This window comes from Actinoplanes sp. HUAS TT8 (assembly GCF_051380535.1).
Classification (GTDB): domain Bacteria; phylum Actinomycetota; class Actinomycetes; order Mycobacteriales; family Micromonosporaceae; genus Actinoplanes.
Window position 1 is genome coordinate 8082871 of the sequence record NZ_CP195646.1, and the last position, 55820, is coordinate 8138690.

At 70.5% G+C, this 55820-nt stretch carries 56 protein-coding genes, 2 tRNA genes and 2 pseudogenes (2 of these 60 only partly in view); 37 read left to right on the plus strand and 23 right to left on the minus strand.

Translation table 11 applies throughout. The features are described from left to right. From ACSHV8_RS35770 to ACSHV8_RS35820, 11 genes are all read left to right on the plus strand, one after another. Positions 1-56: the 3' end of an NUDIX domain-containing protein gene (locus tag ACSHV8_RS35770; RefSeq protein WP_436523159.1), read on the plus strand. Its footprint begins 676 nt before the window's first position; only the last 56 of its 732 coding nucleotides appear in the window; its start codon lies off the left edge, out of view; the stop codon is at positions 54-56. After that, positions 53-466 (plus strand): hypothetical protein, encoded by a 414-nt coding sequence (locus ACSHV8_RS35775; protein WP_436523161.1) that lies wholly within the window; start codon positions 53-55, stop codon positions 464-466. The genes ACSHV8_RS35770 and ACSHV8_RS35775 overlap by 4 nt, the downstream gene beginning before the upstream one ends. Further along, entirely contained in the window at positions 463-2628 is a 2166-nt protein-coding gene (locus ACSHV8_RS35780; RefSeq protein WP_436523163.1) for a cell division protein FtsK, read from the plus strand. Before ACSHV8_RS35775 ends, ACSHV8_RS35780 begins: the two co-directional genes overlap by 4 nt. A 136-nt stretch (positions 2629-2764) precedes the next feature. Next, entirely contained in the window at positions 2765-3049 is a 285-nt protein-coding gene (locus ACSHV8_RS35785) for a hypothetical protein (RefSeq protein ID WP_436523165.1), read from the plus strand. Further along, positions 3046-3393 carry a hypothetical protein gene (locus ACSHV8_RS35790; RefSeq protein ID WP_436523167.1) on the plus strand — a complete coding sequence of 116 codons (348 nt, stop codon included), beginning with the start codon at positions 3046-3048 and terminating at the stop codon, positions 3391-3393. The genes ACSHV8_RS35785 and ACSHV8_RS35790 overlap by 4 nt, the downstream gene beginning before the upstream one ends. Next, the gene (locus tag ACSHV8_RS35795) at positions 3390-3662 is read left to right on the plus strand and encodes a hypothetical protein (protein ID WP_436523169.1); all 273 of its coding nucleotides are present in this window, start codon (positions 3390-3392) and stop codon (positions 3660-3662) included. Before ACSHV8_RS35790 ends, ACSHV8_RS35795 begins: the two co-directional genes overlap by 4 nt. Positions 3663-3750: 88 nt before the next feature. Then, positions 3751-4347, plus strand: coding sequence for a DUF6197 family protein (locus ACSHV8_RS35800; protein ID WP_436523171.1), 597 nt, complete (start codon positions 3751-3753; stop codon positions 4345-4347). A 28-nt stretch (positions 4348-4375) separates the two neighbouring features. Beyond that, the gene (locus ACSHV8_RS35805) at positions 4376-5269 is read left to right on the plus strand and encodes a bifunctional DNA primase/polymerase (RefSeq protein ID WP_436523173.1); all 894 of its coding nucleotides are present in this window, start codon (positions 4376-4378) and stop codon (positions 5267-5269) included. Further along, positions 5266-6846, plus strand: a complete 1581-nt coding sequence (locus tag ACSHV8_RS35810) for a hypothetical protein (RefSeq protein WP_436523175.1) — start codon at positions 5266-5268, stop codon at positions 6844-6846. The genes ACSHV8_RS35805 and ACSHV8_RS35810 overlap by 4 nt, the downstream gene beginning before the upstream one ends. Positions 6847-7326: 480 nt before the next feature. After that, positions 7327-7674 (plus strand): helix-turn-helix domain-containing protein, encoded by a 348-nt coding sequence (locus ACSHV8_RS35815; protein WP_436523177.1) that lies wholly within the window; start codon positions 7327-7329, stop codon positions 7672-7674. Positions 7675-7876: 202 nt separating this feature from the next. Further along, positions 7877-9169 (plus strand): hypothetical protein, encoded by a 1293-nt coding sequence (locus ACSHV8_RS35820; RefSeq protein ID WP_436523179.1) that lies wholly within the window; start codon positions 7877-7879, stop codon positions 9167-9169. A gap of 54 nt (positions 9170-9223) precedes the next feature. Here the strand turns inward: ACSHV8_RS35820 and ACSHV8_RS35825 are convergent. The 4 genes from ACSHV8_RS35825 to ACSHV8_RS35840 form a co-directional block, all read right to left on the minus strand. Continuing rightward, positions 9224-9299: transfer RNA gene (locus ACSHV8_RS35825), tRNA-His, on the minus strand. Between the two features lie 90 nt (positions 9300-9389). After that, positions 9390-9980 carry an oligoribonuclease gene (orn, locus tag ACSHV8_RS35830; protein WP_436523181.1) on the minus strand — a complete coding sequence of 197 codons (591 nt, stop codon included), beginning with the start codon at positions 9978-9980 and terminating at the stop codon, positions 9390-9392. Positions 9981-10308: 328 nt separating this feature from the next. Continuing rightward, entirely contained in the window at positions 10309-13647 is a 3339-nt protein-coding gene (locus tag ACSHV8_RS35835; protein WP_436523183.1) for a hypothetical protein, read from the minus strand. 165 nt (positions 13648-13812) lie between these two features. Further along, positions 13813-15474, minus strand: a complete 1662-nt coding sequence (locus tag ACSHV8_RS35840) for a copper resistance CopC/CopD family protein (RefSeq protein WP_436523185.1) — start codon at positions 15472-15474, stop codon at positions 13813-13815. Between the two features lie 85 nt (positions 15475-15559). On the opposite strand from ACSHV8_RS35840, the gene ACSHV8_RS35845 reads away from it, so the two are divergent. The 4 genes from ACSHV8_RS35845 (at position 15560) to ACSHV8_RS35860 (ending at position 18394) form a co-directional block, all read left to right on the plus strand. Next, positions 15560-16117, plus strand: coding sequence for a sigma-70 family RNA polymerase sigma factor (locus tag ACSHV8_RS35845; RefSeq protein ID WP_436523187.1), 558 nt, complete (start codon positions 15560-15562; stop codon positions 16115-16117). Positions 16118-16185: 68 nt separating this feature from the next. Next, a complete protein-coding gene (locus ACSHV8_RS35850) occupies positions 16186-16671 on the plus strand; it encodes a MauE/DoxX family redox-associated membrane protein (RefSeq protein WP_436523189.1) in 486 nt (161 codons plus the stop codon). Continuing rightward, positions 16668-17417 carry a DsbA family protein gene (locus tag ACSHV8_RS35855; protein WP_436523191.1) on the plus strand — a complete coding sequence of 250 codons (750 nt, stop codon included), beginning with the start codon at positions 16668-16670 and terminating at the stop codon, positions 17415-17417. The genes ACSHV8_RS35850 and ACSHV8_RS35855 overlap by 4 nt, the downstream gene beginning before the upstream one ends. An 11-nt stretch (positions 17418-17428) precedes the next feature. Continuing rightward, positions 17429-18394 (plus strand): hypothetical protein, encoded by a 966-nt coding sequence (locus ACSHV8_RS35860; protein WP_436523193.1) that lies wholly within the window; start codon positions 17429-17431, stop codon positions 18392-18394. Positions 18395-18827: 433 nt separating this feature from the next. Here the strand turns inward: ACSHV8_RS35860 and ACSHV8_RS35865 are convergent, their stop codons facing one another. Beyond that, positions 18828-19343: a hypothetical protein gene (locus ACSHV8_RS35865; RefSeq protein WP_436523195.1), complete on the minus strand. Its 516-nt coding sequence runs from the start codon at positions 19341-19343 to the stop codon at positions 18828-18830. Between the two features lie 102 nt (positions 19344-19445). Between ACSHV8_RS35865 and ACSHV8_RS35870 the strand changes: the two genes are divergently transcribed. From ACSHV8_RS35870 to ACSHV8_RS35885, 4 genes are read left to right on the plus strand one after another with little or no spacing between them, the layout of a single operon-like run. After that, positions 19446-20315: an ATP-binding cassette domain-containing protein gene (locus ACSHV8_RS35870; RefSeq protein WP_436523197.1), complete on the plus strand. Its 870-nt coding sequence runs from the start codon at positions 19446-19448 to the stop codon at positions 20313-20315. Further along, a complete protein-coding gene (locus ACSHV8_RS35875; RefSeq protein WP_436523199.1) occupies positions 20312-21091 on the plus strand; it encodes a hypothetical protein in 780 nt (259 codons plus the stop codon). The genes ACSHV8_RS35870 and ACSHV8_RS35875 overlap by 4 nt, the downstream gene beginning before the upstream one ends. An 18-nt stretch (positions 21092-21109) precedes the next feature. Beyond that, positions 21110-22192: a sensor histidine kinase gene (locus ACSHV8_RS35880; RefSeq protein ID WP_436523201.1), complete on the plus strand. Its 1083-nt coding sequence runs from the start codon at positions 21110-21112 to the stop codon at positions 22190-22192. Next, entirely contained in the window at positions 22189-22836 is a 648-nt protein-coding gene (locus ACSHV8_RS35885; protein WP_436523203.1) for a response regulator, read from the plus strand. Before ACSHV8_RS35880 ends, ACSHV8_RS35885 begins: the two co-directional genes overlap by 4 nt. Before the next feature lie 22 nt (positions 22837-22858). Here ACSHV8_RS35885 and ACSHV8_RS35890 read toward each other — a convergent pair whose 3' ends face one another. Then, a complete protein-coding gene (locus tag ACSHV8_RS35890; protein WP_436523205.1) occupies positions 22859-23227 on the minus strand; it encodes an Asp23/Gls24 family envelope stress response protein in 369 nt (122 codons plus the stop codon). A gap of 264 nt (positions 23228-23491) precedes the next feature. Between ACSHV8_RS35890 and ACSHV8_RS35895 the strand changes: the two genes are divergently transcribed. From ACSHV8_RS35895 to ACSHV8_RS35905, 3 genes are all read left to right on the plus strand, one after another. Then, the gene (locus ACSHV8_RS35895) at positions 23492-23935 is read left to right on the plus strand and encodes an S-adenosylmethionine decarboxylase (protein ID WP_436523207.1); all 444 of its coding nucleotides are present in this window, start codon (positions 23492-23494) and stop codon (positions 23933-23935) included. Further along, positions 23928-24404, plus strand: a complete 477-nt coding sequence (bcp, locus tag ACSHV8_RS35900; RefSeq protein ID WP_436523209.1) for a thioredoxin-dependent thiol peroxidase — start codon at positions 23928-23930, stop codon at positions 24402-24404. The genes ACSHV8_RS35895 and bcp overlap by 8 nt, the downstream gene beginning before the upstream one ends. An 899-nt stretch (positions 24405-25303) precedes the next feature. Beyond that, positions 25304-25386, plus strand: a tRNA-Leu gene (locus ACSHV8_RS35905). Between the two features lie 415 nt (positions 25387-25801). On the opposite strand, the gene ACSHV8_RS35910 is transcribed toward ACSHV8_RS35905, so the two are convergent. Both ACSHV8_RS35910 and ACSHV8_RS35915 read right to left on the minus strand, forming a co-directional pair. Beyond that, positions 25802-26731 carry an expansin EXLX1 family cellulose-binding protein gene (locus tag ACSHV8_RS35910; RefSeq protein ID WP_436523211.1) on the minus strand — a complete coding sequence of 310 codons (930 nt, stop codon included), beginning with the start codon at positions 26729-26731 and terminating at the stop codon, positions 25802-25804. A gap of 85 nt (positions 26732-26816) precedes the next feature. Then, on the minus strand, positions 26817-27629 hold the full coding sequence (locus ACSHV8_RS35915; protein ID WP_436523213.1) for an MOSC domain-containing protein: 813 nt from the start codon (positions 27627-27629) through the stop codon (positions 26817-26819). Positions 27630-27693: 64 nt separating this feature from the next. Between ACSHV8_RS35915 and ACSHV8_RS35920 the strand changes: the two genes are divergently transcribed. From ACSHV8_RS35920 to hutH, 8 genes and pseudogenes are all read left to right on the plus strand, one after another. Beyond that, entirely contained in the window at positions 27694-28005 is a 312-nt protein-coding gene (locus ACSHV8_RS35920) for a hypothetical protein (protein ID WP_436523215.1), read from the plus strand. Beyond that, positions 28005-28646, plus strand: coding sequence for an HAD family hydrolase (locus ACSHV8_RS35925; RefSeq protein ID WP_436523217.1), 642 nt, complete (start codon positions 28005-28007; stop codon positions 28644-28646). The genes ACSHV8_RS35920 and ACSHV8_RS35925 overlap by 1 nt, the downstream gene beginning before the upstream one ends. 131 nt (positions 28647-28777) lie before the next feature. Then, positions 28778-29623: a MurR/RpiR family transcriptional regulator gene (locus ACSHV8_RS35930; RefSeq protein WP_436523219.1), complete on the plus strand. Its 846-nt coding sequence runs from the start codon at positions 28778-28780 to the stop codon at positions 29621-29623. Between the two features lie 11 nt (positions 29624-29634). Further along, the gene (gene hutU, locus ACSHV8_RS35935) at positions 29635-31269 is read left to right on the plus strand and encodes a urocanate hydratase (RefSeq protein ID WP_436523221.1); all 1635 of its coding nucleotides are present in this window, start codon (positions 29635-29637) and stop codon (positions 31267-31269) included. Beyond that, positions 31262-32416, plus strand: a complete 1155-nt coding sequence (locus tag ACSHV8_RS35940; RefSeq protein WP_436523223.1) for an allantoate amidohydrolase — start codon at positions 31262-31264, stop codon at positions 32414-32416. Before hutU ends, ACSHV8_RS35940 begins: the two co-directional genes overlap by 8 nt. After that, positions 32413-33714, plus strand: coding sequence for a formimidoylglutamate deiminase (locus ACSHV8_RS35945; protein WP_436523225.1), 1302 nt, complete (start codon positions 32413-32415; stop codon positions 33712-33714). Before ACSHV8_RS35940 ends, ACSHV8_RS35945 begins: the two co-directional genes overlap by 4 nt. 43 nt (positions 33715-33757) lie before the next feature. Next, positions 33758-34936: pseudogene (gene hutI / locus ACSHV8_RS35950) on the plus strand (imidazolonepropionase); the annotation flags it as partial. 185 nt (positions 34937-35121) lie between these two features. Beyond that, a complete protein-coding gene (gene hutH, locus ACSHV8_RS35955) occupies positions 35122-36657 on the plus strand; it encodes a histidine ammonia-lyase (RefSeq protein WP_436523227.1) in 1536 nt (511 codons plus the stop codon). 17 nt (positions 36658-36674) lie between these two features. On the opposite strand, the gene ACSHV8_RS35960 is transcribed toward hutH, so the two are convergent. The 5 genes from ACSHV8_RS35960 to ACSHV8_RS35980 form a co-directional block, all read right to left on the minus strand. Further along, positions 36675-37976, minus strand: a complete 1302-nt coding sequence (locus tag ACSHV8_RS35960; protein WP_436523229.1) for an MFS transporter — start codon at positions 37974-37976, stop codon at positions 36675-36677. 119 nt (positions 37977-38095) lie between these two features. Next, the gene (rdgB, locus tag ACSHV8_RS35965) at positions 38096-38710 is read right to left on the minus strand and encodes an RdgB/HAM1 family non-canonical purine NTP pyrophosphatase (RefSeq protein ID WP_436523231.1); all 615 of its coding nucleotides are present in this window, start codon (positions 38708-38710) and stop codon (positions 38096-38098) included. Then, entirely contained in the window at positions 38707-39435 is a 729-nt protein-coding gene (gene rph, locus ACSHV8_RS35970) for a ribonuclease PH (protein ID WP_436523233.1), read from the minus strand. Before rph ends, rdgB begins: the two co-directional genes overlap by 4 nt. A gap of 10 nt (positions 39436-39445) precedes the next feature. Then, positions 39446-40648 (minus strand): glycosyltransferase, encoded by a 1203-nt coding sequence (locus ACSHV8_RS35975; RefSeq protein ID WP_436523235.1) that lies wholly within the window; start codon positions 40646-40648, stop codon positions 39446-39448. A gap of 64 nt (positions 40649-40712) precedes the next feature. Further along, positions 40713-41459, minus strand: a complete 747-nt coding sequence (locus tag ACSHV8_RS35980; protein WP_436523237.1) for an MBL fold metallo-hydrolase — start codon at positions 41457-41459, stop codon at positions 40713-40715. 287 nt (positions 41460-41746) lie between these two features. Here ACSHV8_RS35980 and ACSHV8_RS35985 point away from each other — a divergent pair, with 287 nt between their 5' ends. After that, a complete protein-coding gene (locus ACSHV8_RS35985) occupies positions 41747-42133 on the plus strand; it encodes a hypothetical protein (protein WP_436523239.1) in 387 nt (128 codons plus the stop codon). A gap of 4 nt (positions 42134-42137) precedes the next feature. Here the strand turns inward: ACSHV8_RS35985 and ACSHV8_RS35990 are convergent, their stop codons facing one another. The 5 genes and pseudogenes from ACSHV8_RS35990 to clpS all read right to left on the minus strand — a co-directional run bounded on the left by ACSHV8_RS35990 (position 42138) and on the right by clpS (position 44914). Then, positions 42138-43103 carry a PLP-dependent cysteine synthase family protein gene (locus ACSHV8_RS35990; RefSeq protein WP_436523241.1) on the minus strand — a complete coding sequence of 322 codons (966 nt, stop codon included), beginning with the start codon at positions 43101-43103 and terminating at the stop codon, positions 42138-42140. A gap of 67 nt (positions 43104-43170) precedes the next feature. After that, the gene (locus ACSHV8_RS35995) at positions 43171-43485 is read right to left on the minus strand and encodes a MoaD family protein (protein WP_436523243.1); all 315 of its coding nucleotides are present in this window, start codon (positions 43483-43485) and stop codon (positions 43171-43173) included. 55 nt (positions 43486-43540) lie between these two features. Next, a pseudogene (locus ACSHV8_RS36000) lies at positions 43541-44040 on the minus strand (Mov34/MPN/PAD-1 family protein). A gap of 62 nt (positions 44041-44102) precedes the next feature. Further along, positions 44103-44603, minus strand: a complete 501-nt coding sequence (locus tag ACSHV8_RS36005) for a DUF2017 domain-containing protein (protein ID WP_436523245.1) — start codon at positions 44601-44603, stop codon at positions 44103-44105. Positions 44604-44623: 20 nt separating this feature from the next. After that, complete coding sequence (gene clpS / locus ACSHV8_RS36010) at positions 44624-44914, minus strand: ATP-dependent Clp protease adapter ClpS (RefSeq protein WP_436523247.1); 291 nt, start codon at positions 44912-44914, stop codon at positions 44624-44626. 96 nt (positions 44915-45010) lie between these two features. On the opposite strand from clpS, the gene ACSHV8_RS36015 reads away from it, so the two are divergent. The 4 genes from ACSHV8_RS36015 to ACSHV8_RS36030 all read left to right on the plus strand — a co-directional run bounded on the left by ACSHV8_RS36015 (position 45011) and on the right by ACSHV8_RS36030 (position 48058). Beyond that, positions 45011-46297, plus strand: coding sequence for a nicotinate phosphoribosyltransferase (locus ACSHV8_RS36015; RefSeq protein WP_436523249.1), 1287 nt, complete (start codon positions 45011-45013; stop codon positions 46295-46297). Between the two features lie 8 nt (positions 46298-46305). After that, a complete protein-coding gene (locus tag ACSHV8_RS36020) occupies positions 46306-46887 on the plus strand; it encodes an isochorismatase family protein (RefSeq protein WP_436523251.1) in 582 nt (193 codons plus the stop codon). After that, positions 46871-47398, plus strand: coding sequence for an N-acetyltransferase family protein (locus ACSHV8_RS36025; RefSeq protein ID WP_436523253.1), 528 nt, complete (start codon positions 46871-46873; stop codon positions 47396-47398). Before ACSHV8_RS36020 ends, ACSHV8_RS36025 begins: the two co-directional genes overlap by 17 nt. Before the next feature lie 78 nt (positions 47399-47476). Further along, complete coding sequence (locus tag ACSHV8_RS36030) at positions 47477-48058, plus strand: RBBP9/YdeN family alpha/beta hydrolase (RefSeq protein WP_436523255.1); 582 nt, start codon at positions 47477-47479, stop codon at positions 48056-48058. Here the strand turns inward: ACSHV8_RS36030 and ACSHV8_RS36035 are convergent. The 5 genes from ACSHV8_RS36035 to ACSHV8_RS36055 all read right to left on the minus strand — a co-directional run bounded on the left by ACSHV8_RS36035 (position 48048) and on the right by ACSHV8_RS36055 (position 54179). Beyond that, the gene (locus tag ACSHV8_RS36035; protein WP_436523257.1) at positions 48048-48962 is read right to left on the minus strand and encodes an LLM class flavin-dependent oxidoreductase; all 915 of its coding nucleotides are present in this window, start codon (positions 48960-48962) and stop codon (positions 48048-48050) included. The genes ACSHV8_RS36030 and ACSHV8_RS36035 overlap by 11 nt on opposite strands. A gap of 272 nt (positions 48963-49234) precedes the next feature. Beyond that, entirely contained in the window at positions 49235-50635 is a 1401-nt protein-coding gene (locus ACSHV8_RS36040) for an MFS transporter (RefSeq protein ID WP_436523259.1), read from the minus strand. 173 nt (positions 50636-50808) lie between these two features. Then, complete coding sequence (gene ctaD, locus ACSHV8_RS36045) at positions 50809-52554, minus strand: aa3-type cytochrome oxidase subunit I (RefSeq protein ID WP_436523261.1); 1746 nt, start codon at positions 52552-52554, stop codon at positions 50809-50811. A gap of 126 nt (positions 52555-52680) precedes the next feature. Further along, positions 52681-53040, minus strand: coding sequence for a hypothetical protein (locus tag ACSHV8_RS36050; RefSeq protein WP_436523263.1), 360 nt, complete (start codon positions 53038-53040; stop codon positions 52681-52683). Between the two features lie 32 nt (positions 53041-53072). Continuing rightward, a complete protein-coding gene (locus ACSHV8_RS36055) occupies positions 53073-54179 on the minus strand; it encodes an FAD-dependent monooxygenase (protein ID WP_436523265.1) in 1107 nt (368 codons plus the stop codon). A 305-nt stretch (positions 54180-54484) separates the two neighbouring features. Here ACSHV8_RS36055 and ACSHV8_RS36060 point away from each other — a divergent pair, with 305 nt between their 5' ends. Together ACSHV8_RS36060 and ACSHV8_RS36065 are read left to right on the plus strand one after the other, a co-directional pair. Next, complete coding sequence (locus tag ACSHV8_RS36060) at positions 54485-55546, plus strand: DNA polymerase ligase N-terminal domain-containing protein (protein WP_436523267.1); 1062 nt, start codon at positions 54485-54487, stop codon at positions 55544-55546. 132 nt (positions 55547-55678) lie between these two features. Next, positions 55679-55820, plus strand: the start of a protein-coding gene (locus ACSHV8_RS36065; RefSeq protein ID WP_436523269.1) for an MGH1-like glycoside hydrolase domain-containing protein. The gene runs 1235 nt beyond the window's last position; the window shows 142 of its 1377 coding nt (coding positions 1-142); it begins with the start codon at positions 55679-55681; the stop codon falls past the right edge of the window.

Genomic DNA, 55820 nt, shown 5'->3' on the forward strand with positions numbered 1-55820 from the left:
CGCACATGCGGCTGCTCTACGCCGCGCACGACGCGCTCACCCGGATCGGGCAGTGACCGTCATGGGCGCGCCGACGCGCATCATGCCGATCGACGTCACGACCCCGGCCCGGATCGCCGCGCTGGCGCTGCGGGCGCTGGGACCGTCGGTTCACGCCGTGGCGAACACCCTCACCCTGGCCGGATACACCGGTCGCCCGGAGCAGCCGGGCGCGTGCCCGGTCGCCCGGTACCTGCTCGCGTCGGACCCGACGCTGACCGCCGTAGCGGTCGACGGCCGGACCGTACGGCTGGACCGCGCCGATGAGACCTGCTGGGTGACGCTGCCCTGGCCGGTCGAACGGTTCGTCTACCGGTTCGACACCGGTTTCTACCCGCAGTTGGTCGCTGCGACCGCTGACGCGTCGTCGCAGCGTGACCCCCTCGTATGCCCGGGCACGATCAACGCAACGGAGGACCGTCCGTGAGCGACAACCCGATCCCCAACCCTGAGGCGTTCGACCAGAACGCCGCCGAGCCCGACGTCGCGGACCGGCCCGATGCTGAGGTGCTGGATCTGGACACGGCCCGCGCCCGCAAGGCCGAGACCGAATCGAGCGGCACCCACTACACGGTCGCGCTCGACGATGAGCCGACTCCCGGCGGTGCGGTGGTGGATCCGCCGCCGACCGGGTCCGGTGGCCGGATCCCGATCGTGCCGGTCGGCTGGAACACCTGGCCCAACATCAAGCACAGCGCGCGGCAGGCCGCCGCGATCGGCGCGTACCGGCTCGGGTTTCACGCGCTGCGCTCGCCCTGGTACGCGGTGCTCGCCGCGTTCTGGTCGTTCATCGGCCTGTTCCGGCTGATCGGCCGTCAGATCAAGTGGTGGTGGGTGACCGAGCAGTACGGGCTGCGGCAGGCCGCCGCCGACGCCAACGACCCCGGGATGTGGCTCAAGCTGCACCGCGAAGTCAAGGCCACTCGCACGTGGCGCGGCATCGTGCTGCTCGCCGGGCTGCTCACCCTGGTGATCGGCGGGCCGGTCCTGTACGCGACCGCGCCGACCTGGGCGCTGCTGCTGATCGGCGCCGGGATGGTGACGTTCCTCGCGCACATCGGCCATCCTGACGACAAACCGATCATCCGGCCCGCGACCGTGGCCGGCCGATTCCGGCGCATCGACCCGGACATCATCCTGCGGGCGTACTACGCCGCCGGGCTCGGCAACCCCGACCGGCCGCGCCAGCAGGTCGAGTTCGGCTCGACGATGGCCCGCGACGCGGCGAACACCGGCTCACAGGTCACGATCGATCTGCCGTACGGCAAGACGTTCGACGACGTGATCAAGGCCAAGGGTGCGATCGCGTCTGGCCTGGACGTGTCGATCAACCAGGTGTACATCACCCGCGATCCCAGCTCGCACCGTCGGCACGTGCTGTTCGTCGCCGACCGCGACCCTCTGGCCATCCCGGCCGGGCGTACACCGCTGCTGGACGGCAAGCCCCGCGACATCTGGCAGCCCGCCCCCTTCGGCAAGGACGAACGAGACCGCAACGTCGGCCTGCTGATGATGTGGATCAGCGTCCTCGTGGGTGCTCAGCCGCGTAAGGGCAAGACGTTCGCGACCAGGTTGCTGGCCCTGTACGCCGCGCTCGACCCGTACACGGTGCTGCTGCTGGCCGACGGGAAGATGTCGGCCGACTGGGAGAAGTTCCGGCTGATCGCGCACCGGTTCGTGTGCGGTGTGGTCCCCAACAGCCGCGACAACGACCCGATCGAGCACCTCCTCGAAATGCTGCGGGAGATCAAGATGCACATCGAGGACGTCAACGACTTCCTCGCCTCGCTGCCGACCTCCGAATGCCCGGAGGGCAAGCTCACCCGCGAGCTGTCGCGCAAGTACCCGCTGCTGCGGGTGTGGGTGCTGGTCATGGAGGAGTTCCAGACCTACTTCGAGACCGACGATCAGGACATCAACAAGGAGATCGCCGCGCTGCTGGCGTTCATCATGGCCGTCGGCCCGTCCGCCGGTGTCATCATCCTGTCGTCGTCGCAGAAACCGTCCGGGGTCGGCGCGGGCGACGTGGGCCGGCTGTTCAACCGCTACCGCGACAACCACGGTGTGCGGTTCGCGCTGCGCTGCGGCAACCGGATCGTCAGTGAGGCCGTGCTCGGCGGCGACGCCTACGCCGAAGGCTTCGACGCGTCCGCGCTGCCCAACGGCGCCAACTACCGGGGCGTCGGCATCCTCTACGGCCACAGCGACGACACCGCCACCGTGCGCACGTACCTGGCCGACCACGAGGACGCCGAGCGGATCCTGACCGCCGCGCGGCGCCACCGCGAGGCGGCCGGCACCCTCACCGGCGACGCGGCCGGGGAGAAGATCGTCCGCGAGCTTCGCGACTCGCTCGCCGACGTGCGCGGCGTGTTCCTGCCCGGCGAGAACGGCTTGCACTGGGCCGTGATCGCCGCCCGGCTCGCCGAGCGGCTGCCCGAGCACTACGCCGACGCGACACCCGAAGCGATCTCGGCACTGCTCCGCGAGCATGTACCGAGCGTGGTCGTCAAGGTCAAAGGTGAAGCGGCGCGAGGCTGCCGCGCGGCCGATATCGACACCGCGATCGGCCGCCGCAAAGCCGCCTGACCGGTTACGCCGCCCCCGTTACCGGTAACGCTCGCGTTACCCCACCCGTTACCGGCCTGGTCAGGCGATACACCGGCCGGTAACGGGTAACGGCGGCACCCCTCCTACCTGCGAAAACCGCCCTGGAGGCACTTCCATGCCCGCCCTCGCCGTTACCGTCACCCCCGCCGATGATCACTTCGGTGCACTCGTCGGACTGCTTTTCATCATCACCATGTTGGTCACGCTCGGTTACGCGTTCGGCTGCTGGCTCTGGCCGTTCGGCGCCTGCCGCAAGTGCCACGGCACCGGCAAACGCCGCTCACCGTTCGGCCGCGCGTTCGGCAACTGCCGCCGCTGCGGCGGCGACGGCCGCCGACTGCGCATCGGCCGCCGCATCATCAACAACTTGCGCGAGCTGCACGACAAGGGCACCCGATGACGGCCCGGACCATGGCCCGTTTCCAACGGGCCGAGACACCACACGCCGACTGGTGTGCGCGTGACCACACCTGCGGTCTGGCCGAGCACCGCGGCCACCCGATCGCCGTGCGCCCGCCGACCGGCGGACGGGCGATCGTGACCCGCGTCCGTGCCGGTGACCGCGACTACGCCGAGGTCACTCTGCGGGTACCGCTGCACCGCGGCGACGCCCTCGCCCGGCGCCAGCTCGACACCGTCCTGACCCACCTGCACGGCCTGTTCGCCGCCGTCGCCGCCCTGCGGCCCGCCGCGGTCGGATCCCGCACCGCACGCCCCGCCCTCGACCGGAGGCCCGCCGCATGAACCCCCGCACCCTCATCCACACCCTGATCCGCGTCCGCAACCTGCGGGCAAGCATCGCCTGGCTCAACGCCGAGCAGGACGGCGCCGCCAACGAAGCTCTGATCGCCGAGCAGGTCGCCGAACGCTGCGACGAACTCGCCGACCTGCTCGATACCTCCCGGCTGATCCGCACCCTGACCCGCTCACGCAACCCCGGCCGGCTGCGCTTCGAAGCCAACCGGCGCCGGGCCGAGGCTCGCGCGCTCCGCGGCGGGAGGGCCGAGGTATGAACTGGAACGACATCGGCCGATCGCTCCTAAGCGGACGGACGACGGGTCGCGCTCTGGAAACGATCGACCGGCCGTTGCTGGTGGCGTGATGGGCGCCGACCTGCTCGGCTCCGCATTCGGTCCGGTCCGGGCCGCGCTGATCGCCCTGGCCGACGAAGGCGGCCTGCCCGTCGGGCGTGGCCCGGACTTCTACGGCGCTGCGATGGCCGCGGCTCTGTCCACCGGCACCATCGGCAGCACGCTGCACGCCGCCGGCGAGTACATCACCGCCCACGGCTGGCATCGCGGCTACCTGTACGACGAGCACCGCACCTGCTCACGTGGCTGCGTGGTGCACCGCACCGGCCTGTACCGGGCGTCGATCGTCGGCGCGATCCGGGCCGCGCTGATCGGCCGCCCGAAATGGGATCTCGGCACCGTGCCCAAACAGGTGCGGGCCGAGATCGCCGCGGCCTACGAAGCAACGACCGGGCACCTCAACGAACACCTGATCAACGTCGGCGCCCGCGGTCTGCAGGCACCGGCACTGATGTGGCAGGCCGAGCCGGGACGCACTGCGATCGACGTGATCGCCGCGCTGCGTGCCGCCGCGGCCACCGCCGACCCGGCGTACTTCCCGGATCTCGGCCGGGCCGAGGTCGTCGATCTGGCCACCTTCCGCAGCACCCGCCGCCCGGCGGCCTGACTGCGCCGATCTTGAAAGGTTCATGCTCATGCCCGACCTACTCACGGTCGCTCTCGGCCACGCCGAGCGAGGCTGGCACGTCTTCCCGCTCGTCCCGGACAGCAAACGCCCCGTGATCGACAAGTGGGAGCAGCGCGCCACCCTCGACCCGGCCCGGATCCGCCGGGCCTGGTCGATGGCGCCGTTCGGTATCGGTATCGCCTGCGGCCCGTCCGGGCTGCTGGTCATCGACCTTGACATGCGCAAACCCGGCCAGATCGCGCCGGACGGGCACGCCGAGTGCCGGCACGGCGACGACACCCTGATCGCACTCTGCAAACGGGAGGGACAACCGACGCCGACAACCGCATACGCCGTCGGGACCGGCGGCGGCGGTGCTCACCTGTACTTCCTGCAGCCACAGAACGGTCTGGCGCTGCGTAACACGCAGGGGCGGATCGGCTGGCTGATCGACACCCGCGGACACGGCGGCTACGTCGTCGCCGCGGGCAGCACCGTCGCCGGGAAGCGGTACCAGCTGTTCATCGACGACGGCATGCCGGGCGAGGTGCCGGGCTGGCTCGCCGAGCGTGCCCGGCCGATCGAGCCGCTGCACCCAGTCGGGTCGCCGCGGGTGATCGGTCTGCCGACCGGGCGGCGCGGCGCTTACCTGCGGGCCGCGGTCGATCGGACCCTGACCAAGCTGGGGGAGGCGCACGAGGGCGGCCGGAACGCGGCGCTGTTCATGGCAGCGCAGACCCTCGGCCAGCTGGTCGCCGGCGGCGAACTTGCCGAGGAGACCGTGACCACAGCCCTGACCGACGCCGCCCAACAGATCGGCCTGCGAGAGCGCGAGATCACCGGCACGATCCGATCGGGGCTGAGGGCCGGGGCGCGGCGGCCACGGACGGTCCGGATCGGCGAGACGGAGCAGGGCCGATGAGTGCCCCGGTCGAAGCCGGGCAGCGGCGGGTCAAGGTCGGCACCGGGCCGGAGACGATCCGCACCCTCAAACGCGAGCTGACCACCGGCCTGCTGCCGGACACCTACGTGTCCGGCGGCGCCCTGGTCTACATGGAAACCGTGTCCGGCGGGCTGACCGGCGCGGCCGACGAGGACTCGCCGTTGCCGGTCAACGCCAGCACCATCCAGCCCGCCGGCCTGGCCGGCCTGCTCGCCGAGCACGCGCACGTCTACCGCAAGAAGGTCCGCAAAGGCGCGGACGGCGAGGTGGAAACCTACGACGAGGAATGCACCCCGCCCCGCGAGGTGCTGGCCGCCGTGCTGACCGGCAAGACCTGGCCCAACGTGCCCGCGCTACGCGGCATCATCGGCGCCCCGGTCCTGCGACGCGACGGCACCCTGTTGCAGGCCCCCGGCTACGACCCGGCCACCGGCCTGTACCTCGCCTCCAAAGTCGATCTGCCGCCCGTCCCGGAGGCGCCGACCGGCGAGCAGGTCGCCGCGGCCCGCACGTTCCTGCTCGACCGGTTCCTGCGGGACTTCCCATGGTCCGGACCGGCGGACCGGGCGAACTACCTCGCGCTGCTGGCCACGCCGATCCTGCGGCACTTCACCCGCAGCCTGACCCCGTTCGCGCTGGTCGACGCGACCATGCCCGCCAGCGGAAAGACGATCCTGACCGCCGGGCCGGGAATGCTCTACGGCCAGCGGGTCATGCCCTGGGCATACGCCGAGGAAGAACTCCGCAAATCGATCACGGCCGTGCTGGCCGAGCAGGTCGGCGTGGTCATCTGGGACAACCTGGCCGAGGGCACCGTCATCGACTCGGCCGTGCTCGCCCAGCTGGTCACCTCCGGTGTGTGGTCGGATCGGCAACTCGGCGCGTCGCGCAACGTCGCCACCGTCAACGACCGGCTGTGGATGGCCACCGGCAACAACCTGCAGGTCGGCGGCGACATGGCCTCCCGCACCGTCCGGGTACACCTCGATCCGAACATGCCCCGGCCGGAATCGCGCGATCAGTCCGGGTTCGGAATCCCGCACCTCGATCAGTGGATCACCGTCCCCGCCAATCAGCTCACCGTGCTGTGGCACCTGCTCGTGCTGGTCCTCGACTGGACACGCGTCGGCGCGGCCCGGGCGATCGGGGTATCCATGCGCCAGTTCACGCCGTGGGCACAGGCACTCGGCGGGTTCCTAGCCCACCACGGGATCGAGGGATTCCTGACCAACATCGCCGACGTGCGGGGAGTCGATGAAGACGAAACCCGCTGGCGCGGGTTCCTGTCCTGCTGGCATGAGCGCTACGGCACCACGCCGGTAACTGCCGCCGAGCTACGCCGTGGCGCCGAACCGGTCGTCATCGGCGGGGATGTCAGCGATCCGTGGGACGGGCAGTTCATCACCACCCCGACCGGCAAGCTGCCCAACGCCGTCGTACTCGGCCGGATGCTGACCGGACAAAACGGCAGGTGGCGCGGGGACTACGTGATCCGCGCCGCCAAGTCCGAACGCGGGGACCGGGCCGTCTTCACCGTCGAGCACCACAGCGACTAGGTCCAATCCGCTGAAACATCTCCGCATCTCCGCACTGCCCTCCCCACAGTGGCAGCTACCAGGAGAAACAGGCTGCGGAGATGCCGAGTGCCGAATCTCCGCACATCTCCGCATCTCCGCACGATCAAGGGTCTTCAAGGTCATGCGGAGATGCGGAGATGTGCGGAGATGCGATCCGACCATCTCCGCAGCACAAAACCGCAGGTCAACCGCACTGCTGCGGAGATGCGGAGATGTTTCAGCCAATCCAGCCCCACAAAACCACCGCGACCGAACCGAGCCGCTGAGAGCCACAGAGCCGATTCCATGCATGGCTTACCCCTCCCACAGCGGAGATCTTGGCCCCACGGCGCTCTCAGCGGGGCCGCTGTACGGCTCGCAGCCACACCGCACCTTCAACCGTCCTGCAACACCCTTCATGAGCGGAACGGGCGCCACCGGGCCGCTCCGCAGGTTCCCGACGCGTCTCCAGGAGGCCGCATGACCCCGCCGCCACGGGATATTGCCGGACTTGTCCCGACCGTTTTCACCATTGAAGAAGCCGCCGAGATCCTCCGCGTCAAGAGAAGTTGGCTGGAGAAAAAGGCCGCTTCCAACCTCATCCCGTTTTCGATGCTTGGCGGAAGTTACCACTTCTCGTCAGACCACCTCTGGCAAATCCTTTTCAGGTTCGAGGAGATGCCCGCCGAGGTCAACGAGCAGGTCCTCCCGGCCGTTCCGATTGCGCGACAGCGGCGGCACGATCCGAGCAGATCGATTGACCCGCAGATTGTTCCCCTTCGCCCGCGTTCCCGCCGCCTTCCCGGCCGGAAAGATCTGGCCGCTTAATCGCTTTCTCAATCCAACAGGAGGTTCATTTATGGCATTCGCAGAAAAGCGCGGAAGGTTCTATCGCGCCCGGTGGCGCAACCCGGATGGGAAGCTCGAATTGCGGTCAGGGTTCGAGACGGAGAAAGCCGCACTAGAATACGGCCGGGACCAAGAGGCAGCGATTCGCGGGGGTCGGTACGTCGACCCCCGCGGTGGGCGGATGACCCTCACCGAGTGGGTCAATAGGTGGTTCCCGGCGCTCGACCTCGAACCCAGCACGCTCGACAACTATCGCTACCTGCTCGAAGTGTTCGTCCTTCCCAAGTTCGGCAAGCACACCTTGCAGTCCTTGACGAACGAGGAGATCTCTCGATGGGAAAAAGAGATGGTCGGCGCCCAGTTCTCCAAGAAAACGGCATCCAGCGCACGAGCCGCCCTGTCGTCGGCATTAGCCGATGCGGTCCCGCGATACATCCCACTGAACCCCGCAGCCAAGAGCAAAGGAAAAGGCCGGAAGGGCGGAAGCCGGATCGAGCGTGTCGAGAAGGCCAGCAAGGTATGGGCGTCTCCGCTGCAAGTGCTGCTGATCGCCGAACGGGCTGCGGTCATTGCTGGATCAGATGCCGTCTTCGTCACTGACATCACCATTGCCTACACCGGATGCCGATGGGGTGAGGCGCTGGGCCTTCCCCCTGATCTGGTCTACGGTGAAGCGATCGACCTTCACTGGAAGCTGTACGAACTCAACGGCCGTTTCTACCGTGGCCGGCCTAAGGACGGGTCCATGCGAACGGTGGCAACTCCGCCGTTCCTCAACCAGATGCTTAAAGCTCACCTGTCATCAGGAGTTTCGCTTCGGTGCCCGTGCGTTGCCCGGCCCGATGACACCGGCATTCCCTGGTGCACCGGTGGTGACTACGCGCTGCTGAGCCCAGAGGGTGCGCACTTTCGGCGGTCGAATTTCAGCGAGAGGCTGTTCCGGCCGGCTGCTGATGGCTGGCATCCGGAGTGCTCGCCGCGCCGCACCCGCCGACCGGTCCTTGTCGATCACCAGCATCCGTGGCCGGGAAAACCCATCCCGGCATGGCCAGCCGCCGAGCCAGGCCAGCCATACGTGCCGCCACAGGGCCGTGGCCGCCCACGGGTAACCGATGACTCACGCCTCGCCTGCTGGCTACCGGTCTGCCCCGGCCTGACCCCGCACGGACAGCGACACGGCTACCACACGTGGCTGGATGAGGACGGCATCCCCTACGTCGCGCAGTCACAGCAGATGGGCCACGACGTGCCGGGCATGCGCGGCATCTACAACCACGTCACCGACCGGATGCTGACCGAGATCCGGGAGGCGCTGCAACGGCGCTGGATCGAGTCACTGCGGGCACGGGCCGCCCTGTCCCCCACCTCGCCCGTTCCGTCGCTGAACGCCGCACTGAAGGCGCTCTCCGGTCCACCCCGAGCGCTCCCGCTGGGAGGCTTCGCTCCCATTCTGCTCCCAAATTCGGACATCTGAAAAAGGCAGAGGCCTGACCGCTTTCGCGATCAGGCCTCTGACCTGCACTTCACATGGGGTGATCGACGGGACTTGAACCCGCGACCCCCTGGACCACAACCAGGTGCTCTACCAGCTGAGCTACGACCACCATGTCCGCGGAGGAGAACCGTCCCCCGTGGTGCCGGTCAATCATAGCCACAAGCTCCCGGGGTTCGTCGACCGGGTTACCGCAGGCGTGTCAGAGCTCGGCGGCGACCGCCTTGGCGGCCTCCACATCCGGGCCCGGCTGCGGGACGAAGACGGTGCGGCGGTAATACTCCAGCTCGCGGATGCTCTCCTTGATGTCGGCCAGCGCCCGGTGGGACAGGCCCTTGGCCGGCTGACCGAAATACACCCGCGGGTACCACCGGCGGGTCAGCTCCTTGATCGAGGAGACGTCGATCATGCGGTAGTGCAGGTGGGCGTCGAGCGCCGGCATGTCACGAGCCAGGAAGCCCCGGTCGGTCGCGATCGAGTTGCCACAGAGGGGCGCGGTGCGCGGGTTGGGGACGTGCTCCTTGATGTACGCCAGGATGATCTCCTCGGCCTCACCCATGGTGAGGACCGAGCGGCGCACCTCCTCGGTCAGCCCCGACTTGGCGTGCATGTCACGCACCACCGGCGGCATCGCGTCGAGCGCCGCGTCGTCGGCGTGAATGACCAGGTCGACGCCCTCGCCGAGCACGTTGAGTTCAGGATCGGTGACCAGCGCCGCGACCTCGATGAGCTTGTCCTTGCCCAGGTCGAGACCGGTCATCTCACAGTCGATCCACACCAGAAGATCCGCCACTCGGACAGCGTACGCCGAGAGCGAGGCGGTTGTTCGATGCGAGTGTCACCACAGCGAACATTCACATCGTTTGTCCGCTTTAGTGGGATGACTTCCCCGTTGGCCGATTGGGCGGGTAAAGTGAACTTAACGGACGAAGCCCCCCTTCGGTTACTCCGTTTCCCCCGGTAAAGGGCCCTCCGTGTCGGCAGCGCGGAGGGTCCTTTCGGGTTCGCCCTGCCCAACGAGCATGCAGCGCGGCGGGGACTGCCCCGAATCACCCGCACTGCCCCGGCAACAGCGAAGGCCGCCCTCTCGGGCGGCCTTCGTCGTGGGTGTGCGGTATCGGTCAGGGCTGGTTCGGGGTGTCCTTCGGGCGGCGGGTCACCGTGCGGCGGCGCTTGGGCTCCGTGCCGGAGCCCAGGAGTTCGGCCGCTTCCTCGCGGTAGCTGGGTGTACGCGGGGACGGTTTGGTGGTTCCCATGTCAGCTTCGGTCGTGGTCGCCGCCGCGGAATCAGCCTCCGAACCGGCCTTGGACTCAGCCTGCGCGTCGGCCTGGAACTCGGTTCGGGCCTCGGCCTTCGCGTCGGCTTTGAGCTCGGTATCGGGCTCGGCATTCGGGGCGGCCTGCTCCGGCGCCGACTTGGGGGCGGTCTGCTCCGGCACCGACTTCGTGGTGGACGGTTTCGCCGCGGGCTTCTCGGCCGCGGGCCGGGCGGTCCGGGGGCGCGGCTTCCGGGCCGCCGGCGTTTCAGTGGCGGGCGGTGTACCGGTGGGGGCCGGCGTGTCAGCGGCGGGCGGCGTGTCGGCGGCGGACGGCGACGTGGAGGCGTCGGTCTCCTCGGCGGCGGCTCGGGCCGCGACCGTCTCGGCGGCCTTTATCCAGGCGGCGGGCGCCTTGCGGGTGGTTGCGGAGCCGGGCTGGCGGCCGGGCGTAGTGCCGCTGAGACGGTCCTGGGCCCGGGACAGCGGGCGGTTCGGCTCGGTGGTCCGCTTCTGGTCCGCGCGCTTCGTGGCCGGCTTGGCGGCGGGCTTCACGGTTGCCTCCGCGACCTCCGCCACCGGCCCCTGAACCGCTCCGACCTGCTCATCCGCAACCTGGTCATCCGCAACCTGGCCGGCCATGGCCTGCTCATCCGCGGCATCTGCGGGCGCGGCCGGAGCGACCGGGCCTTCGGCGGACGGGGCGGCGTCGGCCGGAGCGTCGCCGGCCGGCTCGGAGTCAGAGGGCTTGGCGGGCTGGGTCGTCGGTGCGGCTTCGGCCTGGTGGATCGAGGGGCGTTCGGTGGTGCTCTCGATCGTGTCGGCCTCGGGCTGCTTCGGCGTGAGGGCAGAGGTGCCGGGCTCGGACGTGCGGGACGATTCGGGCTCCGGCTGGGTTTCGGCCGCCTCGACCTCGTGGAGCGACGGGCGCCGAGGCTCGGCGGTCCGGGCCGAAGGGACCGGCTTGGACGGCTGGCGCGTCGGGAACGGGACGATCGGCGGCTTGGACTCCTCGCGCTTCTCCGTTTCCGGAGTCGTCATGGTCTTCTGCTCGCTCACCGTCTCGGGCCGGACCTCTTCGGAGGCCGCCACCTTCTCGACCGCCTGGCCCGGCACCTCACCGACCGCGTCCTTCCCGATCGGCTGGGTCGGGGCGTCGGCGGCCGGGCGGTTCTCCAGGGGCTCGGTGGGGGCGTCGGCGGCCGGGATGTTCTCGATCGGTTCGGTGGGGGCGTCCGAGGCCGGGATGCTCTGGGCCGGGACCAGCACCGGGTCGGGGTAGGCCGGGGCGGACTCGACCTTGGTGGTTCCGGAGGCGGCGGCGACCCGGGCGACGCCCTGGGCGGCCGAGGTCTTCGGCGGGTTCAGGTCCGTGGCCGGGGTTTCGGAGGCCGGCTTCGGGGACGGGCGGCTACCGCCCATGCGGGTCATGCCGGTAGCCGACCAGTCGGTGGCGTTCGGGCCGGTGAGCAGGGCTACCCGGCGGGGAACCGGGGCCGGCCAGACGCTGCGGCGCCGGGTGACGCCGTCCCGCTTGGGGCTCTGACGGTCCTGGTCGGCGGTGTGCTTCCCGGCCGTGTCCTGGTTGTCGCCCGACCGATCCGGATCAGTCTCACCTTCCGGATCAGCCTTTCCGGCCGGACCGGTCTTGTCGCCGGCCTCGCCGCTCGGACGGCGGCTGTCGCTCGGGCGGGATTTGTCGTCCGCCGCGGGCTTGGGGTCGGCCGGGGTGGGCTGGTCGCCGGAAGTGGGGTCGGCGGCCGAGCGGATCAGCTGGTCGGCCGGGGTGAGCTTGGCGGCTCGGGTGCGGGCGGCCTCGGCCAGGGCGGCGGCGGCCCGGGCTTCGGTCTGACGGGCGCGTTCCGGGGCGGTCTTGGCGACCCAGGCGCCGACCGCGGTGGCGTGGAACTCCGGGATGTCGGCCGGGGTGTCGGCACGGCGGCGGGCGGGGCGGGCGGCGGGCTGAGCGACAGTTTCGGTGGTGACCGCGGGGGTCTCCCCCAGCAGGCTCAGCGGGGTGCCCGGGGCCGGTGTCTGGGCACCCGGCGCGGAGATCTCGGCCGACCGGGACGGCGAGGGGGACGTCGGGGCCGGGATGGGGAGGGCGCCGGGGACGACCGGGGTGAGTCCGTTGGGGCGGATCGCCGTGGTGGGGGCCGCGGTCATGGTCGTACCCGAAGCGGTGGGGTTGCCCCCGGACGGGCCGGAAGCAATCGACGTACCGGAAGAAATGGGGGAAACCGGAAGCGAATCGCCTGCCGTGCCCCCGTCGGGGTTGGTGGGTGGCCAGGCGAACTGGGGCAGTGCCGGGGGCCGGCTCGGCTCGGAATCGGCGAGCGTGCGCGGGCGGTGGGCACCCCGTTTCCGGGCCGGGCCGAAGCCGAACAGGCCGCCCGGACCGAAACCCGGCACCTGGTCGAAATCGGTCGCGGCGTCGAAGGAGCGCCGGCCGCCGCCAGGGAGGGCCGGTGCTTCGAGGGCGCGCAGCGGTAGCGGCGCTCCGATGGCCCGCATGAGGTCGGGGACCTGGCTGGGCTCGACCACGTAGACGATCTCGCGGCGGCGGGACGGCAGGGTGAGAACGATCACGCCGGCCATCAGCAGGATCGCGCCGAGCGAGAGCAGTCCCCACGCGGCCGGGTCGAGCCAGCCCGGGCGGGCCTCGACGGTTCCGTTGAGGCGGATGCCGCGGGCGCCGTCGGCATTCATGATCACCAGGCTGTAGTTGCCGGTGACCTCGCCCGGGGTCCATCGGAGGGCGCCCCCGCCGGTCCGGTACCAGATGTCCTGCAGGCCCGGTCCGGACGGCAGGGCTCGACGGCCCTCGATCCGGGTCGTGGTGATCGGCAGTTCGCCGGTGCCCACCTGCACGCCGGTGACCTCGGTGAGGGCCACCCCCTGCAGGTAGTCGGCGACGTCCTCGGACGGGGCCAGGCCGACGAAGGCCGGTCCGCCCGAGGTGAGCGCGGTGATCCGCAGCTCGGTGTCGCCGATCCGGGCGAACTTCGCGTCGTCGCGGAGCAGGCGGTCGACGTCGGGGACGACGATCGCGTACCCCGACGTGCTGAGGCGCTGCAGCTCAGCGCTGTAGGCACCACCGGCGTCGCGGTGCCGCAGCGCGACCCACAGGCAACCGCCCGCCAGCAGCGCGGGCAGTCCGATCGTCAAGAGCATCATGCCGAGGACCGGCTTGATCAGCCGCATCGTTCATTCCCCCTTCTCGGGCCCCACTGCGCGCACCATACCGAGGCAAATAACCCCAAAATGGGCAAACGAGCAGGCCGCCCTCGATAGATACGGCAAAGGCCCGATCCCGTACGGAATCGGGCCTTAAGCCTGGAGGAAACTGGCCGAAAGGGTAGAAAAAGGTCAGCGAACCTTGGCTGTCATGGTGAAAGTGCTCTGATCAATGTCGGACGTGCGCGCGGTGAACTTGAACGTCCAGTCCCCGGCCTGCGGCAGCGCGATGTCGCCGATCGCGTGGAAGTCGGTGATCCGCAGCAACGGGATCTCGATCGGCTCGATGCCCTTGGCCGGCAGCGACGCCGTGGCCTTCCACTCGACCACCGGCTGCGGTTTGTTGTCCGGCGTGTACGCGTACAGGTGCATCGAATTGTTCCCGACCGTGGCCGGATAGATGTCCACCTGCAGGGACATCGTCTTGTCGGTGAGCGTCTGGGTCACCGTGGTGTCGGTGGTCGTGGTCTGCGCCGCCTCCGCGGTGCGCGGCGGCGAGATCTGCACCAGCGCGGCGGTCACACCCAGCACCACCGCGGTGATCCCGAGCTCGGCCAGCACGATCCGGCGCAGCGCGCGCGGCGACTCCTCGGCAGCCCGGTCCTTGACCAGCTTGCGGGAGAACGCGGCCACCCCGATCACGATCGCCGCGAGGGCGACCTTGACCAGGATCAGACGCCCGTACGTGCTGTTGAACAGGCCGCTGAGCGTGGAGACCTCGATCAGCGCCTGGACCACGCCCGCGAAGATCAGCGCGCCGACCGCGGTGAACGCCCAGCGCGACCAGATCGGCAGGATCGCGCCCAGCTCGCGGGCATTGGCCCGGGGCAGCAGGAACGCGAAGAGCATGACCAGGCCGCCCAGCCAGACCGACATGGCGGCCAGGTGCAGCGCGTCCAGCACCACCGAGACGCCGGCCACCGGGGAGGCGGTCGGGTGCCCGGTCAGCGGCCAGGTGGCCAGCGCGGCCACGCCCAGGACACCGAGCAGAGCCAGGTCCAGCTTCGACCCGCCGTCACCGGCGACCAGCAGCGGCCGGAGCAGGAACGCGGCGGCCACCACGACGGCCAGCCGGACCAGCATGACCGCGCCGAACGTGCTGCCCAGCACGTCGCGCAGATCACCGACCCGGACGTCGAACAGGCCGGTGCCCAGCGTGTACGGCGCCTGCAGCCAGATGCCGAGCACGGTGCTGCCGGCCACCAGGCCGATGCCGGTCCAGATCAGGCGGCCGGGGCCGCGGCGGGACAGGCGCTGCGGCCAGAGCAGCGCCAGGACCAGCACCGGGCCGACGAGCAGGACGAGACCCGCGTACCCCAGATACTTACCGACCGGGATGATCGCCCGGACCACCGGATCGACCCGGGTCTCGGCGGCGATGTCGGCCGAGGGTGGCGTCGAGGCCGCCCCCACCGAATACGTGATCGTGCCGGCCACCGGGTGACTGTCGGCCGAGATCACCCGATAGGTGACCAGGTACGTCCCCCGGGCGCCACCGGACCGCAGCGGGATCGTCACGGTGTTGCCGTCCACCGTCGGCTCACCGGCGTCGGCCCGGGAGTTGTCCGGTGCCAGCACCTGGATCTTGCCGGAGATCAGCTGCACGGACTCGCTGAAGGTCAGGGTCACCTTGTTCGGCGCGTCCGGCACGATGTTGCCGTTATTCGGGTCGCTGCTGACCAGCGCGGCGTGCGCGCTGGCCGGCCCGGCCGAGAACAGCACGCCGATCAGGCCGATCAGCAGGCCGAGGAGGACTGTCGCTCCCCGGCGTCGGTCAACGGTCATGACGGCCATGTTCTCCGATCACCATCCGTTCGGCCACGTTCGGGTAGTCGCCCGCGGCGTACGCATGGTTCCAGATCGAGCTGGGACGCGTACGATGCCGGTCGTGACGGCTGGTGAGCAGGAGACGGACGAGACCACCGCGCTGGCGCTGGCCGCCCGCGACGGCGACCCGGTCGCGCAGGCCGGATTCGTCCGCGCCACCCAGACCGAGGTGTGGCGGTTCACCGCCGCGCTGGTCGACCCGGGCGCCGCGGATGATCTCACCCAGGAAACCTACCTCCGGGCGTTCCGGGCGCTCGACACGTTCCAGGGGCGGTCGACCGTGCGGACGTGGCTGCTCGGCATCGCGCGGCGCACCTGTGCCGATCATCTGCGAGCGGTCGTACGGCGTCGTCGCCTCGACGTCCGGCTGGCCGCGCAGGCCGCCACCGAGAGTCCGGCGCCCGACCCGGCGCACAGGCTGAGCAGCGCGGATCTGCTGAGCCGGCTCAGCGACGAGCGGCGGACCGCGTTCGTGCTGACCCAGGTGCTCGGATTGTCGTACGCCGAAGCCGCTGAAGTTGAAAATGTCCCGGTAGGGACGATTCGCTCCCGGGTGGCCCGGGCCCGCGACGAGTTGATCACAGCGGTGGCCAAGGCCGAGGCGAGCTGAGAGTTTTCTGGAGAAGCGCGATGATCGGGAACCGGTGTCCGATCATCACCGTCTAACTGGGCGTGACCATGGAAACCACCACGCGGCCGGCACTGTGGCCGTGGATCTCCACCCTGGCCCGGCTCGGGCTGGCCGCAGTCTGGCTGGTCGCGGGCGCCACCAAGGTCGGTGACCTGGCGGAGTCGGCGCGGGCCGTGCACGCGTATCAGCTGATGTCGTACGACGCGGCCAAGGTCGTCGGCGGCATCCAGCCGTTCCTGGAGATCGCGCTCGGCCTGCTGCTGCTGATCGGCCTCTCCACCCGGCTGACCGCGGGGATCTCCGCGGTGCTCCTGCTGATCTTCATCGCCGGGATCGCCTGGGCCTGGGGCAAGGGGCTGCGCATCGACTGCGGCTGTTTCAGCTCGGGCGGCGAGCTCGGCGCCGGGCGCAACACGCAGTACGGGCTGGACATCGTGCGTGACCTCGGTTTTCTGGCACTCTCGGGGATCCTGTTGTGGAGACCGCGGTCCCGGTTCTCGGTCGATGGCGCGCTGATGGGGGAGTCGTCTTGAGCAAGGGCAGTCGGGATCGGGCGGCCAACGCCCGCCGGATCGTCGAGCAGCAGAAAGCGGCCGACAAGCGCCGCAAGGTCACCCTGTGGACGTCGGTGGTGGTGGTCGTGGCGCTGGTCGTCGCCGGCTTCATCGGCTACGCGACGATCTCCAAGCAGAACAGCTCCACCACCGGTGCGCTGGTCACGCCGAGCGCCGCGGTGGACGACGGGACGGCGTTCTCGGTCGGCACCGGCGCGGTCACCGTCGATGTGTACGAGGACTTCATGTGCCCGATCTGCAACCATTTCGAGCAGCAGAGCGGCGCCACCCTGAAGAACTACCTGACCGCCGGCAAGATCACCCTGCGGTATCACCCGGTGTCGATCCTGGACCGCGCCTCCAACGGGACGGAGTATTCGACCCGGGCCGCCGGGGCCGCCGCGGCCGCCGCCGAGGAGGGCAAGTTCACCGAGCTGCACGACGTGCTCTACGCCAACCAGCCCGAGGAGAACAGCGACGGCCTCTCCAACGCCAAGATCATCGAGCTGGCGAAATCCGTCGGGTTGACCAGTGACAAGTTCGCGAGCGCGGTCAACGCTGGTACGTACAAGGCATGGGCGACCAAGGTGACCGAGACGTTCTCCTCGCGCGGCTACACCGGCACGCCGACCATCGTGATCAACGGCACGCAGCTCGTCGGGCCCGGCGACACCCTGCCCACCGACGCGCTGCTCACCCAGACCGTCGACAAGGCGGCCGGGTGAGGCTGCTCGGCGTGGCACTGATCGTGGCCGGTGCGGTTCTCGCGCCGGCCACGGCCGCGTTCGCCCACGGCGGCGAAGGGGCGAACGTCACGTCGTACCGGACCACCATCAGCGGCGTCAGCAGCCCGATGAACGGTCTCACCGTCCGCACCGTCGAAGGCGGCGCCCGGCTCGAACTGGTCAACAACACCGGGCGGTCGATCGAGGTGCTCGGCTACTCCGGCGAGCCCTACCTGGAAATGCGCCCGGACGGCGTCTACCAGAACCTCTCCTCCCCCGCGGCCTACGTCAACCAGACCCTGGCCGGCGACACCCCGGTCCCGACGACCGCCGACGTCACCATGCCGCCGACCTGGCAGAAAATCGCCTCCGGCACCACGATCCGCTGGCACGACCAGCGCACACACTGGCTCGGCTCGGCCCGCCCACCCCAGGCCGTGGCCGACCCTGATCACGCACACCGCCTCCGGGAATGGGCCGTGCCCCTGCGGGATCAGGTCCGGGTCTTCGAGATCCGGGGGACACTCGACTACGAACCACCGCCGGTGACCTGGGCCTGGTGGGCCGGGGCGGCCCTGCTCGGCGTCCTCCTGACGGCCCTGGTCCGCTTCCGGTCACGGTTGGTGGGGCCACTCGCGCTTGTCGCGGGTCTGACAGTTTTTGCGTACGCGGTGATGAGAGGTCTCGACGGCGCGGGCTGGTCCGGGGTGCTTTTCGCGACCGGGGCGCTGGCGGTGGGGGCGGCGTGGAAACATCCGCCGTTCTTCCTCGCGCTGTCCGGGTTCGTGCTGGCGGCGTTCGCGGGGTTCGGCAGTTCCGACGCCTTCCTCGCCGCGGTGGTGCCGGCTGTGGGGGCGGGGTGGGTCGCCCGTGCCTGCGTGGCCGTGACGATCGGGGCGGGTGGGGCGCTCGCGTTGACCGGCCTCCTCCGCATGCGCGACGCCGTCCAGGAGCCGACCCCCGTCGCCGCGGCCTGACCCATCGCCGTGGCCTGACCCGTCGCCGCGGCCTGACCCGTCGCCGTGGCCGGAACCTGCGCCGTGGCCTGATCCTGCGGCGCAGCCCGGCCCTGCGCCGCAACCTGGCCCCGCGCCGCGGCCGGAACCGGAGCCGGCTGGCGCTGACGGTTGTCACCCGGCCCCGGCAACAGCCCTCAGCTCCAGCCGAGCCCGCTCAGCTGGCAGTCACGGTCGCCATCCGGCCCCGGTAACGACCGCCAGCACCAGCCGACCCCGGCCACCTGTGATCACGGCGTTGTCTGGCCGGTCGACAGCCCGCCGGCACCGGCAGCGAACGAAGTAGCCAGAGGGCTAACCGCGTGGTCAGCCGCGGCCGGGGTTGTCCGGGGCCGGGGGTGGCCGGGGTCAGCCGGGGCTGGGGGGGGGTGGCCGGGGCCGGGGGTGGTCGGGGTCAGCCGCGGCTGTTGAGGTAGCCGAGGACGACGGCGGTCCACCAGGCCAGCTGGGAGATCAGCGTGGCCGCCGCCGCGCGGGCCAGCAGGGCGGTCGAGGGTGTCGGGTGGCGGGTCAGTTCGGACATCAGGATCCCGGCGTAGATCCCGTTGAGGCCGACCACCAGCACCGCGATCGCCTTGGGGCCGGCCGGCACGCCCAGGAACAACCCGGAGACGAGCAGACCGGCGAAGCCGGCCCACGTCGGGAAGTGGGCGCCCTGGGCGGTGCGCAGCACGTCGGCCAGGGTGGCGCGGCGGGCCAGCCAGCGCAGGCCGAACCAGTCGACCAGAAGGACCGCGCCGAAGCCGACGGTCATCGAGCCCAGGTGTACGAAGAGCGCGACGTCGTGCACCACCCCTTCGGTGGGGCGGCGCGGGGCCGCGGCCAGGACCGCCAGCCAGCATAGGACGACGGCGGCGACGCCCCACACGGGTGAGGTGGGGCGCCGGTGCCGGCCGGTTATGACAACCACACCTGAGGAGACGGTGGCCGGGACCACGGACAACAGAAATCCGCGCCGGATGTAGACCGTGGGTGGGTCCGCCGCCGCCGGATCGTTCCTAGCGTCGATCCCATGATTGAAGTTGACGGATTGGTGAAGCGTTTCGGGGCGGCGACCGCGGTGGACGGGTTGTCGTTCACGGTGCGGGCCGGGAAGGTGACCGGGTTCCTCGGGCCGAACGGGGCCGGCAAGTCGACCACGATGCGGATGATCCTGGGGCTGAACCGGCCCAGCGCGGGTCGGGCGACCGTGGCCGGGAAGGCCTATCGGGAGCATCGCGCGCCGCTGACCGTGGCCGGGGCGCTGCTGGAGGGCGGGGCCGTGCATCGGGGGCGCACGGCCCGGGAGCATCTGCTGGGCCTGGCCCGGACGCACGGGATTCCGCCCGGCCGGGTCGGCGTGGTGCTGGAGGAGGTCGGGCTGGCCGGGGTCACGAAGCGGGCCGGGGCGTTCTCGCTGGGGATGGGGCAGCGGCTCGGGATTGCCGCCGCGCTGCTCGGGGATCCGGCCGTGGTGATCCTGGACGAGCCGGTGAACGGGCTGGACCCGGACGGCGTGCTGTGGATCCGCACGCTGCTGCGCCGGTTGGCCGGTGACGGCCGTACCGTCCTGGTCTCCAGCCATCTGATGAGCGAGATGGCGGTGACCGCGGATCATCTGCTCGTGATCGGGAACGGTCGTCTGCTGGCCGATACCGGGATCGACGCACTGCTCCGGCGTACGACGAGCCTGGTTCGTTCGCCGGACGCGGCCCGGCTGCGTGATGTGCTGGTCGCGCTCGGGGCGACGGTGACCGCGCGTGAGGCCGGGCGGCTGGAGGTGGCCGGCCTCGGCGTCGAGGAGATCGGGGCGGCCGCGGCCGAGCACCGGCTGGCGGTCTACGAGCTCACCGGCGTCAAGGCTTCGCTGGAGCAGGCGTACATGGAGCTGGTGAAGTCATGATCAAAGTGACGTTTCCGCGGGTGGTGGCCGCCGAGCTGGGCAAGCTGCGGGCGCTGCGCTCGACCTGGGTGATGCTCGGTGTGGTGGCGGTCCTGACCGTGGCGCTGGCCGGGGTGATCGGCTGGAACGCGAACCGGCTGCCCGGCGCGTCCAATACGCCCTCGGAGATCATCGACCGCGCGTTCCTCGGGGTGGACGTGTTCTCCCTGTTCCTGGGCGCGTTCGGGATCACCGCGATGACCGGCGAGTACAGCTCGGGGCTGATCCGGGCGACGTTCGCGGCGGTCCCGCGGCGGCTGCCGGTGCTGTGGGCGAAAGCGGTCGCCCTGGCCACCCTGGCCGTGCCGCTGATGCTGCTGGTCTGCGCGGTGTCGCTGGTGGTGAGCCAATCGTTCGCGCCGTCGGCCGAGCGACTCGGCCCGGGCGATCCGGACGTGCTCCGGGCGATCGCCGGGGCGGCCGCCGCACCGGTGGCCCTCGCGCTGATCGGTCTCGGACTGGGCGCCCTGCTGCGGCACACCGCCACCGCGATCACCCTCTACGTGCTGCTCATCCTGGTCGCCCCGGCGGTGCTCAGCCAGACGCTGCCGGCCTCAGTCGGCGATCACGTGCTGAAGTTCATCCCGGTCGCGGCGGCGCAGGCCCTGTACGCCGTGAAGAGCACCGGCAACCCGTTCACGATGCTGAATCCGGGCCCGGCCGCGCTGGTCACCGCCGGCTGGGTGCTGCTGGTCCTGGCCGCGGGCGGGGTCGTGCTCTGGAGACGGGATCCGTAGGTGGTCCACACTGGGCCGATGAGACCGCGGGCGGTGGACGCCGGGATCGCTGCCCTGGCTGCTCTGGCCTGCGGGATCATCCTGACCGGCCGGACCGGGGCGACGGTCACCGCGACCGGCCCGGCCGACTGGATCGCCGTGGTGCTGCTGCCGGTCCCGCTGGTCGGGCGGCGCGACGCCCCGGTTCTGGTCTTCGCACTGGTCACGAGCTGCTTCTGGGCCACCCAGGCGGCCGGGTTGCAGAATCCGGGCGCACTGCTGGTCCCGTTGCTGGCGCTGCACACGCTGGCCCGGCTGCGGCCGGCCCGGTACGTCTGGGTCGCGGCGGTCCTCACCGTGCTGCCCGGTCTGGCCGGCCGGGACAACTGGGTGGCTTTCGGGGCGGTCACCGCGATCGTCGTGGCGACCGCGCTGGCCGGGATCAGCCAACGGACCCGCACGGCCTACCTGCACGAGTTGGAGGAGCGGGCCGACCAGCGGGCCCGCCTCGCGGTGGCCGAGGAGCGGGCGCGGATCGCCCGGGAGATGCACGACGTGGTCGCCCACCACATCGCCGTGATGATCGCGTTGTCCGACGGCGCCGCCGCGACCGCACCCGGGGATCCGGGCCGCGCGGCCGAGGTGATGGGTCAGGCGTCCACGGCCGGGCGGCAGGCGCTGGGCGAGATGCGCCGGCTGGTCGGGCTGGTGAACGGCACGGCCTCAACGCGCACACCGCAGCCGGGGCTCGACGACATCGGCCCGCTGGTCGAGCAGGTCCGGGCCGCGGGGCTGCCGACCACGCTGGTCCGGGAGGGTGTTCCCGGGGACTGGGGTCCGGGCGCGGGCCTGGCCGTCTACCGGATCGTCCAGGAGGCGCTGACCAACACGCTCAAGCACGCCGGGCCGGCCGCCAGCGCCGAGGTGACCCTGCGCTACGACGACGAGAACGCGGAGATCACGGTGGTGGACGACGGGACGGGCCGGCCGCGGGCGGCGCCGGACGACGCGCACGGGCTGGCCGGGATGCGGGAGCGGGCCCGGTCGTACGACGGGCGGGTCGAGGCCGGGCCGCGGGCGGGCGCCGGCTGGCGGGTCCACGCGACGCTGAGGTTCCGATGAGCGTCTCGGTGCTGCTGGTGGACGATCAGCCGCTGCTCTCGCTGGGCCTTCGGCTCGTGCTGGAGGCGCAGCCGGACATCACCGTGGCCGGCGAGGCCGGGGACGGGGCGCAGGCCGTCGCGATGACGCGGGCGTTGCGTCCGGACGTGGTGCTCATGGACGTACGGATGCCTGTTCTTGATGGCATCGAAGCGACCCGGCGGATAATCGCCTCCGGGAGCACCGCCCGGATCTTGGTCCTGACCACGTTCGACCTGGACGAGTACGTCTACGCCGCGCTGCGGGCCGGGGCCAGCGGTTTCCTGCTCAAGGACGTGCCGCCGGCCGACCTGATCGGCGCGATCCACGCGGTCGCGGGCGGGCACGCGGTGGTCGCCCCGGCGGTGACCCGGCGGCTGCTGGACACGTTCCTGCCGCATCTGCCGAGCCCGGGTGAGGCGTCGCCGAAGACGGCCCGGCTCACCGAACGGGAACGTGAGGTCCTCGTCCTGGTGGGCCGGGGTCGCTCGAACGGTGAGATCGCCGAGGAGCTGCACGTGTCCGAGGCGACCGTGAAGGCTCACGTCGGCCGGCTGCTCGGCAAACTCGAATTACGTGACCGGGTGCAGATCGTCGTCTACGCCCACGAGAACAGACTGGTTTAGATCGCTCGTTGGGATCGCTCGTTCAGATCGCGATGTCGTCCACGTTCACGTTGACGCCCAGGACGCGCAGGCCGTAGCTCTCCACGGCCTCGGTCACCTTCTGCTGCACGGCGCTGGTCACCTCGGCGACCACGGTGCCGACGGCCAGGACGACCACGATGTTGACGGTCACCGTGCCCTCCTTGACCTCGGCCGACACGCCCCGGCTGGCGTCGCCGACAGTGTCCAGGCCGACCTTGTCGAGCACGCTGTTGAAGAATCGGGAAACGTCGCCACCCAGGTCGGCGACGCCGGGCACGGTCCGCGCGGCCGCGGCGGCGATCTTCTCGACCACCTCGCCGGAGACGGTGGTGTTGCCGGACGCCGGGGTGGTGCCAGTGGGCTCGGTCATGACCCTTGTACTCCGCTCTTGACGCAGATTCTGCGACTCCGCCGGGGAGCGTACTGAAGATCCGCCGCGGACCGCCAGACCGGTATCCGACTGTCCGTAGAGGAACACCGGAAATCGCACCGTCCACCGTGGTCGGAATGCGGAAAACGGTGGGATCAAGCCGCTTCGAAACGGATTCCCACATCGGCATCTAGCTGGGAAAACGTGGCACATTCGATTCGTCGGGGAGCCGGTAACGTGTGATTAACAGGCTCGGGAGGCGTCATGGAGAATGACCACTACGGCGATGAGCTGACCCTGCGGTTGTCCGGCATCGCCGACATCACCGCGCTCGACGACGATCTGGCCTTGACAACCTTCATGCGCAACCTGGTGACCCGGATCGGGATGACCGTCATCGCCGGCCCGATGGTCGCCACCGAGGCCGGCCCGCCGGAGAAAGCCGGCAAATCGGCCGTCGTGATCCTGGCCGAGTCGCACGCCGCCATTCACACCTATCCGCACCTGCGCGAGATCTTCGTCAACGTGTTCTCGTGCAAACCGTTCCGCGAGGCCGACGTGCTGGCCGAGTTCCGCCGCCTCGTCGGCGACTACCGAATCAGCGAGCATTCCCTGCGGCGCCGGGGTGAGGAATGGCCGCGCGACCTCGCCGCGGCGGAGCAACTCTGGAGCGGCCACCGGGCCGCACTATCGTCGGTGCATGACTGAAAACGTGCGTCTCAGCGCCGGCGACGCCGCGCCCGACTTCTCCCTTCCGACCGATAACGGCGACCGGCTCTCGCTCAAGGACCTGCGCGGACGCAAAGTCGTCCTCTACGCGTACCCGGCCGCGATGACACCCGGCTGCACCAAGCAGGCCTGTGACTTCCGCGACTCGCTCGCGTCGCTCCAGGCCGCCGGTTACGAGGTGGTCGGCATCTCCCCCGACAAACCGGCCAAACTGGCCAAGTTCCGCGAGCACGACGCGATCACGTTCCCGCTGGTCAGCGACGAGGACAAGAGCGTGCTGACGGCGTACGGCGCGTTCGGCGAGAAGCAGCTCTACGGCAAGACGGTGACCGGCGTCATCCGCTCCACGTTCGTCATCGACGAGACCGGCGCCATCGAACGCGCCCTCTACAACGTCAAAGCCACCGGCCACGTCGCCAAACTCCGCCGCGATCTCGGCCTGGACTGACCGTCCGAACTTCGGGAAACCCCGCAGGTCCGGGCCCATCGCGCCGATGAGGAGAGCACTCCAGGCCGTTGGTCACCGGGCTCACGGCGGTCGTCATGCGGTACCCAACCCGCAAGGCGGCCGCCGTGCACGGCCACACCGCGAACATCAAGACCATTCCTGAGATCAAATTCATTTGGTCCCATGTCCGCCGTGGTCCAGACCGTCGCTCCCGCGGGGACCCTTGCGGTCTGAGCTGGCCGCTGCGCGTCCAAAACACTCAGCCCACAAGGGCGACGTGGTCGGGTGGTCCCGCTCAAAGCAAAACCCGGTCAACGACCCACCCCGCTCCACGCCCCACGCCGCCCGCTCCCCCGCCCCAGGCCACTCGCCCCCAGGCCGCCCGCCCCCTACGCCAGGCCGATGCCACTCACCCCCCAGCCGCGGCTCGCGCTGCTCGGCTGGCGCTGACGGCTGTAAAAACGGCCGGATACAGCCGTCAGCACCAGCTCACCCCCTGCCGCGGATCGCGCTGCTCGGCTGGCGCTGAGGGCTGCAAAAACGGCCGGATACAGCCGTCAGCACCAGCCGGAGTCGGAGCCCACGCCGCGGCACGGACTCGCCGCGAACCCCGCGAGGCAGCTGCCACACACGGCCCGGCCGCGCTCGCGGTCCCGGCTGGTGCTGAGGGTTGTAAAAACGGCTGGATACAGCCGTCAGCGCCAGCTGGAACCGCGAGCCGCGCCGCGACCTGGACTCGCCGCGGACCCCGCGAGGCGGCGGTCGCACAAGGCCCGGCGTGGGGTGGATACGGGGAGTAGTGGGGGGTGGGGGGACACGAACGGGCAGAACCGAGGCGCCATTGCGGGGGCTTAGCGATTAGACTCCAGCCAACGCTTTGCTCTAGCTGGGCAAAACGGGCGGGAGTGGCGAAATGGCAGCCGCGCGGGTTTTAGGTGCCCGTGCCCGAGAGGGCGTGAGGGTTCGAGTCCCTTCTCCCGCACCGAATGGAATGACCGCTTGGGGTTCGGCGGTGGTTTTCCACAGGTTGTACACATAGCTTTCGGGATGATTTGCGGCTTCCGCCTGAGGGGCGAGCCAAGCGCATGTGATGACGGCTGCGGGTCCTGACCGATTTGTATAAACAGCTATCTGTGGGCGTGAGCGCTTGCGTTCGGGGAACCGGCTGTGGACGGGTTTGCTGCTCTGACCGCAACCAACCGACCACGTCGCCCTTTCGGGCTGAGCGTTCTGGGCGCGCCAGCGCCCTGCTCAGGTCGGAAGGGTCCCCGCGGGAGCGACGATCTGGACCACGGCGAACCTAGGCAATGAAGATCTTGAAGTTGATCTTTTGGCAGGCGACAGCCCCACCATGCGGGGGCGGGTGGGGCTGTCGACTGGGGGGCTGCGGGATCTGGCTAGCCGCAGCTTGCGGGCTTGGGGGTGGAGGCGAGGTCGAGGAGGGCGTCCTCGGTGGTGCCCGGTACGGCCGCGGCCGACTCGAGCAGCGGGGCCACCGAGGACGCCGTGGGGGGAACGGTGGTGGGCTTGGCGGGTGCGGACTTCTTCGCCGTGGGGGACGGCGAGGACTTGGTCGTGGACGTCGTCTTGACGGTGGTGGAGCGGCCGGAGACCGAGGTGGACGTCTTCTGGACGACGCCCGGCTTCATGGCGATGCCGGAGACCGTCGTCGTGTTGCCGTAGACGTCGGTGATCTTCAGTTTGTACGGGCCGGAACCGGCGCCGCTGTCGATCAGCCAGTAGTTGTAGTCGGTGCGGTGTGCGGACTTGAACGAGCCGCCCGAACCGGAGACCTGGACCGATGAGAGCAGGTTGGCGTGGTTGTCGATGCGCGCCGCGAACCAGTACTGCGACGCGCCCTCCTTGATCCGGACCGTGATCGGACCGGGCACGGACGGGTTCGTGACCAGCTTGTACGTGATCGGGATGATGCCGTCGACCTCGCTGCCGATCTTCTTGAACGCGGTGCGGCTGAGGTCCAGGTGGCCGGTGTCACACTCGGGGCACGAGTCGAAGACCTTCACCCGGACCGTGCCCTTGGGGCCGGTGACGTCCAGGTAGGCGCCGCAGGAGGCGCCGGCGGCGTACTGGTCCGGGCCGAGCGCCACGTACAGATCGTCCGCGGGAGTCTCGAACGAGCAGTTGCCGGACGTGCCGGCCAGGTCGTAGAAGGTCGCCTTGCCGGACTTCTTGCTGGTGCTCGGCGGCGCGGCACACGCCGACCCACCGGTCTGCAGCAGCAGCGCCACGCCGATGATGCCGGCGAGGACAGCGGCGCCGCCGGCGGCGAGCCAGCGGGTCGGGAACGGGCGTCGATGAGCACTCACGCTCAGCGATACTTCTTGGGCCGGGCGCTTCCGGCAAATCTTCTAAGACACTCCTAAGACACTTGTACCGCTAATGAGTGCGGCATCACTCCACCGGTGTCACGGAGTCGCCGAGCCGCAACACACCGACATCACCGGCGGCAAGATCCGGGATCAGGTTCACCGCGAACATCAGGCCGCCGTCGATGCGACGATGCTTTCCCAGTACGTGCAACGGCTGCCGCCCGGCGTCACCGGTCTCCTGATCGATCGTCGTCACCCGGCACCGAGCACAGTGCTTGGCGACGCGGAACATCATCCCGCCGATCCGCAGCCGGCCGCCCAGCCAGCCGTCCTCGGCCCAGGCCGGGGCGCCCTCGACCACCAGATTCGGCCGGAAGCGATGCATGGGGACCGGCTCGTCGCCGCCCTCGATCAGCCAGTCGTTGACCGCGTCGAGCGAGGCGGTGTTGGCCAGCAGCACCGGGTAGCCGTCGGCGAAACTGACCCGGTCGTCCGGCGTCGCGAACTCCGGAATCGTGCGGCTGGTCGGGTCGGACTGCCAGACCAGGCGCGCCTCCTGCCCGAGGAAAGCGCTGACCCAGGCCGACTCGGCGACCCGCCCCGGGTACTCCGGCTTGTTGCGGAACACCCGGATGCTGATCTTGGGGCCGTCGGCCGGCTCGTCCAGGTCCAACGTGGGCCGGCCGGGCGCGGACAACCGCAGGCCACCGGGACGCGGCTCGGCCCGCAACCGGGTCAGGACCGGCATGTCCCGCTGCGTGATGCCGACACCGTCGGCGTTCACGATCATCCAGCGGCGGTCACCCCGGAAACCCCAGGGCTCGACCGCGGCCTCGGTGTGGTCCAGCCGGTGACAGCCTTTGACCGGATATGTGTGCAGCTCGACGATCCGCATGGCATCCAGCTTTTCACGTTCTCGTGGTCAGCTGGTTTTCATGTTGCCGGAATAGGGTGGGCCGGTGATCACACGGATGTGGCGGGGATGGGTGCGCACCGACCAGGTCGAGGCGTACGTGGCGTACATCGATCGGACCGGCCTGTCGGCGTACCGGGGGACGCCGGGCAACCTCGGAGCCCAGATGTGGACCCGCGACCTGGGGGACGGCCGCTCCGAGGTGACCACGGTGAGCTGGTGGGCATCCCTTGACGTGATCCGCGGATTCGCCGGGGAGGACATCGAGCGGGCGGTGTTCTATCCGGAGGACGACGCCTACCTGATCGAGCGTGAGCTGACCGTCACCCATCACTTCGTGGCCCGCGACAGCGGCTGATGCTGCTCCTGCTGGATCTGGACAACACGCTTGTCGATCGCGACGGGGCGTTCCGGGCGGCGGGGTCGGCGTTTCTCGCTGACCACGGGCTGCCGGCGGGGGATCTGGACTGGTTGATGGCGGTCGACGGGAGTGGGTACACGCCGCGGGACGAGGTGGCGGCGGCGATTGCCGGGCGGTACTCGGGAGTGGTGCCGGCTGCTGAGATTCGGGGCTTTCTGGATAACGGGGGTGCCGATCGGGTGACTCTGGTGCCGGCGGTGCGGCTCGCGCTGGCCGAGACCCGCGCGGTCACGGTGATCGTGACCAACGGGCGGGTCACCCAGCAGACGGCGAAGATCCGCAACAGCGGGCTCGACGAGCTGGTGGACGGGTGGGTGATCTCCGAGGCGGTCGGGTTCAAGAAGCCGGCGGCCGAGATCTTCCACGCCGCGGCCTCGGTCGTGGGGCGGGCGCTCTCCGAGGCCTGGGTGATCGGGGACTCGGCGCGGGCGGACATCGGTGGTGCGCACGCTCTCGGGCTGCCCAGCAGCTGGATCTCGCTGGGGCGTGCCTGGACCGAGTCGTCCTACCGCCCGACGCATGTCGAGTCCAACGTCGCGACAGCGATCCGCCGGGCGGCCGGCCAAGCGTCGAGCTGACGCCTGCCCCGTTGGAGTGACGCTGCGCGGGACACCGGGTGGGTTACTTTCGGCGGGTTCGGGGGGTTCTTTTGGCAGGCGGGGATTCGCGCGTCTAGCGCTCTGAAAGTTTTCATGCATATGGTGTGGGCGTGAATGACGGAGTGGTCAGGACCGCCGAGCGGGTGCTCGACCTGTTCCAGGGGGCCCGCCTGACGCCGACCCAGCGGCGGATCGCCCACAGCCTGGTCGAACACGCCGCGAAGGCCGCCTACCTGTCGGCCGCCGAGGTGGCCGAGCTGGCCGGGGTGAGTCAGCCGTCGGTGACACGGTTCGCGATGGCGCTCGGCTATTCCGGATATCCCGCGCTGCGGCGGGAGCTGCGGGCCCTCGCGTCGGACGCCCCCGGCGAGCCGGCCGGCGAGAACAGCATGCAGCGGGCGGTGCTCGCCGAGACCGAACACCTCCGGCGGCTGGCCGAGGAACTTCAACGACCCGATGACGTACGCCGGGCCGCCGAGCTCCTCGTGGCCGGCGGACCTCTGCCGGTGCTGGGGTTGCGGGCGGCGGCACCGCTCGCGGCGTATTTCGGGTATTTCGCGGCGAAGGTCTTCCCGGACGTCCGGGTTCTGGACAGCGGGGGGACCGGGCTGCTCGACCGGCTGGAACAGGCCCGCGCCGCGGGTGCCGGTGCGATGCTGGCGATCGTGCTGCCACGGTATCCGCGCGAGTCGGTCGAGGCGGTCCGCGAGGCGAAGGCGGCCGGGTATGCGGTGGTCGCGATCACCGATTCGGCGGTGAGCCCGGTGGCCGACGACGCCGACGTGGTGCTGCCGGCCGCGGTGGGCACGCGGCTCGTGTTCGACCTGCACACCGGACCCATGGCGATGGCGATGGTGCTGCTGGAGGCGATGTGCGACGCCGCACCCGAGCCGGTGCAGCGTCGGCTGGAGGAGTTCGAGGCGTCCGCCGCTCGACGGAACATCTTCACGGCGTGATGGAGGAGAACATGACCGGGATTCGTGCACCGCACGGTTCGACGTACACCGCGATGGGTTGGCCGCAGGAGGCCGCCAAGCGCATGCTGCTCAACAACCTTGACCCGGATGTGGCCGAACGGCCCGAAGATCTTGTGGTGTACGGCGGGACCGGTCGCGCCGCACGGAACTGGCCGTCGTTCCACGCGATCGTCCGCGAGCTGGACACGTTGCGCGGCGACGAGACGCTGCTGGTGCAATCCGGCAAACCGGTCGGTGTGCTGCGCACCCACGAGTGGGCGCCGCGCGTGCTGATCGCGAACTCGAACCTGGTCGGCGACTGGGCGACCTGGCCCGAGTTCCGCCGGTTGGAGCAGCTCGGCCTGATGATGTACGGCCAGATGACGGCCGGCTCGTGGATCTACATCGGCACGCAGGGGATCCTGCAGGGCACCTACGAGACGTTCGCGGCGGTGGCGGCCAAGCGGTTCGGCGGGGATCTCGCCGGGACGCTGACGCTGACCGGCGGGTGCGGCGGGATGGGCGGCGCGCAGCCGCTGGCCGTGACCATGAACGGTGGCGTCTGCCTGATCGTGGACATCGACCGGACGCGGCTGCAGCGGCGGGTCGACACCCGATACCTGGACGTGATCGCCGATAACCTGGACGACGCGATCAACCGCGCCCTGACCGCCAAGGCCGAGCGGAAGGCCATCTCGATCGGCGTCGTCGGCAACGCCGCGCTGGTCTTCCCCGAGCTGCTGACCAGGGGAGTCGCGATCGACATCGTGACCGACCAGACCAGCGCGCACGACCCGCTCTCCTACGTGCCGGTCGGTGTGGAACTCGAGGACGCGGCCGAGCTGGCGCGCGATAAACCGGACGAGTACACCGATCGTGCGCGCGGCAGCATGGCCAAGCAGGTGGCCGCGATGGTCGGCTTCCAGGACGCCGGCGCGGAGGTCTTCGACTACGGCAACTCGATCCGCGGTGAGGCGCAGCTGGCCGGCTACAACCGGGCGTTCGACTTCCCCGGGTTCGTCCCGGCCTACATCCGGCCGCTGTTCGCCGAGGGCAAGGGCCCGTTCCGCTGGGCCGCGCTCTCCGGCGACCCGGCCGACATCGCGGCCACCGACCGGGCCGTGCTCGACCTGTTCCCGGAGAACGAGCCGCTCGCGCGGTGGATCCGGCTGGCCGGCGAACGGGTCGCGTTCCAGGGGCTGCCGGCGCGGATCTGCTGGCTCGGTTACGGCGAGCGGGACAAGGCGGGCGTGCGCTTCAACGACATGGTGGCGCGCGGCGAACTGAAGGCGCCGCTGGTCATCGGGCGTGATCATCTGGACTCCGGGTCGGTGGCCTCGCCGTACCGCGAGACCGAGGCGATGCTGGACGGCTCGGACGCGATCGCCGACTGGCCGCTGCTGAACGCGCTGGTCAACACCGCCTCCGGGGCGAGCTGGGTGTCGATCCACCACGGTGGCGGGGTCGGCATCGGGCGCAGCATCCACGCCGGCCAGGTGTGTGTCGCGGACGGGACCGCGCTGGCCGGGCAGAAGATCGAGCGGGTGCTGACCAATGACCCGGCGATGGGCGTGCTGCGTCACGTCGACGCCGGTTATGAATCAGAAGCCGCTTCCGGCGTACGGGTTCCGATGCGCGATGAGTGACTTCGCAACCCTCTGGGCGGAGATCGCCGGGGTGGGACGGGCCGCGAACGGCGGCTATCTCCGGTACGCGCTGACGCCGCCCGAGCTGACGCTGCGCGAGTGGTTCCGGGGCCAGGCCGGTGAACGCGGGATGACCGTGACCGAGGACGGCAACGGGAACCTGTTCGCGTGGTGCGGTGAGCCGTGGGCGCCGGGGACCGTGCTGACCGGGTCGCATTTCGACTCCGTTCCGGGTGGTGGGGGTTATGACGGGCCGCTCGGGATCGTCAGCGCGTTCCTCGCCCTGGACCGTCTCGAATCGCCCGGGAAGATCGCGATCGGCGCGTTCGTCGAGGAGGAGGGCGGCCGCTTCGGGGTGCCGTGCCTCGGCTCGCGCCTGATGACCGGGGTGATCACGCCGGAGCGGGCGGCCACGTTGACCGACCGCGACGGGATCACCTTCGGCGAAGCGCTGGGCGGGCTGCCCAGCGGGCCGAACGGGCTCATCAGCAACCTGTCGGCCTTTGTCGAGCTGCACATCGAGCAGGGCCGCGCCCTCGAAACACCCGTCGGGGTCGGCAGCGCGATCTGGCCGCACGGCCGCTGGCGGATGGAGTTCGCCGGGGCCGGCGACCACGCCGGGACGACCCGGATGACCGATCGCCGCGACCCGATGCTGGCCTTCGCCCACACCGTCCTCGCGGCCGACGAGGAGGCCCGGCTGATCGGGGCGCACGCCACCGTCGGCCGGGTCGAGGCCGAACCGAACGCCACCAACGCCATCCCGTCGATGGTCCGCGGCTGGCTGGACGCCCGAGCGGCCGACACCGGCACCCTGGACCGGCTCCTGGAGTCGGTGATCAAGCGGGCCACCGAGCGGGCCGGCCGCGACGGCACCGAGCTGTCGGTGGTCGCCGAGTCGGTGACCGACGAGGTCGCCTTCGACACCGAGCTCGCCCGGCGGCTGTCCGAGCTGCTCGGGGACGCGCCGATCCTGCCGACCGGGGCCGGTCATGACGCCGGGGTGATGTCGGCACACGTGCCCACGGCCATGCTCTTCGTCCGGAACCCGACCGGGGTGTCGCACGCCCCGGCCGAGAGCGCCTCGGACGAGGACTGTGTGGCCGGGATCGAGGCGCTGGCCACGGTTCTCGAGGCGTTGACGTGACCGTTTACCTGGCCGAGTACGCCTGGGTCGACGGCGCCGTGGCGCGAGACGTCCGCATCGAGGTCGCCGACGGGCTCTTCACCACCGTCTCGGCCGACTCGGTGGATCGAACGGGCGTGTTCCTGCCCGGTCTCGTCCTGCCGGGCCTGGCCGACGCTCACTCGCACGCCTTCCACCGGGCCCTCCGCGGTCGCACCCACCACGATCGGGGCAGCTTCTGGACCTGGCGTGACCTGATGTATCAGGTCGCCGGCCGCCTCGACCCGGACAACTACTTCGCGCTGGCCCGGGCGGTCTACGCCGAGATGGCGCTGGCCGGGATCACGTGCGTGGGCGAGTTCCACTACCTGCACCACGGCCCGGACGGCACGCCGTACGACGACCCGAACGCGATGGGTCACGCGCTGACCGCGGCCGCCGCCGAGGCCGGGATCCGGATCACGCTGCTCGACACCCTTTACCTCACGGCGGGTGTCGACGGTAAGCCGCTCGAAGGCGTGCAGCGGCGCTTCGGCGACGGCGACTACGACGGCTGGTACGACCGGTTCGACCGGCTGCGCGGCGACGACCACGCGCGGATCGGGGCGGCGCTGCACTCGGTGCGGGCCGCGCCGGCCGACGGCATGGCCACCTTCGCCCACCGCACCGACGGCCTGCCGGTCCACGTGCATCTCTCCGAGCAGCCGGCCGAGAACGAGCAGTGCCGGGCCGTGCACGGCTGCTCCCCCACCGAGCTGCTGGATTCCATGGGTTTCTGGCAGCCGATGACCACCGCGGTTCATGCCACCCACCTCTCCGAGAACGATCGCAAGTTGCTGGCCGGCCAGTACGCCTGCTTCTGCCCGACCACCGAGCGGGACCTGGCCGACGGGATCGGCCCGGCGCGGGCCCTGGTCGACGGGGGCACGCGGCTCACCCTGGGCAGCGACAGCCACGCGGTGATCGACCTGTTCGAGGAGGCGCGCGGCGTGGAGCTGGACGAACGGCTGGCCACCCTGAAACGCGGGCACTTCGGCGCCGACGAGCTGATCACGGCGGCGACCCGGGACGGGCACGCGTCGCTCGGCTGGGCCGAGGCCGGGGAGATCGCCGTCGGCCAGCGGGCCGACCTGGTCGCGGTGTCGCTCTCCAGCGCTCGGACGGCCGGGGTCGACCCGGCCGGGCTGGTCTTCGCGGCGACGGCGGCCGACGTGACCGACGTGATCGTGGACGGCCGGCCGGTGGTCGCCGAGGGCCGGCACCGGTCGATCGACGTGCCGGACGCCCTGCGGAAAGCGATCACGGCGGTCCTCCCATGAACGAGCTGGCGAGACGGCCGCGGAGCACGACAGAGGTGGCGGCATGAGTCTGTTGATCACCAACATCGGTGAGCTGTTCACCAACGACGCGCATGCGCGGGAGCTGCCGCGCGACGCCGCGGTGGTCGTGGACGGCGAGACGATCGCCTGGGTCGGCCCGGCCGCCGAGGCGCCGGCCGCCGACGAGCGGATCGACGCGGGCGGGGCGGCCGTGCTGCCCGGCTTCGTGGACAGTCACGCGCACCTGATGTTCGCCGGGGACCGGGCCGCCGAGTTCGGCGCGAGGATGGCCGGCGAGCCCTACACCGGGGGCGGCATCCGGACCACGGTCGGGGCCACCCGCGCGGCGAGCGACGACGAGCTGCGCGGCAACGCGCGACGACTGGTCGGCGAGGCGCTGCGGCAGGGCACGACCACGATCGAGATCAAGTCCGGGTACGGCCTGAACGTCGCCGACGAGGCCCGATCCCTGCGGCTCGCGGCCGAACTGACCAGCGAGACCACATTCCTCGGGGCGCACGTCGTCCCGGCCGAGTTCCGGGACCGGCCGGACGAATACGTCAGCCTGATCTGCGGGCCGATGCTGGCCCTGGCCGCGCCGCACGCCAAGTGGGTGGACGCGTTCGTCGAGCGCGGCGCGTTCGACGAGGACCAGGCCCGGGTGATCCTGACGGCCGGGCGGGAGATGGGCCTGGGCGTGCGAGTGCACGGCAACCAGCTCGGCCCCGGCCCGGGCGTTCAGCTGGCGGTCGAACTGGACGCGGCCAGCGTGGACCACTGCACCCACCTGAGCGATGCGGATGTGGACGCGCTCGCCTCGTCGAAGGTCGACTGCATGTGCCACGACGGGTGGGACCGGACCGTGGCCACACTGCTGCCGGGTGCGGAGTTCTCGACCCGCTCGCCCTATCCGGACGCGCGGCGGCTCCTCGACGCCGGGGCGCTGGTCGCGCTGGCGACGGACTGCAACCCCGGGTCGTCCTACACCTCGTCGATGTCCTTCTGCATCGCCCTCGCGGTCCGCGAGATGCGGATGACGCCGGCCGAGGCCGTCCGGGCGGCGACGCTGGGCGGGGCCCGGGCGTTGCGCCGCGACGACATCGGCGTGATCCGGCCCGGCGCCCGCGCCGACCTGCTGATCCTGGACGCGCCGTCGCACCTGCACCTCGCCTACCGCCCCGGGGTCCCCCTGATCCGCACCGTGATTCACCGCGGCCGCCCCCTCGACCCCACCGCCACCCCGGCCGGCGCCCTCGCCTCGGCCGGCGCCGGTGTCCCGACCAGCGCCGCCGTCCCGACCAACGCTGCCACCTCGGCCGGCGCTGCTACCGGCTCCGGGTCCATCACATCCACACCTTCCGGCCGCTCTTCAGATGCCGCCACCACCACGCACGACGGAGTGCCGCAATGACCGTGATCGTTCAGCCCACCGGGATCGAGCCCGCCGACGTCCTCGCCGTCGCGCGGGACAACGCCAAGGTCGAGCTCGCCCCCGCCGCCGTCGAGGCGATGGCGACCAGCCGCGCCATCGTGGACGGCATCGAAGCCTCCGGCCGGCCCGTCTACGGCGTCTCGACCGGTTTCGGCGCGCTCGCCAACACGCCGATCGAACCGGAGCGCCGAGCCGAGCTGCAGCACGCCCTGATCCGCTCGCACGCCGCCGGCATCGGCGCGCCCATGCCGCGCGAGGTCGTCCGCGCGATGATGCTGCTGCGGGTCCGCTCGCTGGCGATGGGTCGCTCCGGTGTTCGGCCGGTGCTCGCGCAGGGCCTGGTCGACCTGCTCAATCACGAGATCACCCCGTGGGTGCCGGAGCACGGCTCGCTGGGCGCCTCGGGTGACCTGGCGCCGCTCGCCCACTGCGCGATCGTGCTGCTCGGCGAGGGTTGGGTGATCGGCAAGGACGGCGCCCGGATCTCGGCTTCCGAGGCCCTGCGCTCGGCCGGCCTGGAACCGCTGGAGCTGGCCGCCAAGGAGGGGCTGGCGCTGATCAACGGCACCGACGGGATGCTCGGCATGCTGCTGCTGTCCATCGCGGACGCGGCGCACCTGTTCACCATGGCCGACGTGACCGCGGCGCTGGCCACCGAGGCGATGCTCGGCTCGGAACGCCCGTTCCTGCCCGAGCTGCACACGATCCGGCCGCACCCGGGGCAGGCGGCTTCGGCCGCCAACATCCACCGGCTGTTGCAGGACTCGGCGATCATGGACTCGCACCGGGACGACCTGGCGCACGCGGTGCAGGACGCATACTCCATCCGGTGTGCGCCGCAGGTGGCCGGGGCGGCGCGGGACACCCTCGATTTCGTTCGCCTGACCGCCTCCCGCGAGCTCGTCTCGGTCGTCGACAACCCCGTGGTGCTGCCGGACGGCCGGGTCGAGTCGACCGGCAACTTCCACGGCGCCCCGCTCGGTTTCGCCGCCGACTTCCTGGCGATCGCCGCGGCCGAGGTCGGTGCGATCGCCGAGCGCCGGGTCGACCGCCTGCTGGACGTGACCCGCAGCCGTGACCTGCCGCCCTTCCTCTCCCCCGACGCCGGGGTGAACTCGGGCCTGATGATCGCCCAGTACACCGCGGCCGGCATCGTCGCCGAGAACCGTCGCCTGGCCGGCCCGGCCTCGGTCGACTCGCTGCCGACCAGCGGCATGCAGGAGGACCACGTCTCGATGGGGTGGGCGGCCACCAAGAAGCTCCGCACCGTCCTGGACAACCTCACCAGCATCCTCGCCGTCGAGCTGCTCTCCGCCGTCCGTGGCCTGCAGCTGCGCGCCCCGATGACCCCGTCCCCGGCCGGTCGGGCCGCGATCGCCGCGGTCGAGCCCTTCGCCGGCCGACCGGGCCCGGACCTGTTCCTGGCCCCGGTCCTGGAGCAGACCCGCGCCGTGATCGCCGGCCCCGAACTGCGCACCTCGATCGAGAACGCCACCGAACCCCTCCTCTGAACGCATCCCGACCGGCCCTAGGCTTCCGGCCCCGCCTGGATTTCCGGCCGCGCTCGGGCTTCCGGCCGTGCCCGGGGAGATGCGACATCCGTCTCCCCGGGCACGGCCACGGCATATCTCCGCACCTCCGGGGCCGCCCGCAGGACAACTAGCACGGTGCCGACGGTGAGCAGGCCCCCGAGTCCGATGGTCAGGCGCGGGCCGATCAGCGCACCGATCGCGCCGTGCAGCAGGCTGCCCAGCTGCGGACCGCCGAACAGCACGACGGTCAGGGCGCCCTGGATCCGCCCGCGCATGACGTCGTCGGTATAGGCCTGCGAGATCGCGTTGCGGAACGTGCTCAGCACGAAGTTGACCGCGCCGCCCGCGACCAGCACCGCCAGTGCCACCCAGAGCCGGCTCGTCAGGCTGAACGCCACGATCGTCACGCCCCAGGCGATCGCCGCACCGGCCATCAGCACGCCGTGCCGGCGGGCCCGGGTGAACGACGAGGAGCCGAGCCCGGCCAGCACCACTCCGGCCGGATAGGCCGCGTACAGCAACCCGATCGACGACTCGCCGAACACCCGATGGGCCAGCTCGGGGAAGAGCGCCGACGGCATCCCGAACACCATCGCGGCCAGGTCGACGGTCAGGACGGCGACAAGCAGCCGGTGACCCGCCAGATAGCGGAACCCGGCCAGGACCTGCCGCACCACACCCTGGGTGGTGGCGGCGGCCGGCCCAGGCGGCAAGGGCGGCAGGCGATGGACCGCGGCGAGGACCACGAACAGGGCCAGCGCGTCGCAGAGATAGAGAGTGGACAGGCCGGCCAGCGGGATCAGCAGACCGGCCACGGTCGGCCCGAGGATCCAGCCCAGATAGCGGACCAGGGAGTTCAGACTGTTGGCCGCGGGCAGCAACTCGGCCGGGACCAGCCGGGGCAGGACCGCGCCGGAGGTGGCGCTGGTCGCGCCCATGGTCAGCCCCTGACCGGCCACCAGCAGCAGGAGCACCGGCAGCGGGGCGCCGCCGAGCGCGGCCTGGGCCCACAGGGCCAGATGGACCACGGCCAGCCCGGACTGGGCGGCCAGCAGCACCCGCCGCCGGTCATGGGTATCCGCGATCGCGCCGGTCCCGAGCGCGGCGACGGCCAGGGCCACGAAGGACACCACCGCGGCGGCGCCGATCGTGGCCGAGGAGCCGGTCGACGCATACAGCTGGACCGGCACCGCGACGGCGCTGAACGAGCCGCCCACCGCGGACACCAGAGAGGCCACCCACATCCGGCGAAACGCCGGAACCGCGAGTGGCCTCCGATCGATCATGAATGAGGCCATGAATCGATGCTGAACTCTGCCCCAAGGGCCGAGTCAAGCCCGCACATTCCCAAGGTCGAACCCGGCCGAACTCAGCCCCGGGGGCCGACCCGGGCCCCTCCGAAAAAGGGCTCAGGGAATCAACGCGGCAGTTCCTTGGCGATCACCTTGGCCAGCTCCCGGAACGCCTTCCCCCGGTGGCTGATCGCATCCTTCTCGGCCGGGCTCAGCTCGGCATTGGTGCGCTCCTGCCCGTCCCCCACGAAGATCGGGTCATAGCCGAAGCCCCCCTCCCCCCGCCGGGACCGCAACAGCCGCCCGCTCTGCCGCTCCTCGACCAGATGCTCCCGCCCGTTCGGCAGGACCAGCGCCGCGGCGCACACGAAGGCCCCGCCCCGATGCTCGTCGCCCACGTCACCGATCTGAGCCAGCACCAGGTCCAGGTTGGCCGCGTCGTCCCCGTGCCCACCGGACCAGCGGGCGCTGAACACCCCGGGCATCCCGTTGAGCGCGTTGACCGCCAGCCCGGAGTCGTCGGCCACGGTCGGCAGCCCGGTCCGTTTGGCGCCCTCACGGGCTTTGATCAGCGCGTTCTCACCGAAGGTGAGCCCGGTCTCGGGCACGTCCGGGTACCCGGGGAAGTCCCCGAGCCCGACCAGCTGGATCTGGCTCATCCCGAGCGCCGCGTCGAGGATGCGCTGCAGCTCGACAAGCTTCTTCTGGTTCGCGGTGGCGAGCAGCAGGCGCGCGCTCACGCGGTGAGGGCCTTCTGCTGCGCGATGGCCAGCTCGGCGCAACCGGCCAGGCCGAGGTCGAGCATCGCGTCCAGCTGGGCGCGTTTGAACACGCCGTTCTCCCCGGTGCCCTGCACTTCGACGAAGTCGCCGCCGCCGGTGCAGACCACGTTCATGTCGACCTCGGCGGCGACATCCTCCTCGTACGGAAGGTCGAGTCGCGCCTCCCCGTCGATGATCCCGACGCTTACCGCCTGGATGGAGGTGTGCAGCACCTTGTCGACCTTGCCGGCCAGCGCCTTGCGCCCGGCCAGCCAGGTGACGGCGTCGTGCAGCGCCACGTAGGCGCCGGTGATCGCCGCGGTCCGGGTGCCGCCGTCGGCCTGGAGCACGTCGCAGTCGAGGACGATCGAGTTCTCCCCGAGCGCCTTGAGGTCGATGCAGGCCCGCAGGCTGCGCCCGATCAGGCGGGAGATCTCCTGCGTGCGCCCGCCGACCTTGCCCTTGACGCTCTCGCGGTCACCTCGGGTGTTGGTGGCGCGGGGCAGCATCGCATACTCCGCGGTGAGCCAGCCGAGGCCGGATCCCTTGCGCCATCGCGGCACCCCCTCGGTGACGCTGGCGGTGCAGAGCACTCGCGTATTGCCGAACTCCACCAGCACCGACCCCTCGGGGTGGATGCTCCAATGCCGGGTCAGGGTCACCGGCCGCAGCTGGTCGGCCGCTCGGCCGTCGGGTCGCGCCATGACCCCAACCCTATGCGTAGCGGGGTGCGTCCGCTTCGTCCGCCCCGGGCTCGCGGGCCGGAGGTGTCACCAAACGGGGTCGTGGCACTGCCGGGCGGATCAGCGCGGGCACCACTTCTGCCCCGTGCGCGTGCAGGAATCCCTCGACGGCGCGGGGCCATCCGAACCGTTCGGCGCGGGCCCGGGCCATGGCCCGCCACTCGTCGCGGGGGCGCTGGAGCAGCTGGGAGATCGCGTCGGCGAACGCCTCGGCGGTGCCCGGAACCGCTATTCCGGCCTCGCCGATCACCTCGGGCAGCGCGCTCTGCTCGTCCACCACGACGGGGGTGCCGCAGGCCAGCGCCTCCAGCGCGGAGAGACCGAACGTCTCCACCGGGCCCGGCGCGACCACGACGTCGGCCGAGGCCAGCAGCGCGGCGAGAGCTTTGCGATCGGCGATGTGACCGGCGAATCGTACGGGCAGCCGCGCCGCCCGATAGGCCAGGGCCGCCCGCCGAGTGCCGTCCCCGGCCACCACGAGCACGGCCGGCACCTTGCCGTTGCGCAGCACCGCTACCGTGTCCACGGCCAGCTCGGGCCGCTTGGCCGCGGAGAGCCGGCTGGCGAAGACCATGAGCAGTTCTTCCGGCCGGGCGTAACGGGAGCGCACGGCGATGTCCATCCGCTGGGGGTGGAACATGTCCAGGTCGACGCCGAGCGGCACCTCGACCAGGTTCGGCACGCCCAGGCGGCGGAACTCGGCGGCGGCGAACGCCGTGGTGCAGACGATCGTGTCGAACGCTTCGGCGGTGCGCCGGTTCAGCCGGTCGGCCATGGCGTCGCGTTTCGGCATGCCCCAGACGCCGAGCAGGCCGGCCAGGCTCTCGTGGGAGACCATCATCGACCGGACGCCGCGCCGCCGGGCCCAGTGGCCGGTCCAGCGCAGCGTGGTGCGGTCGGAGACCTCGATCCGGTCCGGTTCGAGGCTGTCCAGCAGCTTGATCAGCTCGCGCCGGCCAGCCAGCACCCGGTGGCCGCCGGTGCGCGGGATCGGAGCGCTCGGCAGGGTGATCACCCGGCCCTGCCCGGTCTGCTGGTCGTCGAACTTGCGACCGGGGATGATCAGGACCGCCTCGTGCCCGGCCGCCTGATAGCCCTTACCCAGCTCGCGCAGCGTCGTCCGCAGGCCGCCGGTATGGGCCGTGACGAAGTTGGCCAGGCGAACTATGCGCATCCAACAACTCCAAGGTCACGACACGTGGTGCACCGGTGTTAGCCGATCCCACCCCCGTACCGGCTCAGAGATCGTATCTGGCACCCGGGCGGACGACTTCGACCGGTCCCGCGTAAGCGGCGCCGGCCGCCTCGACGATAGCCGCCTCACTGGCCCAGGCCGGAACGAGATGCGTCAACAGAAGCCGGGCGACATCCGCCTTGGTGGCCGCCTCGCCCGCCTCGCCGCCGGTCATGTGCAGGTCGGGCGGGTTCTCCACGCCGTCCATGTAGCTCGCCTCACAGAGGAACAGATCGGCGCCGGCGGCCAGGCGCAGCAGCGCCTCGCAGGGCGCCGTGTCGGCCGAGTAGGCGATGGCCCGTCCGTTGTGCTCGACCCGCACCCCGTACGTCTCCACGGGGTGGTTGACCCGATCGACGGTGACCGTCAGCGGCCCGATCGGGAACGTGCCCGGCTGCAGGCCGTAGAACGTGTACACGTCGTCCACCGGCTCGCCCTCGGCGCTGTAGGCGGCCGCGATGCGCTCGGCCGCGCCCAGCGGCGCGTAGACCGGCAGCGGCGCGAGCGGCCCGGCCGGGTCGTAGCGCCGCACCACCACGTACGTACACGCGTCGAGCATGTGGTCGCAGTGCAGGTGGGTGAGCAGGATCGCATCGACGGAACGCATGTCCGAATACCGCTGGAGGGCGGACAGCGAACCGGATCCGAAGTCGATCAGCAGCCGGAATCCTTCGGCTTCCACGAGATAGGCCGAACAAGCCGACTCGGGGCCGGGGAAACTGCCGGCACAACCGAGAACGGTTAGTCGCATGCGGGTCCCTCTGACTCACACTGGGTCGGCCACTGGGTCGGCCCCTTTTTATGGGTCGTCCACGCCCCGCCCGACCGGTCCGCGCTGGACTTGTCAGACCAGTCAATCACGGAGCGAAGCGTACGCGCTGACCACTGCCTGACGTAAACAACTGATCGATTTGTCGCTAAATCGACAACGCACATCACAGCCGCTGTGACCTGGGTCGTCACATTTCCACCGTCACGTCCGGTAAGCCCTCTGCGTTGCTCTGGGTGAGGGTGTGAAAACGATCTGATGGAGGCGACGTGACCGCGGTCGAGCCGACCCGCATCTCCCGCAGCGCGGTACCCGAAATCATGCCCTTCGAACCCTCTTGGGATGAAGATCCTGCGGTTTTTCGATTTCCCACCGAAGATGATCCGGCACCGGGCTCGACGCGGGTCCTGGCGATGGCGGGCTATTCCGCGATGCTCGGTCTGACCGGTGTCGGGGTGGGGCTTTACGCCATCGTGGCGATGCTGCGCGGGGCGCCCGGCTGGTACCTGCCCGCGCTCGCGATGCTGACCATGTTCAGCGTGGGGCTGGCGGTCGGCGCGTTCCTCGCCGTCCACCAGCGCGCCCTGCCGTGGATCCTGCTGGCCGCAGCCGCGCCGCCGATGGTCGGGGCGCTGCTGCTGGCCGGGAGTTACTGAGCCGTCAGGCCCAGAGCTGGCCTTCGAGGGCCTCTTCGGCGTCGTTCAGCGTGCCGCCGTAGGCGCCGGTGGACAGGTACTTCCAGCCGCCGTCGGCGATGACGAACGCCACATCCGCGCGCCGTCCGGCCTTGACCGCCTCGTGCGCCACGGCCAGGGCGGCGTGCAGGATCGCGCCGCTGGAGAAGCCGGCGAAGATCCCCTCGACCTCGACCAGCTGCCGGGTCCGCAGCACCGCGTCGCGGGTGCCGACCGAGAAGCGGCGGGTCAGGACACTCGCGTCGTACAGCTCGGGCACGTAGCCCTCGTCGATGTTGCGCAGTCCGTAGACCAGCTCGCCGTAGCGCGGTTCGGCGGCGATGATCTGGATGCCGTCGACCTTCTCCCGCAGGAATCGGCCGGTGCCCATCAGCGTGCCGGTGGTGCCCAGACCGGCCACGAAGTGCGTGATCGTGGGCAGGTCGTGCAGCAACTCGGGACCGGTGGTCTCGAAGTGGGCACGGGCGTTGGCCGGATTCCCGTACTGGAAAAGCATCTTCCAATCGGGATGCTCGGCCGCGATCTGCTTGGCGGTCGCCACCGCCTGGTTGGAACCGCCGGCGGCGGGCGAGAAGATGATCTCGGCGCCATACATCCGCAGCATCTGGGTGCGCTCGGCCGAGACGTTCTCCGGCATCACGCAGACCAGCCGATAACCGCGCAGCTTGGCCACCATGGCCAGGGCGATACCGGTGTTCCCGCTGGTCGGCTCCAGGATCGTGTCGCCCGGGCGCAGGTGCCCGGACTCCTCGGCCTCACGCACCATGTAGAGCGCGGCCCGGTCCTTGATGCTGCCGGTGGGATTGCGATCCTCCAGCTTGGCCCAGAGACGCACCGGTGGTGCCCCCTCGGGCACCACCGGGGACAGGCGGGGCAGACCGACAAGCGGCGTGCCCCCGCACGCGTCCAGCAGGCTCTCGAAACGAGCCATTCAGAAAACCCGCCTTAGGTACGTCTTGAGCGGCGAAAGTTGACGAGCCGGAACCGGCCCGTGCGATTTACCGGCCGAGCAGCGCGGCGGCGGCCGCGAAGCCCAGGGCGCCACCGGCGACGGCCGGGAGGATGGTGATCGAGTCACCGTCGTTCAGCTTCGCGTCGAGCGCACCGAGGAAACGCACGTCCTCGTCGTTGACGTAGATGTTGACGAACCGGTGCAGGCCGCCCTCGGGGGTGATCAGCCGGCCCTTGATGCCGTTGTGCTTGGCGTCCAGGTCGTCGATCAGGGCGGACAGGTTCTCCCCGGCGCCCTCGACGATCTTGGAGCCGCCGGTGTAGTTGCGCAGGATGGTGGGGACGCGGACTTCGATAGCCATGGTTGTCATGCTCCTGATGAGTCGAAATGCGGGCAGGCGGTCGGGAGGTCGGGGTCTAGTGGACCCGGCGACACTCGTAGAAAACCGACTGCGGGCTCTGCCCGAACATGTACGACTGCACGGCACTCACCTTCACGACTTCACCGTCGCATCCACGATGTTGACCTCTTCCTCGGTCACCACACCGTCCACGATACGGAACGAGCGGATCTCCTCGGAATCCGGCTCACGGGTCGAGACGAGCAGATAGTGCGCGCCCGGCTCGCCGGCGAAGGAGATGTCGGTCCGCGACGGGTAGGCCTCGGTCGCGGTGTGCGAGTGGTAGATGACCACCGGCTCCTCGTCCCGGTCGTCCATCTCGCGCCACACCCGCAGGTGCTCCATCGAGTCGAACTCGTAGAACGTCATCGACCGGGCCGCGTTGTCCATCGGGATGTGCCGCGCCGGCACGTCGCTGCCGATCGGCCCGGCGACGACGCCACAGGCCTCGTCGGGGTGATCCCGCCGGGCGTGGTCGACGATCGCACGCACGATCGAACTGTCGATGGTCAGCACGGCGTTCACATTACCGAAGTATTTCGCCACTCCGCGCGTGGCGAGGCACACACTCCGTGCCCCTACTTGATCTCCGGCAGAGCGTTGAGCAGCGACTCCTGGAGGTAGCCGAGGTAGGCGTAGACCGAGAGCTGGAACACCCGGCTGGAGCCCGGATCCTCCAGAACCGCGTCGTCCAGTTCCTCGGCCAGGTCGGTGTCGGCCTGGATGTCGAGCCGGGTGCCCATGGCCAGCCGGGCGTCGTTGATCGCCCGCAGCCAGGCCTCGGCGGCCTCGCCGTCCAGGCGCACCTCGCCCTCGCCCTCGTCGGGCAGCGCCGCGAGGATCGCGCCGGCCTGATCGATCTTGGCGGTCTTGAGGTCACCCTCGGTGTACAGCCGGAACTCACTCGAGTCGTCCGGCCGGTCCGGGTAGATGTCCGGGAAGAGACGGCTCACCACCGGATCGGTGTGATCCATCCCGTCGGTCAGCAGACCCACCACCTCGGCGGCCACTTTCCGCAGGACACGGACCTCATCGTGTGCGAACGTGGCCACACACTGACCGCCGCTGCGTCGGAACATGCTCTTCCCCACCCGCTTTGTCAGGCTCGGTCCACAGTTGCCCAAAGACCGTATCCGTGCAGTTGGTTGGCGTCCATCTCCATGCGCTCCCGGGCGCCGATGGACACCACGGCCTTGCCCTTGGTGTGCACGTCCATCATCAACTTTTCGGCCTTGTCCTTGTTATAGCCGAAGAGCTTCTGGAAGACCCACGTCACGTACGACATGAGATTGACCGGATCGTCCCAGACGATGGTCACCCAAGGCCGGTCCTCGGCCGGGACTTCTTCGATCTCCGGCGTCTCGACGGGAGCAACCTGAGGCAACGCCATGCCCCCATGGTGCCACCGGATCCGCCGGATCTGTGAACCGGAGCACCGAACCGCAGGTCGCGACGCGCTCCGGGGACACGCATTAGGGTAGGCGTCGTGAATACGACCGGCCCGGCTCTGCTGACTGATCACTACGAGCTGACCATGATCAGCGCCGCGCTCAAGGACGGCACCGCCGACCGTCAGTGCGTCTTCGAGGTGTTCGCCCGCAGACTCCCCACCGGCCGCCGGTACGGCGTGGTGGCCGGCACCGACCGGCTGATGGACATGATCGCCGGCTTCCGGTTCGACCCGGCCGAGATCGACTTCCTGCGCTCCTCCGGCGTGGTCGACCAGCCGACCGCCGACTGGCTGGCCGGTTATCGCTTCACCGGCGACATCGAGGGGTACACGGAGGGCGAGCTCTTCTTCCCGGGCTCCCCGATCCTCACCGTGAGCGGCAAGTTCGCCGAGTGCGTGGTGCTCGAGACGCTGATCCTGTCGGTGCTCAACCACGACTGCGCGATCGCCGCCGCCGCCGCGCGGATGGTCACCGCCGCCCGCGGCCGCCCGATCATCGAGATGGGTTCCCGGCGCACCCACGAACACGCCGCCGTCGCCGCCGCCCGCGCGTCGTACCTGGCCGGCTTCGCCTCCACGTCGAACCTCGCGGCCGGCCGGGAGTACGGGATCCCCACCACCGGCACGTCGGCCCACGCGTTCACGCTGCTGCACGACGACGAGCCGACCGCGTTCGGCTCCCAGGTGGCCGCGCTGGGGAAGAACACCACTCTTCTGGTCGACACGTACGACATCGGTCAGGGCATCCGGAACGCGATCGCGGTCGCCGGTCCGGACCTGCGCGCCGTCCGGATCGACTCCGGCGACCTGTCCGTGCTCGCCCAGCACTCCCGGGAACTGCTCGACTCGCTCGGCGCCACCGAGACGAAAATCATCGTCTCGGGCGACATGGACGAGTATTCGATCGCCACCCTCGCCGCCGAGCCGGTCGACATGTACGGCGCCGGCACCGCGGTGGTCACCGGCTCCGGCGCGCCCACCGCCGGGCTGGTCTACAAGCTGGTCGAGGTGGCCGGCCGCCCGGTCGTCAAGCGCTCGGAGAACAAGGCGACCGTCGGCGGCCGCAAGACCGCGGTGCGCCGGCACAAGCCCACCGGGACGGCCACCGAGGAGATCATCGTCTCCCAGGGCGTGCCCGACCACCAGGCCAACGACCGGCTGCTGCAGCGCTCCTACATCGCCGACGGCGAGCCGCAGGCCCGCCCGAGCCTGCAGGAGTCCCGCGATCACCTGCGGCAGTGCCTGATCTCCATCCCGTGGGAGGGCCTCAAGCTCTCCGCGGGTGACCCGGCCATCCCCGTCGTCATCATTCCCACCGCTTAGGGGTTCCCATGTCACGCGCGTTGATCATCGTGGACGTGCAGAACGACTTCTGCGAGGGCGGCTCACTGCCGGTCGCCGGTGGCGCCGCGGTCGCCAAGGGCATCTCGCTCGTCCTCGATCGGGCCGGCGACCGCTGGGATCACGTGGTCGCCACCAAGGACTACCACGTGGATCCGGGCGCCCACTTCAGCGACCACCCGGACTTCGTCGACACCTGGCCGACGCACTGCGTGGTCGGTTCCTCGGGCGCCGACTTCCACCCCGAGCTGATCACCGACCGGGTCGAGGCGATCTTCCACAAGGGCGCCCACCAGGCGGCCTACTCCGGCTTCGAAGGCCGGACCGAGCAGGGCGAAACCCTCGCCGGGTGGCTGCGGGGCAAGGGGGTCACCGACGTCGAGGTCGTGGGCATCGCCACCGACCATTGCGTACGGGCGACCGCGCTCGACGCCGCCGCCGAGGGCTTCGCGACGACGGTCCTGCTGGAGCTCACGGCCGGCGTGGCCCGGGCGACCACCGAGGCCGCCCTCGAACAGTTCCGCGCCGCGTCGGTCGACACCACGGGGGTCCCGGTTGTCGACCCGGCCTGAGCTCGCCGACCGCCCGGCCGCGGTGATCCGGCCGTTCGCCGACCCCGACTGGGCCCAGGTGTGGCCGATCGTCCGCGAGGTGGTGCGGGCCGGGGACACGTACACCTACGACACCTCGATGAGCGAGGCGGACTCACGGGGCCTCTGGGTCGAACGACCCCCGGGGCTCACCGTCGTGGCCGTACAGAATTCTCCGGAAAAGATCTCCGGAACCGCGAAGATGGGGCCGAACAAGGGCGGGCCCGGCGCCCACATCGCCACCGCTAGCTTCATGGTCGACGCCGGGAGCCGCGGCCAGGGTGTCGGTGCCGCCCTGTGCCGCTTCGCGATCGACTGGGCCAAGACCCAGGGGTACGCGGGGATCCAGTTCAACGCGGTCGCCGAGTCGAACACGGCGGCGGTGACCGTCTACCGCCGGCTGGGCTTCGAGATCATCGGGACCGTGCCGCGGGCGTTCGAGCACCCCACGCTCGGGCGGGTCGGCCTGCATGTGATGTACCTGGAGTTCTAGACCGCTTCTGATCCTCGCACCGTCGCGTCATGATCGTTCTTGTCGCGATGCGCCGCTGTCTTGAGGAGGCGAGGAACCATGGGCTTTCTGATCCTGCACGGCTGGCAGAACCGTCGCCCACCCGAGCACTGGCAGCACTGGCTGGCCGGGCAGCTGACCGATCTTGATCATCAGGTCGACTACCCCCAGCTGCCCGACCCGGACGAGCCGGACCTGGAACGGTGGCTGGCCGAGCTGACGACCCGGCTGGACGGCCTCGACGGGCCACGGACCGTGATCGCCCACAGCCTGGGCTGCCTGCTCTGGCTCAACGGGGCCGCCCGCGGCCTGATCACCACCCCGGTCGACCGGGTCCTGCTGGTCGCGCCGCCGTCGATCGCGGTCACCCGGTCCCACCCGGAGATCGCCGCCTTCGCACCGGCCACCCTGATCCCGGCCGAGGTGGCCGCGGCGTCGCGCTACACGCGCCTGGTCGTGTCCGACGACGATCCGTATGCACCGGAGGGCGCCGCCGTCGAGGACTACGGCAAGCCGCTGGCCCTGGACATCGACCTGCTCCGCGGCGGCGCTCATCTCAACCACGAATCGGGGTACGGGCCCTGGCCGGCCGTCCTGACCTGGGCGACCAGCCCGGACCCGTCCCCGCCGATCAGCCTCTGAGCGCGGCCAGAAGCTCGATCTGCCGGGGATCGTCGCCGTAGCAGTAGAAGATCAACTCATCGGCTCCGAACTCCCGGTAGGCCGCGACCGTCTCGGCGATCTCAGCCGGGTCCGTCATCGGCGCACCCCAGCCCGGCCGGCCGGTAAAGGCGTAGTAGTCGGCCACTGCCCGGCTACCGCGCTCGATCGTCTCGGCGCTCCCCACCGCGACGTTGATCTGACCGACCAGGCGGGGGCGGCCGGCCCGGCCCGCTTCATCCCACTGCTCATTGACGGTACGGACGAGTCCAGCGGCCCAGGCCGGCGGCGCCGCGCAGATGAACCCGTCGGCGTACCGCGCGACCCGCCGCAACGCCTCCGGAGCGAACCCCCCGATCAGAATCGGCGGCCCACCCGCGGTGACCGGCCGAGGCCCGATCCCGGCGGTCGCGCCCGCTCCGGCCCCGAGACCCCAGTTCTCCGGCCCCGCGGCACCCGCACGGCCCGCCTCGACCGGATCGGTGGCCGGGTACGGCGAGCCGCCCCAGATTTTCCGCAGGTCGGCCAGCTGGGCGTCGAGGATTCGTCCTCGCTGGTTGAGCGGCACACCGGCGGCCGCGTGATCGTCCTCCCGGCCGCCCACCCCGATTCCGAGGACGAACCGGCCGGACGACATCCGGTCCAGGGTGGCGACCTGCTTGGCCAGCAGCGCCGTGGAACGCAGCGGCCCGAGCAGCACTTCGGTCTGCAGCCGGATCCGCTCGGTGGCTCCGGCCAGCACGGCCAGGGCGGTCAACGGTTCCGGATTGTCGTAGGCGAGCCGGTCCAGCAGGGCCACCGTGGCGAACCCGTCTTCCTCGGCGAGCCGGGCCCATTCCGGCAACCGGGCCGGGTCGTTGATGGGCAGACCAAGGCCGAATTCCATGAACATCTCCTCCGAAAGGCAGGTAGCAACGACTGACGTCGCCACCTCCTCCCCGCTCACGGCGAGGTCCCGCGCCCATCCGCGACATGTATCCGGGGCACAAGGATTCGGAGTTCCCGGCCAACCTACCCGGCCCGCCCCCACCCCCGGCAACCCGATTTCCGGGCCGCCGGGCTGACCACGCCAGGCCACGCCGGGCCGGGCCGGGCCGGGCCGGGCCGGGCTGAGCCGGGACCAAGCGCAGGCCGGGCCGAGGCCAAGCCTGCGCAGTGTCAGCGTCCGGCGGAGGCGGAACCGCCCGCAGACGACAAGCCCGCGCCCACCACGACCGGGGCCACCACCAACTCGTCCTCACGAGCCGACGGCCCGGCCACGGTCAGCTCCGGCCGCGCCTCAGCAGCGACAGCCGGCCCATCGGCGACAGCCGGCTCACCGTCGGCGACAGCGGGCTGGTCCGGAGCGACAGCGGGCTCGCCGGCGTCCTCCACCGGCCGGTCGGACCTGCGGCGGCGCAGTTCGCCGGGGAGGACCAGGAGGGCGACCAGCACGCCCACCGCGCCCACGGCCACGAAGCCCCACTTCGGCCCCAGGTTGTCGATGGCCAGGCCGGCCAGCGGGCCGCCCAGGGCGACGCCGACGGTGAGGGCCGAGTTGTGCAGGCCCATCGCCTCGCCGCGGGCCGCGGCCGGGATCATGTGGCTGATCGCCGAGGAGCTGGCGGTGATCGTCGGTGCGCACAGGGCGCCGGCCGGGATCAGGAGCACGGCCAGCAGCCACCACTGGGAGCCGCCGAGGCCGACCGGGATGGTCAGCAGGGCCATCGGGATGAACAGGGCCAGCACCGGCAGGCCGCGGCGCACCGTCCCGTACGCGAAACCGCCGATCAGGGAGAACAGCGCCCAGAGGGACATCACGAGCCCGCTCCAGCCCAGCTCGCCCGAGGCGCGGAGCACGGCGACCACGGACACGTCGGTGCCGGACAGGACGAGTGTGGCGGCCATCGTGACGGCCAGGATGGCGACGAAGCGGGGCTTGAGCCAGTCGCGCCGGGCGACGCGCTCGCCGGCCGAGACCGGGGCCTCGTGCTCGGCCCGGGTGGGCGGGTTGAGCAGCCACAGGCCGAGACCGCCGAGGAGGATGCCGCCGGCCAGGGTGAGCATGGCGACGCGCGGGCCGGCGTGCTCGTTGGTGGCGATGAGCACGCCGAGGGCCGGGCCGGCCATGAACGACAGCTCGGTGGTCATCGAGTCGAGCGCGAACGCGGGGAGGCGATGCGACTCGGGGGTGAGCGCGGCGATGGACTGCCGGGCCACCGAGAACGCCGGCAGGGCCAGGAAACCGCCGACCACGGCGACCGGGAGCAGCGTCCAATACGGCAGCGCCTGGGCGATCAGCCAGTAGATGACCTCGGCGACGGTGGTCAGCACCAGGACCGGGCGCAGCCCGCGCCGGTCGATCAGCCGGCCCATCACCGGGGCACCGAACGAGCCGCCGATGGTGGCCGCGGCGCCGACCAGGCCGGCCGCCCCATACCCCCGATCGAGGTCGGTGACGACGTGCAGGGTGAGCACCACAGCGGCGGCCGCGATGGGGATGCGGGCCAGCGTGGCGACCACCAGCAGGGACGTGACCTTGGGCAGCGCGAGGGTTTCCCGGTAAGGCTTGAGCAACATGACGATCCTGACCTCCGCCCGCGATCCTCCCCCAGGGGTACGACAGAAACCAACGGCTTTAGCGCAGCTCACGTCCCCGAGCGCGGATCCGGCGAGATATGCCCGAAACAACCGGGTAACGAAAGTGGCCCCGCTCTCCACGTGGGAGAGCGGGGCCACCGCCGTACGAAAAATCAGTCTTTGATGTCTTCCTGGTACGAAGCGCCACCGTCGGACTCGTGGGTGAGCGGACGGGCCCCACCCTCCGGCGGACCGGCGATCGTGTGCTCACCGGCGGCAAGCTCCGGGAACTTCAGGTCGAAGGCGGGACGCTCGGAGCGGATCCGCGGCATCCGGTCGAAGTTGCGCAGCGGCGGCGGGGACGTGGTGGCCCACTCCAGCGAGTTGCCGTAACCCCACGGGTCGTCGGCGACCGCGATCCGGCCGACCTTGTACGACTTCCAGATGTTGTAGAGGAACGGCAGCGTGGCCAGGCCCAGGATGAACGAGCCGATCGTGGAGATCGTGTTCAGCGTGGTGAAGCCGTCGCTGGGCAGGTAGTCGGCGTAGCGCCGCGGCATGCCCTTGGTGCCCAGCCAGTGCTGCACCAGGAACGTGGTGTGGAAGCCGATGAAGGTCAGCCAGAAGTGGATCTTCGCGAGGCGCTCGTCGAGGAACCGGCCGAACATCTTCGGGAACCAGAAGTAGATGCCGGAGAAGACCGCGAACACGATCGTGCCGAAGAGCACGTAGTGGAAGTGCGCGATCACGAAGTACGAGTCCGACACGTGGAAGTCGATCGGCGGGGCGGCCAGCAGAACGCCGGAGAGACCACCGAAGAGGAACGTCACCAGGAAGCCGATCGCGAAGAGCATCGGTGGCTCGAAGCTGATCTGGCCGCGCCACATCGTGCCGATCCACACGAAGAACTTCATGCCGGTCGGGACCGCGATCAGGAAGCTCAGGAAGCTGAAGAACGGCAGCAGCACCTGGCCGGTGACGAACATGTGGTGCGCCCAGACCGACATGGACAGTGCGCCGATCAGCAGCGTCGCCGCGACCAGGCCCTTGTAGCCGAAGACGGGCTTGCGGCTGAAGACCGGGATGACCTCGGTGATGATGCCGAAGAACGGCAGGGCGATGATGTACACCTCTGGATGTCCGAAGAACCAGAAGAGGTGCTGCCAGAGCATCGGGCCGCCGGTCTCCACGTCGAAGACGTGCGCACCGAGCACCCGGTCGGCCGCCAGCGCGAACAGCGCGGCCGCCAGGAACGGGAAGACCATCACCGCGAGCAGCGCCGTGACCAGCATGTTCCAGGTCATGATGGGCATCCGGAACATGGTCATGCCGGGCGCGCGCAGGGTCAGGATCGTGGTGATCAGGTTCACCGAGCCGAGGATCGTGCCCAGACCCGAGATCGCCAGGCCGACCACCCACATGTTGCCGCCGACGCCCGGCGAGTGAAGCGAGTCACTCAGCGGGGTGTAGGCGAACCAGCCGAAGTCCGCGGCACCGCCGGGGGTCAGGAACCCGCCGATGGTGATCAGACCGCCGAACAGGTACAGCCAGTAGGCGAAGGCGTTCAGCCGGGGGAAGGACACATCCGGCGCACCGATCTGGATCGGTACGACGTAGTTGCCGAACGCGAACACGATGGGTGTCGCGAAGAACAGCAGCATGATCGTGCCGTGCATGGTGAACAGCTGGTTGAACTGTTCCGGCGAGAGGATCTGCATCCCCGGCCGGGCCAGCTCGGCGCGCATCAGCAAGGCCATGAGGCCGCCGAGAAGGAAGAACACGAAGGCGGTGACCATATACATGATCCCGATCTGCTTCGCGTCCGTCGTGCGCAGGACCCGGGCGAATGCCGAGCCCCTGACCGTCCGTCGAACCGGATACGGACGGGTCGCGATCGGCGACGGCGCAACGGTCGTCACGAATTGCCTCCGTTGTCTCGTTCGTCCCACTCAGCACGCCAATGATCAGGCGTACCTCGCTGGCAGAATAGTCCCCCACCGACCTCCGGCCTTCGGGGGGTGACCAAAGGGCCACCCAGGACGAACTCAGTCCCAGAACAGTTCGCGCGGAAGGTGGGTCGATCGCAGACAGTCGTCACCGGCCACCAACGCCAGACGGAAACGGCCCGTCCGCAGCAGACGATCGAAAAGCCCTTCCGCGTACGGCACCAGGGGCCCCTCGGTGTACGAGAGCTCCAGCTCGAACGGGTAGGTGAGGTCCGGCTCGTGACCCGTCGCCCGCACCCGCAGCCAGGCGTGACCCGAGAGGTCACCGCCCTCGAAGAGGTCACTGGCCGGGCGGTCCACGAGCTCGTACCCGAGCAGCGGTGCGAGCTCTCGCGCCAGCTCGGCCGGTCCGATCCCCGGCTCGGTCACACCGATGTAGATGGAGACGTCCAAACCCATGGCGTGCATCACATCACAGGCGAGATCCGCTCTCAGACCGGCGTGACCAGGCCCTTGTAGTGGTCGGTGAAGATCCGCAGGCCGCGGCGGCGCAGCATCGGGTCGCGCAGCGACGGCGGCACGTCCCGGGCCCGGTCCCGCTCGCGGGTGCGGTCGCGCACCTCGGCGCAGCGGGGCCGGCGACGTTCCTCATACGCCCGGAGGGCGGCCGGGATGTCCCCCTCGCCCCCGCGCAGCTCCTGGCCCAGCACCCAGCCGTCCTCGAAGGACATCGCCGCACCCTGGGCCAATGTCGGCGCGGTGGCGTGGGCCGCGTCGCCGACCAGCACGACCGGGCCGCGCGACCAGGACGGCATGACCACCTCGTCGGTGCGGGCGACCGACACCTTCTCGATCCGCTCCAGGATCGCCGGGACCGGGCCGGCGAACGCCCCGAAGACCTCGCGGAGCCGCTCGCGCGGGTCGGCCGGGTCCGGAGTCTCCGGCGCGGTCTCGTCGGCGTAGCAGTAGATCTTGCGGCCGCCCATCGGCATGGCGACGAACTGCGCCCGCCGGCCCAGCACGGCGGTCCAGTCGGTGAGCGGCGGGCCGCCGGAGACGACCGCGCGGTAGACGATCTGGCCGGTCGGGGTGGCCGGGCCACCCAGACCGATCTTCTCCCGGATGGTCGAGCGGCGGCCGTCGGCGCCGACGACCAGGTCGTATTCCGCGATGGCGCCGGACGAGAACTCGACCTTGGCCGCGCCCTCGATGATCTGCACGTCGCGGACCTCGGTCTCATACCGCACCTCGCCGCCGACCCCGGTGAGCAGCACCTGCTGCAGGTCGGAGCGGGACAGCGCGCGGGACTCGCCGACGCCGGCCCAGAGGGCGGCGACGTCCATCTCGAACAACCCGCGGCCGCGCGTGTCGAGGAACACCTGCCGGAAGATCAGGTCGCCGAGCGGGCGCAGGGGCACGTCCAGGCCGAGCAGGCGCAGCGCGCGGGAGGCGTTACCGGGGAGATAGATGCCGGCGCCGGGGCTCATCGTGGCGGGCAGGGCCTCCACCACATCCGGTCGGAAGCCGGCGACTCGCAGGCCTCGGGCCGCGGCCAGACCGGCAATGCCGGCGCCCACCACGAGGATGCGCAAGGTCATCGGCCAACGCCTTCCTGTCGATGGATACGCGTCGGAGCCAGAACACTACCGCCTGCCACGGTCTCGGGAAAGCCACGATCAACACCGAGTCCGATTTGTACAGGCCCCTGGGCACCTGACCACATCGAAGTCACACCAGCGGGCGAATCCACGGTCGCGAACGCGCGACCGGCCCGAGCAAGAGCAACGGCCCGGCGTGCACGGATCACCCGGCGCGGCAACAGTTCCATCCCCGTCATGGGGAGAACCCAACCATCGGGGTACGACAATTCCGGGGCCGCCGGGCGACCGGCAGAATCGGGAGCATGCCGGATCGTCTGGACGAGTACCGCCGCAAGCGGGACCCCGCCCGCACCCCCGAGCCGGTCCCGGCGGACCGGCCGGCTCCGACCGGGTCGCAGCGGTTCGTGATCCAGCAGCACCACGCGCGCAGCCTCCACTGGGACGTCCGGCTGGAGCGCGACGGCGTGCTCGTCTCGTTCGCCGTCCCGCGCGGCCTGCCCCGCGATCAGGCCCGCAACAACCTGGCCAAACACACCGAGGACCATCCGCTCGAATATCTCGACTTCGCCGGCGAGATCCCGGCCGGGGAGTACGGCGGCGGCCGGATGACGATCTTCGACCGGGGCACGTACGAGACCGGCAAGTGGCGCCCCGACGAGATCAGCGTCACCTTTCACGGCGATCGCACGAAGGGGCGTTACGTCTTCTTCCAGACCGGCGGCGCCGACTGGATGGTGCGGCGGATGGATCCGCCCGAGCCCGGCTGGGAGTCGATGCCGGACGACCTGCGGCCGATGCTGGCCACCCGCGCCGCCGGACTGCCGGCCGACGACGCCGACTGGGGTTACGAGATGCGCTGGGCCGGGCGGCGCTGTCTCGCGTACGTGTCGGGCGGCCGGGTGCGTCTCAGCGGGGCCGGCGGCGAGGACTTGACCGCGACGTTCCCGGAGGTCCGGGCCCTGGGTCCGGCCCTGGCGCCGGTCGAGGCGATCTTCGACGGCGAGGTGGTGGCGTTCGACGGCACCCGGCCCGACCCGGATCGGCTGGCCCGGCGGGCCACCGCGAAGAACCCGAAACGGTCGGCCGAGGAAGATCCGGTGCAATTTCTTCTGTACGACCTTCTGTGGCTGGACGGTCACACCACGACCGAACTGCTCCGGTACGCCGAGCGCCGCGAGCTGCTGGACGGCCTCGCGCCGGCCGGGGAACACTGGCAGACCCCGCCGTTCTTCCCCGGCGGCGGGCAGTTCGCCCTGGACGCGGCCCGTTCGCAGGGCTTGTCCGGCGTGGTGGCGAAGCGGATGGATTCGCCCTACCTGCCCGGCCGGGCGAGCCGGCTCTGGCGGGAGATCACGGTGATCTGAGGGGCACCCCGGTTACGTACCCCGGGGCGGCGGTACCGAAGATGCAACCGGCAGTTTCGTTCAGGAGCGCTGCGGGTCGCCCGATGGCGGGGGAAAGCCTGCGACCGCAGTGGAAAGGGTCTCGACTTCAGAATGCGCCCGTACCCGCCCCCGTCCCCCGTCGCCGTCCCCGATCTCTCCGCCGAGCTGTGGAAATCCGCGGTGCGGGTGCTGGACACCAACTGGTCCGGCGACCACACGGTGCCGTCCCGCCGGTTGTATCCGCACCAGTGGA

Coding starts and splice junctions, on each gene's coding strand:
- ACSHV8_RS35785 (WP_436523165.1), top strand. CDS start 2,765: ATGCCCGCCCTCGCCGTTACCGTCACCCCCGCCGATGATCACTTCGGT.
- ACSHV8_RS35790 (WP_436523167.1), top strand. CDS start 3,046: ATGACGGCCCGGACCATGGCCCGTTTCCAACGGGCCGAGACACCACAC.
- ACSHV8_RS35795 (WP_436523169.1), top strand. CDS start 3,390: ATGAACCCCCGCACCCTCATCCACACCCTGATCCGCGTCCGCAACCTG.
- ACSHV8_RS35800 (WP_436523171.1), top strand. CDS start 3,751: ATGGGCGCCGACCTGCTCGGCTCCGCATTCGGTCCGGTCCGGGCCGCG.
- ACSHV8_RS35805 (WP_436523173.1), top strand. CDS start 4,376: ATGCCCGACCTACTCACGGTCGCTCTCGGCCACGCCGAGCGAGGCTGG.
- ACSHV8_RS35810 (WP_436523175.1), top strand. CDS start 5,266: ATGAGTGCCCCGGTCGAAGCCGGGCAGCGGCGGGTCAAGGTCGGCACC.
- ACSHV8_RS35815 (WP_436523177.1), top strand. CDS start 7,327: ATGACCCCGCCGCCACGGGATATTGCCGGACTTGTCCCGACCGTTTTC.
- ACSHV8_RS35820 (WP_436523179.1), top strand. CDS start 7,877: ATGACCCTCACCGAGTGGGTCAATAGGTGGTTCCCGGCGCTCGACCTC.
- ACSHV8_RS35835 (WP_436523183.1), bottom strand. CDS start 13,647: ATGCGGCTGATCAAGCCGGTCCTCGGCATGATGCTCTTGACGATCGGA.
- ACSHV8_RS35840 (WP_436523185.1), bottom strand. CDS start 15,474: ATGGCCGTCATGACCGTTGACCGACGCCGGGGAGCGACAGTCCTCCTC.
- ACSHV8_RS35845 (WP_436523187.1), top strand. CDS start 15,560: ATGCCGGTCGTGACGGCTGGTGAGCAGGAGACGGACGAGACCACCGCG.
- ACSHV8_RS35850 (WP_436523189.1), top strand. CDS start 16,186: ATGGAAACCACCACGCGGCCGGCACTGTGGCCGTGGATCTCCACCCTG.
- ACSHV8_RS35870 (WP_436523197.1), top strand. CDS start 19,446: ATGATTGAAGTTGACGGATTGGTGAAGCGTTTCGGGGCGGCGACCGCG.
- ACSHV8_RS35875 (WP_436523199.1), top strand. CDS start 20,312: ATGATCAAAGTGACGTTTCCGCGGGTGGTGGCCGCCGAGCTGGGCAAG.
- ACSHV8_RS35880 (WP_436523201.1), top strand. CDS start 21,110: ATGAGACCGCGGGCGGTGGACGCCGGGATCGCTGCCCTGGCTGCTCTG.
- ACSHV8_RS35885 (WP_436523203.1), top strand. CDS start 22,189: ATGAGCGTCTCGGTGCTGCTGGTGGACGATCAGCCGCTGCTCTCGCTG.
- ACSHV8_RS35890 (WP_436523205.1), bottom strand. CDS start 23,227: ATGACCGAGCCCACTGGCACCACCCCGGCGTCCGGCAACACCACCGTC.
- ACSHV8_RS35895 (WP_436523207.1), top strand. CDS start 23,492: ATGGAGAATGACCACTACGGCGATGAGCTGACCCTGCGGTTGTCCGGC.
- bcp (WP_436523209.1), top strand. CDS start 23,928: ATGACTGAAAACGTGCGTCTCAGCGCCGGCGACGCCGCGCCCGACTTC.
- ACSHV8_RS35915 (WP_436523213.1), bottom strand. CDS start 27,629: ATGCGGATCGTCGAGCTGCACACATATCCGGTCAAAGGCTGTCACCGG.
- ACSHV8_RS35925 (WP_436523217.1), top strand. CDS start 28,005: ATGCTGCTCCTGCTGGATCTGGACAACACGCTTGTCGATCGCGACGGG.
- hutU (WP_436523221.1), top strand. CDS start 29,635: ATGACCGGGATTCGTGCACCGCACGGTTCGACGTACACCGCGATGGGT.
- ACSHV8_RS35940 (WP_436523223.1), top strand. CDS start 31,262: ATGAGTGACTTCGCAACCCTCTGGGCGGAGATCGCCGGGGTGGGACGG.
- hutH (WP_436523227.1), top strand. CDS start 35,122: ATGACCGTGATCGTTCAGCCCACCGGGATCGAGCCCGCCGACGTCCTC.
- ACSHV8_RS35960 (WP_436523229.1), bottom strand. CDS start 37,976: ATGGCCTCATTCATGATCGATCGGAGGCCACTCGCGGTTCCGGCGTTT.
- rph (WP_436523233.1), bottom strand. CDS start 39,435: ATGGCGCGACCCGACGGCCGAGCGGCCGACCAGCTGCGGCCGGTGACC.
- ACSHV8_RS35975 (WP_436523235.1), bottom strand. CDS start 40,648: ATGCGCATAGTTCGCCTGGCCAACTTCGTCACGGCCCATACCGGCGGC.
- ACSHV8_RS35980 (WP_436523237.1), bottom strand. CDS start 41,459: ATGCGACTAACCGTTCTCGGTTGTGCCGGCAGTTTCCCCGGCCCCGAG.
- ACSHV8_RS35990 (WP_436523241.1), bottom strand. CDS start 43,103: ATGGCTCGTTTCGAGAGCCTGCTGGACGCGTGCGGGGGCACGCCGCTT.
- ACSHV8_RS35995 (WP_436523243.1), bottom strand. CDS start 43,485: ATGGCTATCGAAGTCCGCGTCCCCACCATCCTGCGCAACTACACCGGC.
- ACSHV8_RS36005 (WP_436523245.1), bottom strand. CDS start 44,603: ATGTTCCGACGCAGCGGCGGTCAGTGTGTGGCCACGTTCGCACACGAT.
- clpS (WP_436523247.1), bottom strand. CDS start 44,914: ATGGCGTTGCCTCAGGTTGCTCCCGTCGAGACGCCGGAGATCGAAGAA.
- ACSHV8_RS36020 (WP_436523251.1), top strand. CDS start 46,306: ATGTCACGCGCGTTGATCATCGTGGACGTGCAGAACGACTTCTGCGAG.
- ACSHV8_RS36030 (WP_436523255.1), top strand. CDS start 47,477: ATGGGCTTTCTGATCCTGCACGGCTGGCAGAACCGTCGCCCACCCGAG.
- ACSHV8_RS36035 (WP_436523257.1), bottom strand. CDS start 48,962: ATGGAATTCGGCCTTGGTCTGCCCATCAACGACCCGGCCCGGTTGCCG.
- ACSHV8_RS36040 (WP_436523259.1), bottom strand. CDS start 50,635: ATGTTGCTCAAGCCTTACCGGGAAACCCTCGCGCTGCCCAAGGTCACG.
- ACSHV8_RS36050 (WP_436523263.1), bottom strand. CDS start 53,040: ATGGGTTTGGACGTCTCCATCTACATCGGTGTGACCGAGCCGGGGATC.
- ACSHV8_RS36055 (WP_436523265.1), bottom strand. CDS start 54,179: ATGACCTTGCGCATCCTCGTGGTGGGCGCCGGCATTGCCGGTCTGGCC.
- ACSHV8_RS36060 (WP_436523267.1), top strand. CDS start 54,485: ATGCCGGATCGTCTGGACGAGTACCGCCGCAAGCGGGACCCCGCCCGC.